This window comes from Brucella sp. NBRC 113783 (assembly GCF_040372265.1).
Lineage (GTDB): Bacteria > Pseudomonadota > Alphaproteobacteria > Rhizobiales > Rhizobiaceae > Brucella > Brucella teleogrylli.
In genome coordinates this window covers 622,327-679,997 of sequence record NZ_BAABRX010000002.1, presented here as the reverse complement: position 1 = coordinate 679,997, position 57,671 = coordinate 622,327, and the positions used below count along the sequence as shown (strand labels likewise).

Genomic DNA, 57,671 nt, shown 5'->3' with positions numbered 1-57,671 from the left:
CGCTGACAAGATGCTCTATGCCGCCAAGAATATGGGGCGCAATCGCGTCTGCGCCTGATGCCGGGTGGTTAAAGGCGTCCCGTCAGCTCTCATAATCCTTGCGGAAATTGCGCACCAGATCGCCTAGCTTCTTCATGCTTTGGGCTGTCTCGCTGTTATGCGAGACGATGGGAGCAGGTCTTTCCGTTGCAAGTGGCGCTGCCGCGACGGTTGTAAGCCTGCTGATCGTCGAAGGCTTTTTCAATAGATCGCTGTCGTCGGTCGGCTTTTCCGGCGCGCCGGGATGCGCGTTGTTTTCGAACGAACGCAGCCGGTCCACGATACGATCCAGCGCGATTCTGTCATCGACCTGCAAGGATGATGTCAAGCTTTCGGCTTTGCGCCGCCCGGGCAGCTGATGCGCTGGAACCGTTTCGAAGGTCAGCCGCATCGGTGTCGAAAACGCTTCGCCGAAGGCAATGGCTTCGCGATTGGCAATCGACGAGAGGAAACCGGCCATGCTGCGCGCACCGCCGCGCAGCGCGCCCTTGATGATTTCCTGATCGCGCTCATTGCCGAGACGCATCGCGAAGATCGAATTGCACTGCGAAAGAATGGTGGCGTCCAGCTCGCCGGGGCGCTGGCTGATCACGCCGAGATAAGAGCCGTATTTGCGCCCTTCCTTGGCGATGCGGGCAATCGCCTGCCGCGTCGGCCAGAAGCCAGCATCCTTGTCGGCTGGAATATAACGGTGCGCTTCCTCGCAGATGACGAGGGTTTGCAGGCTGCCTTCGCTCGACATGGCGATGTCGAAGGAGAGGCGGCACAGAACCGAAGCAACGGCATTCACCACTTCGGACGGGAGGCCCGCAAGCTGGAAGGTGCAGATCGGCTTGCCATTATGCGGAATGCGGAAAATGCGCGCGATAGCCTGACGCATGGTTTCCGGCCCGCCGGTGACGGCAAACATGAAGCGGAAACGCGGATCGCTGGCGATCGACTCCAGTCTTGCTTTCAGGTTGCGCAGATAGGGGCGCTCCGCCTTGCTGTCGAGAAGGCCGATCCTGTCATCGATCAGCGTCAGGAGATCACGCAGGCGATAGGCAATCGGCGTATCGACGCTGACCGTCCTGTCCGAAAGCTTGCGCCGCAGGCTGTGGCGTCCGCCGGTTTCGCTGTCACTGGTTTTTTCGCGCGCAAGCTGCACGAGGTCGCGCAATATGTCGTATTCCGTCGGCTCCGGCGTGCGGCCGCGAAAAATAACATCGGCAAATTCGTCCAGTCGTAGCATCCAGAACGGCAATTCGATATTGGTCTGGTCCACTGCAATGGCGAGGTCTGGAAACGCGCCCGCAAATTCATTGTGCGGGTCGAGGATCAGGATGCGCAAATCGGGCCGTTGCAAGACGATGCGGCGCAAGAGCAGCATGACGGCGCTGGATTTGCCCACGCCCGTGGTGCCGACAACGGCAAAGTGGCGCGAGATGAGGTCTTCAACCGAAACATAGGCCGGGACGGAGGCGTCCTGGGTCAGCGCGCCGATGGGTACGCTTGTCTGGCCCATCTGGGCATAGACTGCGGAAAGGTCGGAGGCGCGGATACGGTGGGCGATGGCGCCGGGATAGGGATATCTGGAAATGCCGCCGCTGAACGACATATGGCCATCGGGTTCGCCGCGCACTTCGCCCAAAAATTCGACATGGACATGGACGATGTTGTCGCCGCCGCGCGTCCAGGCATTATCGGGCACGGTGACATTGTGGACGAGGCCAACCAGGCGGTTGCCGCCCGACTGGATGGAGATCAACTGACCGACGGTCCAGTAGTCATCGGACGCAGTGGAGGAGGGGCCGGACAAAGCCGCAATGATGGCGCGCTCGCCGTCGCACTGGATGACATGACCTTCCGTGCGGTTGCGCTGTACAAAGCCGCGGCCCTTCATCTCGGCACTGCCGTCAATATCCCCGCCCGTGTTCATTTCGCCAACTTTCATAAGAGCTATCTGATGAAGCTAGCAAATCCGGGTTGAAATAAAGTTATCGAGAGGGTGGGGTGAATCTTAAGAAAATATCACAGGGCTCGTATTTATGCGTTGACGGCTTCTTTTCAGGCGATTAGTGTCCCGCCCCATGAACACGTTTATTATTCTTGTGGTACGGGCGCGCATGGGCAGGATGGTGTAACCATCCGGCGAAAGCTCCCATGCGCGAAAGACAGGCTCCCTCGGGGGCCTTTTTTATTATCCAAAAAAGCCCGATGCGGCTAAATCTGACACCGAAATACAGACTAGACGGGAAGAGAACGATGACTGCAGGTAAACAAGAGGCGGAAGCGACCGCCGCAGGATCTCAGGAAACAAGCCATCCACGCGAGATGACCGGCGCGGAAATGGTTATTCAGGCCATGATCGATCAGGGCGTGGAGAGCATTTTCGGTTATCCGGGCGGCGCAGTGCTTCCGATCTATGACGAACTGTTCCAGCAGGACAAGATTCAGCACATTCTCGTGCGTCACGAACAGGGCGCAGGCCATGCCGCCGAAGGCTATGCCCGCTCCACCGGCAAGGTCGGTGTGCTGCTGGTGACATCCGGCCCCGGCGCAACCAATGCGGTCACCCCGCTTCAGGATGCGCTGATGGATTCCATCCCGCTCGTCTGCATTTCTGGTCAGGTCCCGACCTCGTTGATCGGTTCCGATGCCTTTCAGGAAGCCGATACGGTTGGCATCACACGCCCCTGCACCAAGCACAACTGGCTGGTGAAGGACGTCAACGACCTGTCGCGCATTCTGCATGAAGCCTTCCATGTTGCATCCACGGGCCGTCCGGGTCCGGTTCTGGTCGATATTCCGAAGGATATCCAGTTTGCCAAGGGCATATACACGCCGCCGCAGACCACGCCGCGCACCACCTACCGTCCGGTTCTCGACGGCAATGCGCAGGCAATCTCCGACGCCGTCCGTCTGCTCGCCACGGCCAAGAAGCCCGTCATCTATTCCGGCGGTGGCGTGATCAATTCCGGCCCGGCAGCTTCCCGTCTGCTGCGCGAGCTGGTTGAACTCGGCAACTTCCCGATCACCTCGACCCTGATGGGCCTCGGCGCCTATCCGGCATCGGGCAAGAACTGGCTCGGCATGCTGGGCATGCACGGCACTTACGAAGCGAACATGACCATGCATGATTGCGATGTCATGCTGTGCGTTGGCGCGCGCTTCGACGACCGTATCACCGGTCGCCTCAATGCCTTCTCGCCGAATTCGAAGAAGATTCATATCGATATCGATCCGTCTTCGATCAACAAGAATGTCCGCGTGGATGTGCCGATCATCGGCGATGTTGCGCATGTTCTGGAAGATATGGTTCGCCAGTTCCGCGCTTCCGAAAAGAAGCCGGAAAAGAAGGCCATCGCCGCCTGGTGGGAGCAGATCGACCGCTGGCGCGCCCGCAATTCGCTGGCCTATACGCCGAACAAGGACGTCATCATGCCGCAATATGCCATTGAGCGGCTGTATGAACTGACCAAGGATCGCAAAACCTACATCACCACCGAAGTCGGCCAGCACCAGATGTGGGCGGCACAGTTCTATGGCTTCGAAGAACCGAACCGCTGGCTGACCTCGGGTGGCCTCGGCACGATGGGCTATGGCCTGCCTGCCGCGCTCGGTGTGCAGATTGCGCATCCGGATGCGCTGGTTATAGACATTGCCGGGGACGCATCGATCCAGATGTGCATTCAGGAAATGTCGGCAGCGATCCAGCACAATGCGCCGATCAAGATCTTCATCCTGAACAACCAGTATATGGGCATGGTGCGCCAGTGGCAGCAATTGCTGCATGGCAACCGCCTGTCGCATTCCTATACGGAGGCGATGCCGGATTTCGTCAAGCTGGCAGAAGCCTATGGCGCGCACGGCATTCGCTGCGAAAAGCCGGGCGATCTCGACGCCGCCATTCAGGAAATGATCGACATCGACAAGCCGGTCATCTTCGACTGCCGCGTTGCCAATCTGGCGAACTGCTTCCCGATGATTCCGTCCGGCAAGGCGCATAATGAAATGCTGTTGCCCGACGAAGCCACCGACGAAGCCGTCGCCAATGCCATCGACGCCAAGGGCCGCGCGCTCGTCTGATCCGGAGGATTTGAAATCATGAATGCACAGAACCTAGCTTCCGGATCGGCCTACTTCATCGCAGCCGAAACCCAGACCCCGGAAACCCATACGCTTGCCGTCCTCGTCGATAACGAGCCAGGTGTCCTTGCCCGCGTGATCGGATTGTTTTCCGGTCGCGGCTATAACATTGAAAGCCTGACGGTTTCGGAAACCGAGCACGAAAAGCACCTTTCGCGTATTACCATTGTGACGCGTGGTACACCGCACGTGCTTGACCAGATCCGCCACCAGCTGGCGCGCATCGTTCCGGTTCACCGCGTGGTTGATCTCAGCCACCGTGCGAGCGAACTCGGGCATGATCGCCCGATCGAGCGCGAGCTGGCGCTGGTGAAAGTGGCTGGCAAGGGTGAAGCCCGCGCCGAAACGCTGCGTCTCGCCGATGCGTTCAAGGCCAAGGTGGTCGATGCGACGACCGATCACTTCATTCTGGAAATCACCGGCAAGACCGCGAAGATCGACCAGTTCATCTCGATTATGAAGCCGCTTGGCCTCGTGGAAATCTGCCGCACCGGCGTGGCGGCGATGAACCGGGGTCCTGAAGGCATGTAAGTCGTGTTTCTCTGCCAAGAGCAGGGATCGATACAATAAGGCTCCAAACCGGCACAATGTTTCGATTGTGCCGGTTTTTTATTGAGCTAATTTGTGCGGGTAAGAGCCTCACTCAAAAAGCGGCATGTGGGGGCGAAAATGGCGATTTTCGAGTACCGGAGCGGAGCGTACTTTTGGGTACGTGAGCACCGGAATGGAGAAAATTGCCATTTGCAGCCACACAGGGCGACTTTTGGAGCAGGCTCTAAATCGGGTTCATCACATGTCTGTCGAAGTATTTTTGGCGCTGATCGCCTTCGCTTTTGTGTCTTCCATCACACCGGGGCCGAACAATCTAATGCTGCTGGCATCGGGGGTTAATTTTGGCTTTCGGCGCACGATCCCGCATATGCTGGGTATCGGTGTCGGGTTTTTCGGCCTGCTTCTGGCAGTTGGCTTCGGTCTTGGCGTGCTGCTTGAAACGGTGCCTGCCTTCTACACCAGCCTGAAATTCGCGGGCGGCGCTTACATGCTCTATCTGGCATGGAAAATCGCAATGTCGCGTTCGATCGGTGAAGCGAAGGGTACTGGTGATGGCAAGCCGATGACGTTCATGCAGGCGGCAGCCTTCCAGTGGGTCAATCCCAAGGCGTGGGTGATGGCCGTCACCGGCATTGCCACCTATGCCACGCATGACAATTACTATCTGGCCGTTTCGCTGGTGAGCGTTGCCTTCGCGCTGGTCAACCTGCCGAGCGTTTCGGTCTGGGCAGGCTTTGGCATGTTGCTGCGCAACTGGCTGGATGATCCGGTGCATCTCAAATGGTTCAATATCTTTATGGCCTTGCTGCTGATCGCGAGCCTCTGGCCGATGCTGAAGTAGCTCAATCGGAGCATCAAAATGCGTGCACTTCCTACCTATGACGATGTGGTTTCCGCCGCCGGACAGATCGAGGGCCATGCGCTTCGCACGCCGGTTCTGACCTCTGCGGCGCTCGATGCCGAGACCGGCGCACAATTCTTTTTCAAGGCCGAAAATCTTCAGCGCATCGGTGCGTTCAAGTTTCGCGGCGCGTTCAATGCGCTTACCCGTTTCAGCGATGAGCAAAAGAAGCGCGGCGTGATTGCATTTTCATCGGGCAATCATGCGCAGGCGGTGGCCTTGTCGGCAAAGCTGCTTGGCATTTCCGCCACCATATTGATGCCGGAAGATGCGCCGCAGTCGAAGCTGGAAGCAACGCGCGGCTATGGCGCCAATGTCATCACCTTCAATCGGTATAAGGATGACCGTGACGCCCTGACGAACCGTCTGGCGGAGGAGGGCGGTCTCGCCCTGATTCCACCCTATAACCACCCGCATATCATTGCCGGGCAGGGCACGGCGACCAAGGAGTTGATCGAGGAAGTGGGGCCGCTTGACGCGCTGTTCGTCTGCGTCGGCGGCGGCGGGTTGATTGCCGGATCGGCGCTGGCCGCCAAGGCGCTTTCGCCCGATTGCGCCGTTTATGGCGTCGAGCCGGAAGCAGGGAATGATGTCCAGCAATCCTTGCGGGCGGGCAAAATTGTGCGCATCGACACGCCGCAGACGCTGGCCGATGGCGCGCAGACGCAGGCGCCGGGCGACCTGACCTTTGCCATCATCCGCGAGAAGGTCACGGATGTTCTGGCCGTTAGCGATCAGGCCCTTGTCGACGGCATGAAGTTCTTTGCTCGTCAGATGAAATTGGTGGTCGAGCCGACGGGTTGTCTGGCTTTCGCCGGTGCCCGCCAGATGGCGGATCAACTGCGCGGAAAGCGCGTCGGTGTCATCGTCAGCGGCGGCAATGTCGACCTCTCCCGCTATACGGCTCTGCTTAATACGGCTGTTTGATCACGGTTTGATCTTGTTTTCAGGTCGCGAATCCTGTCTGAAAGAGCCATGCAGTTTTCACCGGAACAGGATCAGGCGCTCAAGGCCGTCGGACAATGGCTGAAAGAGGGGCGTAGTCCCATTTTCAGGCTGTTCGGTTATGCCGGAACGGGCAAGACGACACTGGCGCGCTATTTCGCGGAACATGTCGATGGCGATGTGCAGTTTGCCGCCTTTACCGGCAAGGCCGCGCAGGTTTTGCGGTCCAAGGGCGCCAGCAATGCGCGCACGCTGCATTCGCTGATCTATCGTCCGCGTGGCGAGGAAGCCGTTGAGGACGAGACGACAGGCAAGACGTCCATCGCGCCGACATTCTCGCTCAATCGGCAAAGCCCGGTCGCCAAGGCGGCGATGATCGTGGTGGATGAGTGTTCGATGGTGGACGAGGCGCTTGGGCGCGATCTCATGAGCTTCGGAACGCCAATCCTCGTGTTGGGCGATCCGGGCCAGTTGCCGCCGATTTCCGGCGGTGGGTTCTTTACCGAGCATGAGCCGAACTATCTGCTCACCGAAATTCACCGTCAGGCGCAGGACAATCCGATTATCCGCATGGCGCTTGACGTGCGCGAAGGGCGCGAGCTGCCCTATGGTGATCACGGTGCGGCAAAGGTCATCAGCAAGAACGAAGTCAATCAGGACATGGTTCTGAAGGCCGATCAGGTGCTTGTCGGCACCAATCGCACGCGGCGGCGTTATAACCAGCGCCTGCGCGAGCTGAAGGGCTTTACGGCGGATTATCCGCAGGCGGGTGACAAGCTGGTCTGCCTGCGCAACGATCCGGCCAAGGGCCTGCTCAACGGGTCGCTTTGGAAGGTCATGACCTCCTCCAAGGAAACCGTGAAGCCCGGGATCAATCTGCTGGTTGCGCCGGAAGACGATGATCGCGGCGTTGCCAAGATCAAGCTTTTGAAGGCGCAGTTCGAGGACCCGGATAGCGAAATTCCGTGGCAGACCAAGAAGCGTTACGACGACTTCGACTATGGCTATGCCCTGACGGTGCACAAGGCTCAAGGTTCGCAGTGGGATGATGTGGTATTGTTCGATGAAAGCTATGCTTTTCGCGATACGCGCGAGCGCTGGCTCTATACGGCCATTACCCGTGCAGCAGAACGCCTGACGATTGTAAAATAATCAGCTTTCAATTGGTTTGGCGCTCAGCCACTCCCATGCGTCCTGTTCTTCGTCGGCTTCGAAGGAGCGCATTTCTATCGAGAGGAAGGGCTGCATCAGGGTGATGCTGGCCTGTATCCATAATGGACCGCCTACAATCGCATAGCGGCGCAGATGCTTGAGCGATTTTGAGCGCATTGAAAGCATGCTTTCGGAAAAAGCCGCGGTCCAGTCCACGCCCTCATAGCCGGTCAGGCGGATCAGCAGATCAATCTCGTCATATTGCTCATAGGCTGCGTCGAGCAGCCCATAAAGGTTCTCCAGCGATGAATCGTCCAAATGCCCTTCAATGGCAAAGGCGAATACATCATTCCGGTCCGTGGGAATGCGGCGGACGACGGGGATGTCCTCATTGCGCATCATCGGTCTCCAAGCGTCTTCTATGACCAATCGTCAATTCGTGCCCCTGTCAGGACAGGATTCAAACGTCCAAACCGGGCGAAAGGTTGCGGATTGTTGTTCCAAATTCGGCAAGGAATAGCTTGGCCTATGCTCCAAAGACGGGAAACGGCAACATTTGGGGATGGGTCATCAGGTGCGACGGGAAAACACTCACACTTTCCTGCGGCGGGCGATATAAGAGCCTGACTCAAAAAGCGGCATGTGTGTGCGAAAATGGAGAAAATCGGCATTTGCGGCCACACAGGACGGCTTTTGGAACAGGCTCTAAAGCGAAAACCGATCATGGGAGAAATGCCTCCATGCCTGCGAAATTATCTGTCAATCTCAATGCCATCGCCATGCTACGTAACCGTCGCGATCTGCCCTGGCCGAGCGTCACCGGTCTCGGGCGAATTGCACTCGCGGCGGGGGCGGCAGGATTGACGGTGCATCCGCGCCCGGACCAGCGCCACATCCGCTTTTCCGATCTTGGCGATATTCGTGCATTGATCGATGATGAATTTCCGCAGGCCGAATTCAATATTGAAGGCTTTCCAAGCGAGGCCTTCCTCGATCTGGTAGAAAAGCACCAGCCGGAACAGGTGACGCTGGTGCCGGATGATCCGACACAGGCCACTTCCGACCACGGCTGGGATTTCCTGTCCAAGGCCGATTATCTGGCGCCCATCGTGGCGCGGTTGAAGAAGGGCGGCATGCGCGTTTCGCTGTTCGCCGATCCCGATCCGCTGGGTTATGAAAAGGCCAAGGCCATCGGCGCTGACCGGTTGGAATTCTATACCGGTCCTTATGGCGCGACCTATGACGATCCGGCAGCGGCAGCGCGCGAGCTGGACCGTGTTGGCAAGGCCTCGGATGCCGCAACGGCGCTCGGTCTTGAAATCAATGCCGGTCACGATCTGACGGTCGAAAATCTCCCGGCACTGGTCAAACGCATTCCACAATTGAAAGAAGTTTCCATCGGACATGGATTGACGGCGGACGCTTTGACGTATGGTATGGCGGCGACAGTGGGACGTTTTAACGCTGCTTTGGCTGGGTAATTGGCACGTTCAATGCGCAAAATGCATAGCTTTGACCTGAGCTTTGCGAAAAGCGCATTTGTGCCAAAGCTCAACAAGCTATAGGCGTCCGCGGCTGGTTCATCCGCGTCAGGAGCGCGCAGGGACGTATGAGGGAAGCATTGATACGGTTTTCCGAAATCCGCATTCCACATCGAAGTGCCCCGGCGTGCTTTGCCTTCGGGGCATCATCGGAGCAGCGCGTATGCACCGCTCGGTTCGGTGATGATGTTTGAACCGGATTGGGGCAAAGATGCGGCACGGTTGTTGCAATCCGCAATCTTTTGCGGGTGTACCTGTGAGTGGACTCCACACAATATGATTTCCAGCCAGAATGATTTCAGGATGTTGCGAGGTGTCGGCAAATGAGCGACGAGCTGAACGGCCAGAACGCGCAATCGCAATCCTCCGCGCCGGATGCGGCGGTCACGCCGCTTGTTGGCAGTGTTGGCGCTGAAACCGGATATATCGGCGAAGAAAACGATCATCATAGCGACAGCATGAAGACGCTGGTCTTGGGCGCGCTCGGTGTGGTCTATGGCGATATCGGCACCAGCCCGATCTACGCTTTTCGTGAGGCGCTGCACACGGCGGCCTCTGACGGCGTCCTGTCGCGCCCGGACATTCTTGGCGTCGTCTCGCTGATATTCTGGGCGCTGACGCTGGTTGTCACGATCAAATATGTTCTGTTCGTGCTGCGGGCCGATAATAACGGCGAAGGCGGCATCCTATCGCTGATGGCGCTGGTGCGCGGCGCTCTGAAAGGACGTCCCAATCTCATTCTGGCCGTCGGTATATGCGGCGCAGCGCTGTTCTTTGGCGATGCCGTGATTACGCCTGCCATTTCCGTGCTTTCCGCGATGGAAGGCCTGGAAATCGTCGCGCCCAGCCTCACGCCTTTCGTGGTGCCCATTACGGTCGTCATCCTTGTGACGCTGTTTTCGGTACAAAAGCTCGGCACCGGCAAGGTTGCCATCGTATTCGGGCCGATCATGGCGATCTGGTTTCTGGCGCTGGGCGCGTCGGGCCTCTGGCACATATTCGACGATCCAACCGTCATTTATGCGCTCAATCCCTATTATGCAGTGCGCTTTCTGGCCATTAGCCCCGGTATTGCCTTCATCACCGTTGGCGCGGTTTTCCTCGCCATGACGGGTGCCGAAGCGCTCTATGCCGATCTTGGCCATTTCGGGCGCAAGCCCATCGTGCGCGCCTGGCTGTGGATCGTGTTTCCATGTCTGGTGCTGAATTATTTTGGACAGGCCGCCTTCATCCTGTCGCATGGCGAAGCAGCGGCATTGCCGTTCTTCCAGATGCTGCCGAATTTCGCGCTGCTGCCGATGGTGCTGCTGGCGACGGCAGCAACAGTGATCGCCAGTCAGGCCGTTATCACCGGTGCCTTTTCCGTGGCGCGGCAGGCGGTGCAGCTCAACATTCTGCCACGCCTTGAAATTCAGCACACGTCGGAGAAGCTGCACGGGCAGATCTATATCCCGCGTGTCAATCTGCTGCTCGGCCTGACCGTGGTCATTCTGGTGCTGGGCTTTGAGAAGTCGACCAATCTGGCCGCAGCCTATGGTATCGCAGTGACCGGCAACATGCTGGTGACGACCGTGCTGCTCTATATTGTCATGACGCGGATCTGGAATTGGCAGGTCAGTCGTGCGCTGCCTTTGATGCTCGGTTTCCTGCTGATCGACATCATGTTCTTCAGCGCCAACATCATCAAGGTGCATGAAGGCGGTTGGGCTTCTATCGGCATTGCCGCAGTGCTTGTGCTCATCATGTGGACATGGGTGCGCGGCACCCGGCACCTGTTCCTCAAGACACGCAAGGGCGAAGTGCCGCTCGATCTCATCGTCGAGCAGATGGCCAAGCGCCCGCCAACGATTGTGCCGGGAACGGCTGTCTTCCTGACGGGCGACCCGAAAAGTGCGCCAACCGCGCTGATGCACAGTCTGAAGCATTATAAGGTGCTCCATCAGAACAATGTCATCCTGACCGTCGTGACCGCTTCGAAGCCGTGGGTCTCCAGCGCAGACCGCGCGCGTGTCTCGCAATATAACGAGCGCTTTATGCAGGTGACGCTGAAGTTCGGCTATATGCAGCAGCCGAATATTCCGCGCGCGCTTGGCCTTTGCCGCAAGCTTGGCTGGAAGTTCGACATCATGACGACCTCGTTCTTCCTGTCGCGCCGTTCGCTCAAGGCTTCGGTGCATTCCGGCATGCCTCTGTGGCAGGACAAGCTGTTTATCCTGTTGGCGCGCACGGCGTCGGACGCGACCGAATATTTCCAGATCCCAACCGGACGCGTGGTAGAAATCGGTACGCAGGTGAATATCTGATCGGGAATTCGCTTTAACAGACCGTGTTTTATCAGGGCGTTATCTGAGAATATGATTCCGGATGGCGCCCTAATTGTTTGTTTTTCCTACTATTTTTGCGCAAGTACATAGTTCAATCGCGCTATCGGCAAAGGCATCTTTAGTACACGCCTTACCATCCGAATTTTTCAAAAATCTCGCTTGACCGCCTATGCGGCAAGGGCTAATAGAATGGGAACCGTACCGTACGGTACAAGAGGAGGAAGTGCCCCGTGACTGATGGTAGCGACGAATTGCAGGCTCAAAAGCAGCAGGCTCTTTCGCCGCGTCAGAACGATGTTCTGGAGCAGGCGTTGCGCCTTCTTGTCGAAGGCGGAGACCGCGCTTTGACGACGGCGAGCATTGCGCGTGCCGCCAATTGCTCCAAGGAAAGCCTCTATAAATGGTTTGGCGACCGTGACGGTCTTCTGACGGCGATGGTTCGCTGGCAGGCCTCCAAGGTTCGCGTTGTGCCGCTGGCGCGCGAGAAGCTTGACGCGGAATCGCTGTTTTCAAGCCTGGAACACTTTGCCCGCGACTGGCTGCTGGTGCTTTCGGGCCGCACGTCGATCGCGCTTAACCGTCTGGCTGTCAGCCATGCGGCATCGGGCAAGTCGGCGCTGGGCGATATCGTTCTCTCCAACGGGCCGGTGGCCATGGCCAAGCGCCTGAAGCCGATCCTTGAAATGGGGATGGAAGCCAAGCTGCTGGCTTTCGACGATATCGATGAAGCATTTCGCACGTTCTTCGGGCTCGTCGTCCGGGACATGCAAATCCGGTTGCTGTTGGGCGACCGGCTGGAACTGACTGACGACGTGGTCATCCGGGACGCCCGGCGCGCCACAAAGCAGTTTTTCGCTCTGTACGGGGCTTAGTCACATCGGCTGACGCAAGAAGGCCAGAGAATAAACTGAAACGAAGGGAATAGGAAATGCGCGTTTATTACGACCGGGATGCAGACGTTAACCTGATCAAGTCGAAGAATGTGGTTATCGTCGGCTACGGCAGCCAGGGCCGAGCCCATGCGCTGAACCTGAAGGATTCCGGTGCTGCCAATGTGCGCGTCGCCCTTCGAGAAGGTTCCGCAACCGTCAAGAAGGCGGAAGCAGACGGCTTTCAGGTGATGAACGTTGCTGATGCCGCCAAGTGGGCCGACCTCATGATGATGGCGACTCCGGATGAACTCCAGGCCGACATCTACCGCGACCACATCCACAGCAACCTGCGCGACGGCGCTGCGATTGCTTTCGCACACGGCCTCAATGTTCATTTCGGCCTCATCGAGCCGAAGAAGTCGGTCGACGTCGTCATGATCGCACCGAAGGGCCCAGGCCACACGGTTCGCGGCGAATACCAGAAGGGCGGCGGCGTGCCTTGCCTGATCGCCATCCATCAGGATGCATCGGGCAATGCCCATGACCTCGCTCTGTCCTACGCTTCGGGCGTTGGCGGCGGCCGTTCGGGCGTCATCGAAACCACCTTCAAGGAAGAGTGCGAAACCGATCTGTTCGGTGAGCAGGCTGTTCTCTGCGGCGGCGTGGTTGAGCTGATCCGCACCGGTTTCGAAGTTCTGGTTGAAGCCGGTTATGCGCCGGAAATGGCCTATTTCGAATGCCTGCACGAAATGAAGCTCATCGTGGATCTGATCTACGAAGGCGGCATCGCCAACATGAACTACTCGATCTCGAACACCGCTGAATGGGGCGAATACGTCACCGGTCCGCGCATCATCACTGCCGAAACCAAGGAAGAAATGAAGCGCGTTCTGAAAGACATTCAGACCGGCAAGTTCACTTCCGATTGGATGCAAGAATATCGTGCAGGCGCTGCTCGCTTCAAGGGCATCCGCCGCAACAACGATGCGCACCAGATCGAAGAAGTTGGCGAAAAGCTCCGCGCCATGATGCCATGGATTGCCGCCAACAAGCTGGTGGATAAGGCTCGCAACTAAAAATCAGCGATATTTAGGTTCTGGCTGTCTGCAAATGGCACTTCCTTCCGCTTCCGGTGCTCATGTACCTTTAAGTACATTCCGCTCCGGTTCTCAGAAAGCACCAGTTTCGACGGACCAGAACCAAAATCTCATCTGATTTTGGGAGCTTCCACGACGAGCAAAAAAGGGGGCGTTTCATACGCCCCCTTCATTACTTGGCGCTGGATGGTGGGATTGATCGCGATTAAGCCGCGAACGAAAAGAACCAAAACTCTGCGTCAGCTTTCCGTTTCATGCACTTCGACGGCCAAAAGAATTTCGAATAGCTTTATTCCATAGAAGCATGGGAAAAGCTGTTCTCGTTGGTCTAAAATTGCGCTAGAGCTTCGCCCTATTAGCTGGGGTTTGAGGAGATCTGGCTAATACGAATTCCATCAGATGGATGGTTAAGTCTAATTGAGGAGATTTCCCGTGTTGGACTGGGAAAATGTTTTTGCAACGCGCTCCAAACGCATGCGCGCATCGGAAATCCGCGAACTTTTGAAGCTTCTGGAACGTCCGGACATCATTTCATTTGCCGGTGGCATTCCCGATCCGGCGCTGTTTCCGCATGACGCCTTTCAGGCTGCCTACAAGGAAACCCTGACGGGTGCGGAAGCCAATGCCGCGCTGCAATATTCGGTATCGGAAGGCTATAAGCCGCTGCGCACCTGGCTTGTCGGCGAACTGGCCAAGATCGGCATTCCCTGCACCGAGGACAATGTTTTCATCACCTCCGGTTCGCAGCAGGCGCTCGATTATCTCGGCAAGCTGTTCATTTCGCCCAATGATACCGCGCTGGTGACTGCGCCGACCTATCTCGGCGCCTTGCAGGCATTCAATGCCTATGAGCCGACCTATGACACGCTGGCGATCAAGGGCAACCGCACGCCTGAATCCTATGTGCAGGCCGCTGAAAAGGCTGGCGGCAAGGTGAAGTTCAGCTATCTTTCTGCCGATTTCGCCAATCCGACCGGCGAGACCGTCGATCTGGCTGGCCGTCAAAAGCTTCTGGCAGAAGCCGATGAGCTGAATATCCCGATCATTGAAGACGCAGCCTATCAGTATCTGCGCTACAATGGCGAAGCCATCCCGCCGATCCTTTCGCTCGACATCGCCCGCAATGGCGGCGACATCGAAAAGACCCGCACCATCTATTGCGGCTCGTTCTCGAAGACCCTCGCACCGGGGCTGCGCGTCGGCTACGTGGTTGCCTCGAAGGATGTTATCCGCAAGCTCGTTCTCATGAAGCAGGCGGCGGACCTTCATTCCTCGACCATCAACCAGATCGCGATCTATCATGTCGCGACGCATGGCTTCGATGCACAGGTCGCCAAGGTCGCCAAGGTCTACAAGCATCGCCGTGACCGCATGCTGGAAGCCCTTGCCAAATATATGCCGGAAGGCACCAGCTGGACCAAGCCTGAAGGCGGCATGTTCATCTGGGTCACGGTGCCGGAAGGCATGGATGGCGCGCAGCTGCTTGCATCGTCCATTGAGACTGAAAAGGTCGCTTTCGTTCCCGGCAAGGCGTTCTTTGCCGATGCCACCGGCGCGAACACGCTGCGCCTTAGCTATTCTTGCGCCAATGACGAAATGATCGATGAAGGCATCATGCGGCTTGGCCGCCTGATCCGCACGCACAGCAAGTCTGCTGCTGCATAAGAACTGGGAACAAAAAGCAAAGGCCGGGAAATTTCCCGGCCTTTCTTTATTGAAATGGCGAGTTGCAGCTGGTGCGCGGCCCGGCGAGGGGCTGATAGGTATCATCGGAGCTGCGATAGCTGCGATAGCGGTTTGAGCACCACTGCATGTGATTGACGCTCGGCCCGAAGCGCTTAACCTGCGGGCGGGTGGATGGGCGCACGTCCAACGGCTCGCCGTTCTTGTAACGCAACACACCCTGACCGGAGATATAGTTTTCGCTGTTGCGGCAGGTGACGGAGCCGTAGCATCCCGGCGAATTCGGGCCGGGTCGATTGGTATTCGAATTGGGATTGACGACTGGCGGTCTGGTCGGCTGCAACGATGGCAGATAGGGCGTTTTGCGCAGTTCGACCGCCACGGCGGGCGCAGCGAAGCCAACGGCAAACAGACTGGAAATCATCGCTGCGCACAGGGTTTTCTTGAGCATTACGACTATTGCCTTTCATGTATGGGAGGCGGGCATTCGCTGTCGTCATACACTTAATATGGGTGTTTCATCTTCCAAAATCATCCGTTCGGGGAAAATTCCCGGCGCGGCCAAGAAGTCCTTGCCAATCGCGATGCAACTGGCGAGATTGCTCGCACATGTTTACGATAGCCACATTCAATGTCGAGAATCTGATGCGCCGGTTCGATTTTTCGGGCTTCCGCAATGAATTGCATCAGGACCGCAGCCTGCAATTGTTCGAAATCGGTGACGAGGCGCAATACCGTCTGCTGGAGCAGGCGCGTGCTGTCGCCCATGCCGACGACACAAGGCAGATGACGGCGCTCGCAATCGCCGAAACGCGCGCCGACATACTGTGCCTGCAGGAAGTCGATAATCTGGCCGCGCTCAACGCCTTCGAATATGGCTATCTTTTCAAGATGATCGGCCATGGCTACCGGCACAAACATCTGATCGACGGCAATGACAGCCGGGGCATCGACGTGGCCGTCATGATCCGGGACACGACCCGCGACGGCCAGCCTATAGAGGTGGACGAGGTCACGAGCCACGCGCATCTGACCTATAATGATTTCGGCCTGTACGAGCCTGTTCTGGCAGAACTTGGCATTGAGCCGCATGACCGCATTTTCAAGCGGGATTGTTTGAATGTGGATTTGCGTATTGCGGGCAAGCCGCTCTCGCTTTTCGTGACGCATCTCAAATCCATGACCGGCGCGCGCAACGGCTTTGACGGGCGCACCGCTTCATCCCCGGTTCGCAAAGCCGAGGCGAAGGCGATCCGCCGCATCATCGAAGACAAGTTCGGACCGGCCAAGGCTGCCAATCGGCGCTGGCTGATCTGTGGCGATTTCAACGATTATCGCGAGCGCATCGTCATTGGTGGCGATGAATGGAACGGCTATGACTTCACGCCCGTTCAGGAAGAGGACAGCGCGCTCGATGTGCTGCTTGGCGATGGTTTTGCCGTCAATCTCGTGGAGCGCCGCCCGATCATGGATCGCTGGACGTTGTATCATACGCGCGGACCACAGGAGCGACATCTTTGTCAGCTTGATTACATCCTGGCGTCACCATCATTTGCTTTGAAAAACGAAAGCGCGGTGCCGCAGATTGTCCGGCGCGGCCAGCCATGGCGCACGGTGTTTCCACGGGATCAGCAGGTGGAGCGCTATCCGCGCACGGGCTGGGATCGGCCCAAGGCCAGTGATCATTGCCCGGTCGCCGTGACGCTGAATATTGTCTGAGAGGCAGGATAGAACCACGATGGATCATGTGCGGGAAAATACGGTTCATGTCATCGATGATGCCGATGTCCGTGTCGTTCCAGGGCCGCTTGAATATACGCAGCAGCATCAGCAGATAATTGCGCTGAACTGGAAGCGTGAGCAGGCCGCAAAGCCAGCTTTGTTCGATGGCGAAATCTTTTTGGCGCCGGAAGCGCGGCTGGCCGATGGTGTCTTGAAGGCGGGTTTCAAGCGCAGCAGCTTTGCGACGCTGATGCATTGGCGCAACGACCCGGAGCCAGTTCGTCCATGGCATATCTTCGGCGTGGGCGTCATTGTTTCATGCGAGGGACATCTGATTGCGGCCCGTATGGGCATGCAGAATGCCGGTGGGGGGCGCATCTATTTTCCGGCAGGCTCAATCGACGATAACGACATTGTAGACGGGCGGGTGGACTACGTCGCCAATATGCAGCGCGAGGTGCGTGAAGAAACCGGTCTCAATCTGGCCGACGCTGAGGGCGAGGTGCAGCTCAATCTGGTGACTGGCAATCGCAGCATCGCGCTGTTCCGCCGCTATCGCTTCGATGCGCCGTCGCGGGAGCTGGTTTCCGGCATCGAAAATTTCGTATCTGCGCAGGCTGAGCCGGAACTGGCCGAGATTATCCCGATCAAGGCAGCGGGCATGATGGGCGATGCCACACCGTCTTATGTTCGTGCTTTTGCCGACTGGCATTTCAGACAGTGAACAAATAAGCCAGACTGGCAGTGACAGGGCCGATAAATTGGCTATGCTCGCACAGAATTCTATTAAGATGATGGTTGAATATAAAGACACTGATCATAGTTTCCAGAAAAGTGTCGAGGGGAGATTGAGGGATGAGCGAAGCCGCTGTTTCCGGCCGTTTCTATGAGGTTTTCGACGTTTTTGCCGAGAAAGCTCTGGCCGGAAATCCTTTGGCCGTCGTCCATGACTGCGAAGGGCTGAACGATGCCCGCATGCAGGCCATCGCCCGCGAGTTCAATCTTTCCGAGACGGTTTTCATTTTTCCGCCTTCCAATCCCGCCCATGAGGCTGCGGTTCGGATTTTCACGCCCGATTACGAATTGCCTTTTGCCGGTCATCCGACGGTGGGCGCCGCCGTTTCGCTGGCGCGCCGTCGCAACACCGGCGATGAGGCCGACCGGCTTGTCGCGCTGGAAGAAAAGGTGGGCATTGTGCGCTGTGGCGTCATTCTGGGTGACAACAGCGCCTTTGCCGAATTCGATCTTCCGCGCTTGCCGGAAAAGATCGACATACGCATCGAGAAAGAAGAAGCAGCCGCCGCCATCGGGCTTGGAACGCATGAGATAGGCTTCGAGAATCATGTGCCCGGCATCTGGAGCGCGGGAACGCCTTATCTTCTCGTGCCGGTTCACAATCTCATCGCTGCGGCCAAGGTGTCGATCGATCCGGTCTATGTCACGGAGAACCTGCCACATGTCGATGGGCGTCCGCTGCCGATCTATGTCTATTGCCGCGAGACGATTCTGTTCAACAGCAATTATCATGCCCGTATGTTCGTGACCGGGGCGAATGTCTATGAAGACCCGGCGACGGGTTCGGCGGCTGCAGCCTTTGCCGGAATGATCCAGCAGAACGATAAGCCGATGGACGGCAGTTCGCAATGGTGGATCGAGCAGGGCATGGAAATGGGGCGTCCGTCGCTCATCCGTCTTGAACTCGACGTCAACGGGCAGAAGCTGACCGGCGCGCGCATTGGTGGAACGGCGGTCAAGATCGCCGAGGGGCGGCTTTTCATCTGACGCAAATCCTTTCGTCTCCTTGATCTCTGTCAAGGCAAGCTCACCGCCCTATGTATTAGGAGTATGGGGAAGCTTTTTCAGGAGACGATACGCCATGTTGATCAAGGAAATGTCGGACTACGATCTTCGGGACATGATTCAGAATTCGCATATGGGGCGGCTGGCTTATATTCTGGATGACCGCCCGGTTATTGTGCCGATGAGTTTCCGCTTCAATGGCGGGTCGCTTTATTCCTTCACGACCGATGGGCAGAAGACCGAAGCGATGCGCAAGAACAATGCTGTCTGCATCCTCTTCGACCACATTCTATCCCGCACCGAATGGAAAACCGTGGTGCTGCACGGTCGCTATCGTGAGATCGCGCGGGAAGACGAGAAGGCGGCCATCGTCAGTATCATGTCTGCTGAGCCGACTTGGTGGGAACCGGCCTATACCAAGACCATCACCAAGGAAGGCGACACCCGCAAGCTGGAGCCGGTTTTCTTCCGGGTGGATATTGAGAGCGCCAGCGGTCATCAAACAAGCTGATCGCCGCGACTTCGATCATCCTTCACTTATCGAACGACAAGCACCGGAATCGTGCTGCGGGTAACGACTTCATAGGTCTGGCTGCCGAGCAGCAGGCCCTTGAAACCGCGCCGTCCGTTGGATGCCATGACGATCAAATCGCTGCCCAGTTCGGTCGCGGATTCGATGATGGCTGTTGCCGGGTGCTGCTCGACCACATGCAGCGTGTGGACTTCGCAGCCAGCCTCGACTGCCAGTTCGCGCGCGCGTATCAGTGTCGTATCGGCGAAATCCTTCCATTCCTGTTCGAAACGTTCGATGAAAGCCGGACTGTCGGTCCAACCGCCGGGCAGGCCGGACACGGAATAAGGTGCGGTGACCGTCACAACCGTAACCTTGGCCCCAACGGCCTTGGCCAGCTGGAATGCATGCACGAGACCACGCTCGGCGAATTCCGATCCATCGGTCGTGGCGATAATATTCTTGTACATGTTTCCTCGCTTCTCCAGATTCTGCTTTAAGCTAACGCCTATAAGAACCATATCCAAGCCTTGGCCGCATTGTTTGCGGCTGGAAATGCAAAATCAAAAGCGGAATGCCCATGCCTCTCGACATATCGCCGCCCATATCACCCCATTGCGATGCGTTTCAGGCAAGCTGGATCGCCACGGTTCTCAATCTCGACTGGCCATCGCGGGCGTCAACGAAAATCGAAAATGACGATGAACGCATCCGGCGGCAAAAACAGGAGCTGGCGAACCTCTTCAACGAGGCGTCGGAACACGGAATCAATGCGGTGGTGTTTCAGGTGTCGCCAGCAGCGGATGCATTCTATGCGTCATCCTATCTGCCGTGGTCGTCCTATCTGACCGGGACGCTCGGCAAAAACCCCGGCTTTGATCCGTTGCAGTTTGCCATTGAGCAGGCGCACAAGCGCGGCATCGAACTGCATGCCTGGCTCAATCCCTATCGGGTTTCGATGGACGTCAAGGCATCCACGCGCAAGGAATTGAAGAACTCGTCCAAGGATTCGCCGCCGAGCGTCTACAAGACGCATCCAAGCTGGGTCGGCGTGTCGGCGGATCGCTATGTTCTCGATCCCGGCATTCCCGCCGTTCGCCAATGGGTGACGAACATCACCGCCGAGGTCGTGCAGAAATACAATGTCGATGGAATCCAGTTCGACGATTATTTCTATTATGAAACCGCGTCCTCGCCTCTCGATGACGACAAGACCTATGCGCGTTTCGGTACACGCTTTGCCAGCAAATATGACTGGCGACGTTACAATACCTATACTTTGGTTCAGGAAATTTCCGACAAGATCAAGTCGATCAAGCCGAATGTGCGCTTTGGCATCAGCCCCGGTGGGGTCTGGCGCAACAAGGCCGACGATCCGCTAGGGTCTGCCACGCGCGCGGGCAAGACGAATTATGACGGCGATTTCGCCGATACGAGACGCTGGGTCAAGGACGGCCTGATCGATTATATCGCGCCGCAGGTTTACTGGTCGTTCGGACGCAAGGCCGTGTCCTACGACACGATCGTCAAATGGTGGGCGGATACGGTGCGCGGCACCAAGACTGATCTTTACATCGGCATGGCGCTTTATCGCGCCGGAACCGCAACCGCGTCGGAGCCGGGCTGGCAGGCAGGTGGCGGCTTAAGCGAGATCAAGCGCCAGCTGGAACTGAACCAGTCGCTGCCGGAAGTGAAGGGCAGCATCCTGTTTCGACAGGGATTTCTGTCCGACCCAAAACTGAAGAACGTATCGGATTATTTGAAGAAGACGTGGGGCAAGTGCGGCCAGAAATAGCGCGTTTCACCGCGCATCTTTGATCCTGATCAAAGTGCGCTTCCCGCAGAGTTGCTAATGCTTCTGCCGTTGCTGGTTTCCACCAGAATCGGCGACCGGGATGTCCGGCCCTAAATGGCATCCCGGCCTTCATCAAATCTGTCGAGCGCATACCAGCGCGATCTTTCGTAACGCCGTTTTCGACAGCCAGCGGGTGCTGTCGGCGTTGCCCCTCTATTTCACCAAATCGGCACCCGCGCTTCTCGTCGGTCGAGTATTTTGAAGAAATTGCCAGTATTTTAGCGTCTATTGATCAAGGTCAAAGCGATTGAAATTCGCGGCCTATAAGCAGGGCCGCAACGGCATTTACTTTATCCCGCGTTTATTAGCATTCGCTGGTTGTCAACCTGTGCAGTTGTTCCATATCCTCAACCATATGGTTCTCCGATGACTATCGAGCGGGGCGGTGGGATTGCGAACAGCCCGACAATGGGGATCGCCTGCCAATGCCTTGAACTAACTCGGGAATAATGCCGGCATTGTCGTAGATATTGCAAAAAGGGTGTTTCGCATGAGTTCCAACCGCAAGCAATGGATTGTGGCTGCAGTGGTGGTGGCGCTGGCTGCTGGTGGTTACTATGCCTGGAAGGCGCTGAACGGCAGCGGATTGCCCGATGGGATTGCCTCGGGCAATGGCCGTATCGAAGCAACCGAGATCGATATTTCGACCAAGAGCCCCGGTCGTATCCGCGAAATACTTGCCAATGAGGGTTCATTCGTCAAACAGGGCGATATCCTTGCGCGCATGGATACCGATCAGCTGGAAAGCCAGCGCGCACAGGCGGAAGCGCAATTGCGCCGGGCGCAGATCGGCATCGAGACGGCGCAGAGCCTCGTCATACAGCGACAGGCGGAATTTGCCGCCAATCAGGCGACGGTCGCCCAGCGCAATGCGCAACTCGATGCGGCACAGCGGCGTCTGGCACGTTCGCAGGCGTTGACCCAATCGCGAACCGTCTCCGAACAGGTTCTCGATGATGACCGCGCCAGTGCGCAAGGCGCGCAGGCAGCGGTCGAGGCTGCCAAGGCGCAGCTTGCGGCAAGCGACGCGGCCATCAATGCCGCCAAGGCGCAGGTTGTCGATGCCGAGGCATCGGTGGAAGCCGCCAAGGCGGCGATTGCCAGCATCATGGCGGATATCAACGACGCAACGCTGGTCGCGCCAACGGCGGGGCGGGTGCAATATCGTGTTGCCCAGCCCGGCGAAGTCCTTTCGGCTGGCGGTCGCGTTCTCAACCTCGTTGACCTTGGCGATGTCTATATGACGTTTTTCCTGCCGACCGCGCAGGCCGGTCGTGTCGCAATCGGCGCCGAAGCCCGCATCGTGCTGGATGCTGCGCCGCAATATGTCATTCCAGCCACGATTTCCTTCGTGGCCGATGTGGCGCAGTTCACGCCGAAGACGGTTGAAACCGAGGAGGAACGCCAGAAGCTGATGTTCCGCGTCAAGGCAAAGATTTCGCCGGAACTGCTTCAGAAATATATCCAGCAGGTGAAGACCGGGCTACCGGGCATGGCCTATGTGAAGCTTGACCCCGCTGCTGAATGGCCGAAGAACCTCGCGGAAACCGTAAAATGAGTGACGCTTCGGTCCAGTCTGAGGCGGGAGGCGACAGTTTTGTCGTTCGCGCAAAGGGCGTAAAATTGTCCTATGGCGCTGCGCAGGCGCTGCGCGATGTTGATCTCGATATCCCCGCAGGGCGCATGATCGGCCTGATCGGTCCCGACGGCGTCGGCAAATCGAGCCTGCTGTCGCTGGTTTCAGGCGCGCGCAGCATGCAGGAAGGCCACATTGAGGTGCTGGGCGGCGATATTGCCGATCGGAAGCATCGCGAATCTGCCTATCCGCGCATCGCCTATATGCCGCAAGGTCTTGGCAAGAACCTTTATCCGACGCTCTCGGTTTTCGAGAATATTGATTTTTTCGGACGGTTGTTCGGCCATGACAGGCAGGAGCGGGAGCGACGCATTGCCGATCTTCTGGCGCGCACTGGCATGTCACCCTTTGCGGATCGCCCGGCAGGCAAGCTCTCGGGCGGCATGAAACAGAAGACGAGCCTCTGCTGTTCGCTGATCCACGATCCTGATCTGCTGATCCTCGATGAACCGACCACTGGCGTCGATCCCCTGTCGCGCCGGCAGTTCTGGGAACTGATCGACGATATCCGCAAGGACCGTCCGGGGATGAGTGTCATCGTCGCGACCGCCTATATGGAGGAAGCGGAGCGTTTTGACTGGCTTGTCGCGATGAATGACGGGCAGATATTGGCAACGGGCACGCCGCGGGAGCTTCTCGAACGCACTAAAACGCCCAATCTCGATGCGGCCTTCATCGCTTTGCTGCCGGAGGAATTGCGGCAGGGGCACAAGGAAATCGTCATTCCGCCGCGCGCGCCGGGTGCCGATGCCGAGATCGCCATTGAAGCCGAACATGTCACGGTTCGGTTCGGCAATTTCACGGCGGTCGATAATGTGAGCTTCCGCATTCCACGCGGCGAAATTTTCGGGTTCCTCGGTTCGAATGGCTGCGGCAAATCCACCACCATGAAGGTGCTGACCGGCCTTCTGCCCGCCAGCGACGGCATTGCACGGTTGTTCGGGCGCGAGGTCGATCCGAAGGATATCGATATCAGGCGGCGCGTCGGCTACATGTCGCAGGCCTTTTCGCTTTATTCCGAGCTGACGGTTCTCCAGAATCTGGAACTGCATGCCAAGCTTTTCGGCATGGAGCCGGAACTGACCGCGCGGCGCATCAAGGAACTTTCCGAGCGTTTCGATCTGTCCGGAGTGATGGACGAATTGCCGGATTCCATGCCGCTTGGTATTCGCCAGCGCCTGTCTTTGGCGGTGGCGCTGATTCATTCGCCGGATATTCTCATTCTCGATGAGCCGACTTCCGGTGTGGACCCGGTGGCGCGTGATGCTTTCTGGGAAATTCTGGCCGACCTGTCGCGCAAGGATAATGTGACGATTTTCGTCTCGACCCACTTCATGAATGAAGCGGAGTTGTGCGACCGCATTTCATTGATGCATGCGGGCAAGGTGCTGATCAGCGACACGCCGAAAGCGATCACGGCAAGCCGCAATGCGGCGACCTTGGAAGAAGCCTTTATCGCCTATCTGACCGAAGCCATCGGCGAGACGCCGCAACCGGCAGCACCTGTTACGGAAGAGGCACCAGCGCCGGTTCAGGCTGCCGTCAGTCCTCCCAAGCCTCAACCGAGTTGGCTTCCCAATCCGCGCCGCATGCTGGCTTATACACGGCGCGAGGCGCTGGAATTGAAGCGCGATCCAATCCGCGCGACACTCGCCATTCTTGGTACGGTGATTTTGATGTTTGTGATCGGTTACGGCATCAATCTCAATGTCGAAAACCTGACATTTGCGGTTCTGGACCGCGACGATACGACGGTCAGCCGCGATTATACGCAGCAGATTGCCGGGTCGCGCTATTTCACTGAAATGCCGCCGATTACCGATTATGACGATCTCGACCGGCGGATGCGCAACGGCGAGATTAGCCTTGCCATCGAGATACCGCCACGTTTCGGCGCAAATATCGCGCATGGGCGGCCTGTCGAGGTGGCGGCCTGGATCGACGGTGCCATGCCCACCCGCGCTGAAACGGTGCGCGGCTATGTGCAAGGCATGCATGCCAACTGGCTGACGCAAAAGGCGCGCGAGCTTTATGGCAATGCGGCGACGGTCGGCAATTTCAATCTGGAAATTCGCTATCGCTACAATCCCGATGTCCAGAGTCTGGTGGCGATGGTTCCAGCAGTCATTCCAATGCTGCTTTTGATGATCCCGGCCATGCTCGCGGTTTTGAGCGTGGTGCGCGAAAAGGAGCTGGGCTCTATCATCAATTTCTATGTGACGCCGGTGACCAAATTCGAGTTCCTGTTCGGCAAGCAATTGCCCTATATCGCACTCGCCTTCCTCAACTTCCTGATGCTGACAGCCTTTGCTGTCTTCATCTTCCGGGTGCCGTTTACCGGCAGTTTCCTCACCTATGCAGCGGCGGCGCTGCTCTATGTCATCATCGCGACCGGCATGGGTCTGGTGCTTTCCACCTTCATGAGCAGCCAGATTGCCGCCATTTTCGGGACGGCCTTGCTGACACTCATTCCGGCGGTGCAATATTCCGGCATCATCGATCCGGTTTCGTCATTGCAGGGTGCGGGCGCATTCATCGGCAAGATTTACCCGACGACCTATTTCGTGACCATCTCGCGCGGGGTTTTCTCCAAGGCGCTTGATTTTGGCGATCTTGCCGGGTCGTTCATACCCTTGCTGATCGCCATTCCGGTGCTGATGGTGCTGGCCATTCTCCTTCTCAAGAAACAGGCGGGCTGAGATGCGGATAGCCAATATATTCCAGCTCGGTATCAAGGAATTGCGCGGTCTCGCCCGCGATCCTATGCTTCTGCTGCTGATCGTCTATGCGTTTACGCTTGCGGTCTATACCTCTGCCCGGGCCCAGCCCGAAAATCTCAGCAATGCGGCTATCGCGATTGTCGATGAAGACCAATCGCCGGTCTCAAACCGTATCACCTCGGCTTTCTACCCGCCTTATTTCGTGCCGCCCAAACTCATTTCTTCCTACGAGATGGACAGCCGCATGGATGAAGGGCTCGACACTTTCGCGCTGAACATTCCGCCGAATTTTCAGCGCGATCTGCTGGCCGGGCGCTCGCCGACCATCCAGCTCAATGTGGATGCAACTCGCATGAGTCAGGCCTTTACGGGCGGTGGCTATGTTCAGTCCATCGTCTCCAGTGAGGTGAACGAGTTCCTGAACCGTTATCGCGGCACGGCGGATACGAAGGTCGATCTCAATTTGCGATCCCGCTTCAATCAGGATCTGAACAAGAGCTGGTTTGGCGCGATCAACAATGTCATTTCGTCGGTCACCATGCTGTCGATCATCCTGACGGGTGCTGCGCTGATCCGCGAGCGCGAGCATGGCACCATCGAGCATTTGCTCGTCATGCCGGTGACGCCGGTTGAAATCATGGTCAGCAAGGTCTGGTCCATGGGGCTGGTCGTGCTGGTCGCTTCGGCCTTTGCGCTGATCTTTGTAGTGCAAGGTCTGCTAGCGGTGCCGATTTATGGATCGGTTCTGCTGTTTCTGGCTGGCGCCGCATTGCAGCTTTTCGCAACCACCAGCCTCGGCATTTTTCTGGCAACGGTTGCAGGCTCCATGCCGCAGTTCGGCATGTTGCTGATGCTGGTGCTAATGCCGTTGCAGGTGCTTTCCGGCGGCATGACGCCACGGGAAAGCATGCCGGACATCATCCAGAACATCATGCTGGTAGCTCCAAACACGCATTTCGTCATATTGGCGCAGGCGATCCTGTTCCGAGGGGCAGGGATCGGCGTGGTATGGCCGCAATTTCTGGCCCTGATCGTCATCGGTTCGGTGCTGTTTTACTTCGCGCTGCAACGCTTCCGGGCATTCCTGCGATAGAGCGGTGGGAACCGCTCTATCCATTCGTTTTGACGCATTATCCTGCGCATCGGAGCGGGATCAGAAATCAGTCCATTGAACCGATTTCCCCGCGTAGGCGCTGCGCACTTTGGCTGGAAATGCTCTAACCAAAGATGTTTGAAAACAATGCCCTGAATCGCTTCGTTGAGAATGCGATTCAGGGGAGCGCGCTTTTTGGCGCATTGCGAATCCGCCTCGGCCTTGCTAGGGCTCGTTTCAGGAAACGGTTTCGCTGTAAAAGGCGGATGAAAAGGGAACGCGGTGAGGCCATCTGGCCAATTCTGCGACTGCCCCCGCAACTGTAACCGGAGAGCTATCTTCCACAATCGCTCAGGCGATCAAGCCACTGAGAGCAGTTTTTGCACTCGGGAAGGCGGAAGAACAGCGGCGACCCGGAAGTCAGGAGACCTGCCGCATCCGGTCACCTAGTTTCGACGCGGGGCGTGTCGGGGCGCGGCTTTCCGTAGCGGTGACATTGGACAAATGTTGCCGCCGGAACGGGAAAAGGGTATCCCCCATTTCTTCGACCTGCGGTCAGGCGATATCGCCTTGCAGGAGACGATACAGGTGCATATTCCAAAATTATCCATTTTGCTGACGGCTGCTTTTGCGGCTGCAAATCCGCTTGCCGCATCGGCCCAAACCGCCAGCGGCGCGGGCGATGCCAATGCAAGCGTGGTTCTCGATACGATTGTTGTCACGCCGCTTCGTCGCGCAACGTCGTTGCAGCGATCCACCTCGTCGGTAACGGTCATCGACACGGCTGAAATCGAGCGTTCGGCGGCCCCCGATCTGCAATCACTGCTGAAATCCTATAGCGGGGTTTCGATCAAGGCGAATGGCGGGCAGGGGTCGAAGTCGGACATCTATATGCGCGGCATGTCGTCCAAGCAGACGGTCGTACTAGTCAATGGCGTCCGCACGGCATCGGCTACGGACGGAACCACGGCGCTGGCCAATATACCGCTGACGTCCATCGAGCGCATCGAGATCGCCAAGGGCGGCCATTCGGCCCAATATGGTGCGGATGCGATGGGCGGCGTCATCAACATCATCACCAAGCAGGGCGGGGCTTGTGGCGAGCGCTCATGGTGCGGCAGCCTGTCCACGGGCGTCACCCATCCCTGGGGCGGCTATGCTTCCGGTTCGGTGCAAGGGCAGAGCGCTGCGGGTGTCGATTATGCCTTTGGTGCGGCGATCACCGGCACCGAGGGCTATGATTTCACCAGCCCCGATGCGTGGGGACACGAACCGGACCGGGATGGTTTCCTGCAAGGCTCGCTCAACTTCTCGCTCGGAAAAGATTTTGACTGGGGCAGGATCTATGCGGACGGGCTTTTGAGCCGGGGCCGCAATCAGTATGATTCCGAATATCCGTCCGCCGATCAGGGCTACAGCACAGCCTTTTCTGGCAAGATCGGCACGCGGATCGATCACGCGGATGACTGGTCTTCGACAGTCGAGTTCAGCTCGGGCATCGATAGCAGCCGTGATTTCCGCAAGGGCGTCTCCGGCTCCGACCGTTATGAAACCAAGCGCTACGGCGTTTTCGCGTCCACCGAGAAAAGTTTCGAAACGGGCAAGGCAAAGCATGTCGTGACCGGCGGTGTCGAAGCCTATCGCGAGACGATCGATTCCACCGTCGCCTATGACGAGACGGGGCGCAATCTGGCGGCGGTGTTCGGGCAGTATTCGCTGGAATATGAAGCGCTGCGCGTCGATGGCGGTGTGCGTTACGACCACAACCAGCAATTCGGCGACGTGACGACATACAATATTGGTGCGAGCTATGAGATTGTACCCGACCTCGTTGTGCGGTCGTCCTATGCGACCGGATTTCGTGCGCCGACATTCAACGAGCTTTATTATCCCGGTTTCGCCAATCCCGATCTGCAGCCGGAAAAGTCACGCTCCTATGAAGTGGGGCTGAACTGGCAGATTTCGGCGGCGACCAGCCTTGATCTTGCGCTTTATCGCAATGAATTGCGCGATGCGATCATGAGTACCGCGCCTTCTTATCTGCCCTATAATGTGGCGCGCGCTCAGGTGACAGGTTTCGAGGCGACGCTGGCGCATCGCTTCGATGACCAATGGGGCGTGAAGGGGGTGCTGGACTTCAAGCGACCCATCGATGAAGAAAACGACACCGATCTTGCCTATCGCGAACGTTTCAAGGCGACCGCCGAAGTGAACTATACGCCGTTCGAAGGTCTCGACCTGACGGGCCGCGTCTTCTATGGCGGTTCGCGCTATGCCGATGCCGCAAATACGCGGAAGCTCGGCAGCTATGTGACCGCCGATTTCGTGGCGCTTTATGCCGTCGACAAGCAGTCAAAGCTGAAGTTCTCGGTCGAGAACATCTTTGACAAGGACTACCAGACGACCTCCGGTTATATTGCGCCGGGCCGTACCTTCAACATCGGTCTGACGCGGAATTTCTGAGGGTTTATCGACGGATGACGAGAGCGACGATCCTTGGCGCAAACTGGCTTATGGCGCTGGCAGCCATGGTTTCGGTCGCTCTTTCTTCTGCCAAGGCTGCACCGCCACAGCGCGTGGTGTCGATCAATGTCTGCACCGATCAACTGGCCATGCTTCTGGCCGCGCCGGGACAGTTGCGGTCGGTTTCCCGTCTGTCGCGCGATCCGCAGCTTTCCGTGCTGGCTGTGCAGGCGGCGACAATACCGGTTAATCGGGCTGAAGCAGAGGAGATTTTCCTCATGAAGCCCGATCTGGTGCTGGCGGGCACATTTTCATCGCAGGTGACGGTCGATCTTCTGCGCAGGCTTGGCCTGCATGTGGAACAGTTCACGCCTGCGCGCTCGTTTGACGATATCGAAGCGCATCTAAGGCGGATGGGCGCGTTGCTTGGACGCGAAGAACAGGCGGAAGCGCTGGTCGCCTCCATGCGATCTAGACTTGCGGCAATAGAAAAGCCGCAGCAACGCAAGACCGTCGCGCTTTATTTCGCCAATAGTTACACATCCGGGCGCGGCACATTGATTGACGAGGCGGTCAAGCGGGCAGGGCTGGACAATATCGCCGACCGCGCTGGCGTGAACGGACCTGCGGCGCTACCTCTCGAAATGCTGGTGATGGAAAAGCCAGATATGCTGGTCCTCAGTGCAAGCGAGCGCGCACCGGGGCTGGCTTTCCAGAATTTCCGGCATCCGGCTTTGCAGGCGCTGGAGCGCGAGGCGAAAGCAATGACGCTTCCCGATAATCTGACCGTTTGCGGCGGGCCGTTCAGTGTTGAGGCGGTGGAAAAACTTGGCGAGGCGGCGCGTGACTGAAAACACTCGTTTCGTGCTTTTGCTCGTCAGCCTTACCGTGCTTGTGGCGGTCCTTTTCGCGTGGTCGCTGCTGACCGGGCCAGCCAATATTGCGGTGAGCGACAGTCTCCGGGCGCTGTTCAGCGGCGAGGGCGATGCCATCGTGCTGGTGATGCGTGAGATCCGCCTGCCGCGCGCCTTGCTGGCTTTGCTGATCGGCGCGTCGCTGGGGCTTTCTGGGGCGGCCCTGCAAGGCTATCTGCGAAACCCGCTGGCAGAACCCGGATTGCTCGGCGTCAGCGCTTCGGCTTCGCTTGGCGCAGTCATCGCCATTTATACCGGGCTGTCGCTGCTGTTTCCCTTGGCCCTGCCTTTGCTGGCGCTGGCCGGTGCATTCGCATCGGTCTTTCTCGTCAAGCTTCTGGCCGGGCGCAATGCCGGAACATTGGCGGTCATTCTGGCCGGTGTCGCGGTGACCAGCCTAGCCGGAGCGCTGACTGCTCTGGCGCTCAACCTTTCGCCCAACCCCTTCGCAGCGATGGAAATCGTGTTCTGGATGCTCGGCTCGCTGGCAGACCGCTCGATGACCCATGTGATGCTGGTGGTTCCGTTCATCATCATTGGCTGGATCATGCTTCTGTCGCTGGGGCGGGCGCTCGACAGCCTGACGCTCGGTGCCGATGCAGCGGCCAGCATGGGTGTCAGTCTGGCCCGCGCGCAGCTTCTGGCCGTGTTGGGCACAGCGCTTTGTGTCGGTGCTTCGACGGCAGTGGCGGGCGCTATCGGATTTGTCGGTCTTGTGGTGCCGCATCTGCTGCGACCGCTGGTCGGGGCGCGACCATCGCGGCTGCTTGTCGCGAGTAGCTTGGGCGGTGCGGCTTTGCTGCTTGCTGCCGATATAGTGGTGCGGGTCGCCATGCCGGGACGGGAACTGAAGCTCGGCGTCGTCACGGCCCTGATCGGCGCGCCATTCTTCCTGTGGCTGGTGTTCAAATATCGCAGGCAACTCGTATGACGGTGCTCTCGGTTCAAAATATCAGCGTGTCGCTGGGCGGGAAAACCGTGCTGGATCGCGTCAGCTTCGATGCAGGCCCCGGCGAGTTCATCGGCCTGATCGGACCCAATGGCGCAGGCAAAACCACGCTTTTGAAAGCAATGCTCGGCCTTGTTCGGGCAGATGGCGCGGTTTCACTCGATGGACGAGGAATAGCCAATTTCAACGCCCGCGACAAAGCTGGTGCGGTTGCCTATCTGCCGCAGGAGCGCGATGTCGCCTGGCCGGTTTCCGCGCATATGCTGGTGTCATTGGGACGGTCGGCGCTGAAGCCAAGCTTTGCTTCGCTGGACGCTGGCGATGAAGCGCTGATCCGTTCGGCGATGCAGCGCATGGATGTGGAAGCCTTTGCCGAGCGGCCAGCCAACGCGCTTTCCGGCGGTGAACTGGCGCGGGTGCTGATCGCCCGCGTTCTGGCGCAGGATACGCCTGTGATCCTCGCCGACGAGCCGGTCGCCGGGCTTGATCCGTCGCATCAACTGGCCTTGATGGAAAACTTTGCCGCAATTGCGCAGGAAGGCCGAACGGTGATCGCCTCGCTGCATGAGCTTGGCCTTGCGGCACAATATTGCACGCGGCTGATCATTCTCGAGAACGGGCGTCTTGCGGCGGATGGCCCGCCGCAGGACGTGCTGACGCCGGAGCGGCTGCGGCAGGTTTACGGGATCGAGGCGCATATCCTGCATATCGACGGGCAGTTCATCGTGCAGACGAAGTCCCGCGCTTAAACTCTGCGCCACTGGCGTTCCCGCGCCGAACCGTAGATCGTTTCCAGCGTCTTTTGCACTTCATAACCTTCACGGAAATCGGCATGTCCGGTTTTATGGCCAGCAATAGCCAGCAGGAAGTCGCGCACTTCGATGGTCTTGAGGTCGTTGAAACCGATCTGGTGTCCCGCCGCCACGCAGAACGAACCATAGGGTTCGTGGTCGGGACCGGCAAAAATCTTGCGAAAACCCTGCTGGCCTTTTTTGTCGGCATGAAGAAACAGGTCCAACTCGTTGAACCGCTCCTGCGTGAAAAAGATCGCGCCTTTCGAGCCGGAGATTTCGAAGTCATGCTGCATTTTGCGCCCGCTGGCGATCCAGCTTGCTTCCAGCGTCCCGGTCGCCCCATTGGAAAAACTGATCATGGCATGGCAGACATCGTCCACTTCAACCGGCTTGCTTTGTGAAGGATCGGCGCTGTCCGGGCGCTCGCGAATGGCGGTGACGGTCTTGCCCATGACTTCGGCAATCGGGCCGACCAGATAGCGCGCGGCAGCGATGATGTGGCTACCTATATCGGCAAGGGCACCGCCGCCGCCAGCCGGGTCCAGTCGCCATGTCCATGGAATGCGCGCATCGGCCATGAAATCTTCCGCATGGATGCCGCGAAAGTTCCGGACCTCTCCAATTTCACCGCTGTCTATAATGTCTTTCGCCAGCCGGATCATCGGGTTCTTGAGATAGTTGAAACCAACGGCTGTCTGGACACCTTTCTTCTCCGCCGCGAGCGTCATTTCCAGACAATCGGCTGCGCTGGGGGCAAGTGGCTTTTCGCAATAAACATGCTTGCCTGCTTCAATCGCCGCCAGCGCCATTTCCTTGTGAAATCGGTTGGGCGTGGTGATATCGATAAGGTTGATTGTCGGATCGGCAATCAGGTCGCACCAGTTGCCGGTCGCATGGGCAAAGCCCAGTTGTCTTGCGGCTTTCTCAGCGGTTGTTTCATCGATATCGGCCAGCGTGTGCAACTCGACCTGCAAAGGCAGGTCGAAGATGCGATTGACGTTGGCAAGCGCCAGCGCATGGGTCTTGCCCATAAAGCCGGACCCGATCAGACCTGTAACGACTGCCATGCCTTCCTCCCAAGCGCTGACACCATACATGCTGGCAAAGTTCTGCCCGCAATACGCATCATCCAGTCGGAAAATATGCGTTTCGGGGAGAGCTTATCCGATTGACATGGGCTAGCAGAAATGGAATTATAATTCCACGAGAATTTTCTAATGATTGTTTCATTCTATTGAATAGCCGAAGTCGCTTTATTTGCGGGTCATGACTTGGAGGAAGTCACCGTGATGATACCGACAAGGCTGAAAATCGAGAAAACCGGCGGGGAGCGTCGGACAATGGGAGGAGTGAACATGAAATCTCTTTTGAAATCGGCAGTCGCTGGCGCGGCCCTCATGGCTGCGTCATTCGCTGCACATGCGGCTGACATCAATATCGTTGTCGTCAGCCATGGTCAGGCATCGGACCCGTTCTGGTCCGTGGTGAAGAATGGTGTGGCGGAAGCTGCCAAGGATACGGGTGCCAAGGTTGACTATCGCGCGCCGGAAACCTTCGACATGGTGCAAATGGGCCAGCTTATCGATGCGGCCATCAACCAGAAGCCGCAAGGTATCGTCGTATCGATCCCGGATGCCGATGCGCTCGGGCCGTCGATCCAGCGCGCCGTCGCCGCTGGTATTCCGGTCATATCGATGAACTCCGGTTCCGATGCTTCCAAGAAACTCGGCGCGCTGCTGCATGTCGGTCAGGATGAATTCGATGCGGGCAAGGTCGCCGGCGAAGCCTTGAAAGAGGCCGGCGGCAAGAAAGGTATCTGTGTCAATCAGGAAGTGGGCAATGTCTCGCTTGACCAGCGTTGCGCCGGTTTCAAGGAAGGCTTCGGTGACGTGACCGTTCTGCCGACCTCCACTGATCCGGCGGAAAATGAAGCCAAGGTGCGCGCGGCGCTCGCCTCCGACACAGCGGTCGATACGATCCTGACCCTTAACGCGACGCTTGCCGGTGAGCCTGCCGTGAAGGCGGCAGCAGAAAGTGGCCGCAGCGGCATTCATGTTGCAACCTTCGATATGTCGGCAGGCTTCCTTGAAGCCGTCGAGAAGGGGCAGGCAGACTTCGCCATCGACCAGCAGCAGTTCCTGCAAGGTTATCTGCCGGTTTCGTTCCTGGCGCTCAATGCGAAATATGGCCTGATGCCCGGCGGCAATGTGCCTTCCGGCCCGAACCTGATCACCAAGGACAAGGCTGCCCAAGTAGTCGAGCTTTCCGCCAAGGGCATCCGTTAGAACCGGCAATATTTCGGCTCTGGCGGCCTGCAAATGGCACTGTTTTGCGCTTCCGGTGCTCATGTACCCAAAAGTACACTGCGCTCCGGTTCTCAAACCGCACCATTTTCGGCTCGTCAGAGCCAAAATTTCCTCCGGTTCTAAAAACACTTTCCATGACCCGCCCATAGCGATGGGCGGGAACGGGTGGTTGCACCCGAAGCTCGACAGCTGGGCATGAAGCAGCTGCGATGAGGCCTCAGGAGAAAATCATGAGCGAACCCATGTCCGAACCGAAGCCCGCGACGATTGCGGAGCAGCGAGACGAACGGCTGAAAACGGCAAGTCCGATCCAGCGGCTGCTCAGTCGCCCCGAACTTGGTGCGGTTTCCGGGCTCATTCTCATCACGGCTTTCTTCCTGACTACGGCCAACCCGGCAATGTTCACGGCGGCGGGCATCATGAATTTCATGGCGCCTGCATCGCAACTTGGTATTCTCGCGGTCGCCGCCGCGTTGCTGATGATCGGCGGTGAATTCGACCTTTCCATCGGCTCGATGGTGGCGTTTGCCGGTCTGATTTTTGCTGCGGCGCTTGTCGTCTGGCAATTGCCGCTTGGAGTGGCGATCATTATCACGCTTGTCTTTGCGGCGCTCGTCGGAACGGTCAATGCGCAGATCGTGATCAGGAGCGGCTTGCCGTCCTTCATCGTGACGCTGGCTTTTCTGTTTATCCTGCGTGGCCTGTCGCTTGTCGGCCTCAAATGGGCAACCGGCGGCGCGACGCAGCTTCGCGGCGTCAAGGAAGCAGTCGGCAACAGCGCGCTTGCGGGCTTGTTTTCAGGCGATGCGTTTCAGGGGCTGTTCGCCTGGATGGCCGAGCGCGACCTGATTGCCAAGTTCCCGAATGGCGAACCGACCGTAAAAGGCGTTCCCGTCGAGGTGCTATGGTTTGTCGGTGTGGCGCTGATCGCCACCTATGTTCTGGTGCGCACCCGCTTCGGCAACTGGATTTTCGCAGCGGGCGGCGATGCGCTGGCGGCGCGAAATTCCGGCGTTCCCGTGCGCCGCGTCAAGACCACACTCTTCATATGCACGGCCATGGCCGCAGCGCTGGTCGCCATTCTCACCGTGCTCGATGCCGGATCGACCGATGCGCGGCGCGGTTTCCAGAAGGAGTTTGAAGCGATCATCGCGGCTGTCATCGGCGGGTGCCTGCTGACAGGCGGTTATGGTTCGGCCATTGGTGCTTTCTTTGGCGCAATCATTTTCGGCATGGTGCTGATCGGCCTGACCTACACGCAGATCGATCAGGACTGGTATCTCGTCTTCCTCGGCGGAATGCTGCTGATCGCCGTTCTCTTCAATAATTTCATTCGCAAGCGCGCCACGGGCGAGCGCTGAGCCGGGAGGTTGCCATGACAATGACAACGACGATGCCGACGATTGAAATCCGTAATCTTGTCAAACATTTCGGGCCGGTTATTGCACTGAATGGCGTTTCGTTGAGCGTCGAGCCGGGGCAGGTTCATTGCCTGCTGGGCGACAATGGCGCGGGCAAATCAACGCTGATCAAGACGCTGTCCGGCGTGCACAAGCCGACGAGCGGTGACTTCCTTGTTGAAGGCAAACAGGTTGCGTTCAATAGCCCGCGCGATGCACTCGACCACGGGATCGCGACCGTCTATCAGGATCTGGCGATGATCCCGCTCATGTCGGTGATGCGGAACTTCTTTCTGGGTCGCGAGCCGACCAAGGGGGTTGGCCCGCTGCGCTGGTTCGACACGCAGTTTGCTGAAGACGTGACCCGTGAGGAAATGCGCCGGATCGGCATCGATGTGCGCGATCCACAGCAGGCCGTGGGCACGCTGTCCGGTGGCGAACGACAATGTGTGGCCATTGCCCGCGCTGTTTATTTCGGGGCGAAGATATTGATCCTCGATGAGCCGACCTCCGCGCTCGGTGTTCGCCAGACCGCGATGGTTCTCAAATATATCAATCAGGTGCGCGCGCGGGGTCTGGGTGTGATCTTCATCACGCACAATGTTCGCCATGCCCATGCGGTGGGCGACAAATTCACCGTGCTTAATCGCGGTGTGACGCTTGGCACCCGCACCAAGAGCGAAGTCGATATGGATGAATTGCAGAGCCTGATGGCTGGCGGTCAGGAATTGTCCGACCTGTCAGCCGAATTGGGCGGCAGGGTTTGATCGGGTCTCGGAGTTTGCGATGAGCGAGCAATTGAAAGGCAAGGTTGCTGTCATTACCGGCAGTACACAAGGGCTGGGTGCGGCCACGGCAAAGCTGTTTGCAGAACGTGGCGCCGCCGGTCTGGTTATCTGCGGACGGTCCGTGGAAAAGGGACGGGCGCAGGTCGATCTGCTGGAGAAGATCGACGCGCGCGCGGTCTTCGTTCAGGCCGATCTGGAAAATGTCGAGGATTGCAGAAAGATTTTAGCCGAGGCTGACCGGGCTTTCGGACGTCTCGATATTCTGGTCAATGCGGCGGGACTAACCGACCGCGGAACTATACTGGATACCTCGCCGGAGCTTTTCGATCGGCTGTTTGCTGTCAATACCAGAGCGCCTTTCTTTCTTATTCAGGAGGCCATCAAGCTTTTCCGGCGCGATGGCGTGGAGGGCGCGATTGTCAACATTTCCTCTATGTCGTCGATGGGGGGGCAACCATTCATCGCCGCTTATTGCGCCTCCAAGGGCGCGCTCGACACGTTGACCCGCAATGTTGCCTATTCGGTGCTGCGCAACCGTATCCGCGTCAACTGCCTGAATATCGGCTGGATGGCGACGGACGGTGAAGATCGCATCCAGCGCGAATTTCATGGTGCGCCTGCCAACTGGCTCGATGACGCCGCCAGAGCGCAACCCTTTGGGCGCTTGATCGATCCTGCGGAAGTTGCGCGCGCAATTGCGTTCCTGGCTTCGGAAGAATCGGGGCTGATGACCGGAGCAATCGTCAATTTCGATCAGTCGATCTGGGGCGCCTACGATGGTTCTCCGCACCCACAAGCACCGCTCTGAGTTGCATTACTGTGGCGTTTCTAACGCGATCTACTGAAAAACCACCTGTTTTATTGGGAGTATGCCGAAAAATCAGGCAGCAATCGCCATTCCTGCTTGCGCGCACAATTACAGGTAGTTAGAGCACCTTATTGCCTGTTTGATTCAGGCAGGGTGCTCTAAGCTGTTGTTTTAGCCGTGTTTCTGTAGACCATGATTTTCCGTTTGGTTGCATGATCCTTAGGCTGCGACGGCGGGCACCGACAACCGTTTCAATTGCGCTGAAAGGACGAATATCGTGGAGCAGGCAAAGAACGGGACCGGCAAGGGTGGACGCAAGGCGCTTTGGGCCGCCGTTGCGGTCATCGCGATAGCTGCCGCTGGTCTGACCGGATACAAGATCACGCTTCAGAACACCATCACGTCACAACTGGAAAAGCGTGGCGGCAAGGCTGCTTCCGTCGAAGCCGATTTCCTTGGGCGCATTCATCTGCGCGACGTGACGCTGCCGCTCAAGAACGGTTCTGATGTGCGCATAGGCTCGATCGAAGGCCGTCCGAAATTCCTGTTTCTGACCGGTATGCTAGATGCATCCGACATCAACACGCAGGTCGCCAATTACAAGATCTCCATTCCCCATGTGAAGATCGACGATGCGAGCTTTGATATTTCCACATTGCGCGAAACCTTTGGCAACAGCCAGCTGACCTTGCCGGAGCGCGTCGGTCGCTTCTCGGCCAAGAGCGTCGTCGCACCGGAAATCAATCTGGTTCAGACCATTGCGGGCAACGAGCAGAAAATCGTCTACAAGGACGTGAAGCTCAATGACATCCAGCAAGGCCACGTCGCCAGTTTTTCCGCCGCAAATACGACCTTTGAGTTTGCGTTCGACGCGCCCAAAGAGGACGGCGAAACAGTCCGCGACCAGATGCAGGGCTCAATCGGCCAGACGGAAGGCAAGGACATTGACGGTGTTTATCTGACGCGCCTTTATACGGAAAAGGCCGGACCGGACGACAAGGACGCCAAGCCGGTTTATGGCCCGTTCTCTGCCAAGAATATCGTCATGAAAAGCAGCGAAGCGAGCTTCGGCTACGACGAAATTCGCAGCAATGGTTTCAGCATGCGCATGCCTGCCGAACCGCTTCTGGAAACGGTTCAGAAACTCGAGGCGGTGAAGAACCCCGACGACCTGACGCCCGCAGAACAGCGCGAATTCTTCCTGCGCGTGCTGTCGATCGTCGATATGATTGGCAAGGGCGACATGGAGATGCTCGGCCTCAAGATCGAGCCCGCCGACGGCACCAAGGGCAAGGGCGACATTGCTCAGATTTCGATTGCGTTCGACACCAGCAAGGTGGACGCCACCGTGAAGGGCGTCAATATCGGCAACGGCACCGACTATATGAAAGTCGATGAAGTTTCCATGCAGGGCTTTTCCTGGGCACCGACTATGGAAGCCTTGAAGAAGTTCGCCGCGCTTAGCGATGAAGAGGCCGAAAACTTCCCCTTTACAACGCTTTTGCCTGAATTCGGCACCACGCGCGTTTCCGGTGTCGATGCTGATCTGCCTTATGAACCGGAAGCGGTTGATGATGTGACCGGCGCTGACGAAACCACAGACGATGCGACCGATCAGGAAACCGTCGATGCGGCGGGCGATGATGCAGCCGCCGCGACGGACGATCAGGGTGTCGATATCGCGGGTCCGGCACAGGATTCCACGGAAGAGCCTGCGACCGAAGGCGAAGAGGCGCAGCCGGAAGCTGCTGAAGAAGCAACGGTTCCAGCAGTTCCAGAGCGCATAAAATTCTCCATGAAGAATTACGAAGTCGCGCTCACCAAGCCGCAGAACGGTATCCCGTCCGATATTCGCGTAAGCTATGAGGATATGACGCTTCCGGTTCCGCATGGCAGTGACCAGATTTACGATCACCTGCGCAAGCTTGGCTATGACACGGTGACGATCTCCTCCAACATGGCGATGAATTGGGATGAAGCGAACCAGAATCTCGTCATTTCGGATATTTCCGTCAGCGGCAAGGACATGGGCCGCGTTTCGGTCAATGGCCTGATGGGCGGCTTCACCAAGGAGTTCTTCTCGGGCGACAAGGTGATGACGCAGGTTGCCGCTCTTGGCCTCAAGGCGCGTGAAGTGAAGGTGAAGGTTGAGGAAAAGGGCCTGCTCGCCAAGGCGCTCAAGCTTTATGGGGAAGAAAACGGCATGACGGAGGACGAAGTACGCAGCAACTTCTCCCTGATCGCCGCCGCCTTCCTGCAGGAACTGGCGACTGATCAGCCGAAGCTACAGGACGCGGTTACCGCATTCTCAAACTTCCTCGCCAAGCCGAATATTTTCGAGCTGACGGTCACGTCGAAGGCGGAGAAGGGCATTGGCGCGCTGGATATGATCGCGGCGTCGCAGGACCCGCTGTCGCTGCTCGACAAGGTGAATATCGAAGCCAAGGCCGAGTAAGCCATCTCTCCGGAACCATCGAGAAAAACGCCGGCTGCATCGCAGCCGGCGTTTGCATATGGACCGCCGTTTGAATAGATTTTCGCATCGAAAACGCCTCCAATCTGGAATCAGACACTATGCTGAAAAATATCAATCCGTTGCTGACCGGCTCGCTCCTCTCCATTCTCGCAGATATGGGGCATGGAGACGATCTCGTCATCGTGGACGCAAACTACCCGGCGCAGGCTTCCGGCGTGCCCGTGCTGGATTTTCCGGGCATCAGCGCCACGGCCATGGCCGAAGCCGTGTTGTCGGTTCTGCCGCTCGATGATTTTGTCGACATGCCAGCGGCTGTCATGCAGGCGCCGAACGAGACGCCAGCCATCTATGGCGAGTTTGAAGAGGTCATCGCTGTGGCCGAGGGGCGCAAGATCGCCGTCGATCCGGTGGAACGCTTTGCGTTCTACGCCCGCGCCACCGAAGCTTTCGCTGTGATCCGCACCGGCGAGCGCCGGCTTTACGGCAATATCATTTTCAAGAAGGGCGTTATCCGCTCCTGATCGTCGAAGACGAACCAATAAAAAGCCCGGGCCGTTGCGCCCGGGCTTTTGTTTCAGGAATTATTCCTGCGGCTTTTCATTCTGGCCCTTCATTGGACCGTGGGAGCCTTTTTCGCCGCCCTTATGGTGCTGTCCCATGCCGTGACGGCCTCCATGTGGACCTTTGCCACGGCGGTCCATATGGGCAGCGCGCATTTCGCTGCGGTCGAGCTTGCCGTCTTCGTTACGATCCAGCGCGGCGAATTCCTTCTTGCGCTGGTTTTCGATGGCCGTCAGGGTGATGTTACCGTCGCCCTTGACGTCGAGACGACGTTCCAGGCGGTCGGCTTCGCGCTTCACGAAACGCTTGAGCGCCAGCGCTTCAATTTCATCGCGAGACAGGGTGCCGTCGCCATTGGTGTCGGCGGCCTTGAGCTCTTCCATGCGGGAAAACTTTTCCAGATCGATTGGCCCGCGCTTGGTCTTGACGTCCTTATCCTGTGTAGCAGCCGCTTCCGTTGCTGGCTTTGGTGTATTCGCGTTGCTGCTTTCTTGTGCCAGTACAGGACCAGCAAGCATAGTCGATGCGATTACAGCGAGAAGTGCGGTTCTATATTTCATGGTTGCTTGACTCCATTACTCTTTACAGGGCGCCGTCAATTGGCGTGTGAGTAATGTGTGTCTTTTTAGATGAACCGCATATGAATGGGCCAATTAATTATATTTAATGAAACTGTAATGTACTCGCGACACGGTGTACGAGGTTGCAGCGAATGCGGACATATCCAGATGAACGATGAGGTTTATGAGGGGAAGATAATCGAAATTTTGATGCGATCGCAGGATCACTTCGTCGCCGTTCGTTACGGTGTCAATCAGCGGAAGCGTTTGTTTTCAAAAGAGAAAATGGTGGGTGATGTAGGGATCGAACCTACGACCCGCTGATTAAGAGTCAGCTGCTCTACCAACTGAGCTAATCACCCACTCGCTTTGCCGAGGCAGCGGCCCCGGTGAAGTGAGCGGGTGTATACCGGTCGATTTTCCAGCTGTCTACCCTCCAATAGAAAAATTTCGAAAAAAACTTGCGTCTTTGTGCAAAAGCCCGGAAATGCGGTGTTTTGGAAAATCCGGCTTTGCACCTTTTCCGGGAATATCGATCATTCATCCGCCAAAGTTGCGATTGCTTGAGCGAATCCCGAAGAATCGAATGCAAAAAGAATCTTGTTTTGATTCATTTTTTTGCTCTTCCAGCGTTGTAAGCGCGCCTGGCCGACTCCATATTCGCGAAATACTGGATTCGTGCTTGCGGATGTGTCCGCGCGGGAGGCGAAACAGGTTACGGCATCGGGGCGTATGCAAACGCTTCAAATGTCGCAGCCATGTCATCATTTTTTGATGCTTGTCTGAGAAGTTAGAGCATATAAATGTCTTGATCAGCGGATATTAAGTCCTCGATCAAAAATCTTCGCTGATCGATCAGCAAAACAAGCTCGAGCAAGGCGCGTCATGCACCGGATAGCCTTTGCGGAGAAAACCGAGGCGGGTAAACCGCTTCAAGATCCGGTTCGCGGCATTTGAGGAAAGCATGGAAAGCATTATCAGCGATCTCGGGCAGTTCATTTCCGATCATCGGGCTTGGGCCGGACCTATTGTTGGTATCATTGCCTTCGGCGAATCTCTCGCGATCATTGGAATGTTCATTCCCGCCACCCCGATAATGATTGCCATTGGCGGCCTTGTCGGCGCTGGAATCATCGAGCCGCTGCCGGTTATTATCGGCGCCATCATCGGCGCGGTAATCGGCGATATCATCTCCTATTTCCTCGGCTGGTGGCTGGGCCGTAACATCATTCACAAATGGCCTCTCAATAAACATCGCAGCGGTGTGGCGCGTGCGCGCCTGCTGTTCCGCCGCTATGGCTTTTCTGCCGTCTTCCTCGGTCGTTTTTTCGGGCCGGTTCGCTGCACGGTGCCAATGGTCGCGGGCATGATGTCGATGGACCAGACGCGCTTCCAGACTGCAAACGTGCTGTCGGCACTGGTTTGGGCGCCGCTGATGTTCCTGCCCGGCTGGCTGGCTGGACGTGGCGCGGGCATCTTCGCCAAGATGGATGGCGACCATATGTTCTGGTTCGCCATCGGAATCACCGTGCTGACTCTGATCGTCACGGTCATCGGTGTGCGTTTCTTCAAGGCGCGTCCGCGCCGCGAGCGCAAATCGCGTCGGGTGCAAGTGTCGCCCGCCGAATAGGAATGAGGCAGACGCACTTGCCTGACCGGCGATCGTCTGCATAATAAGAGTGAAGCTGGCAGCGGATCGAAGCTTTTGCCTGCCAGCCTTTTGAATATATTGCGAACAACAACCGTATGTTTCGTATGCCAATTGGTGCCCGAGGTCGGCGAGAAAGCCGATACAGCGCCCTATAAAAGGTTCATCGCGCTTAATGCCCGACGACAGTTCTGACGATTCGTCTTACCGAAGTACCGGTTCCCTCGCGGGAACCTTTCACTTCATAGGCCTGAAGCCTCTCTCCGCCGCTTGTGGATTTTTTCGGCTGGATCGCGATTTTGCGTTCCGGCCCGAAAGCGTTTGCGCCGGTATCTCTGAATTCCGCTTTTTCTGACCCGTTTGGACGCTGTCTTTTTGATTCAGGTCAGCGATCTAAACATTTGTTTGTACTCACATATTGCCCGAAAATAGTCTTCGGGTTGTGTTCTAAAGGAGCCGACATATCATGGACTGGTCCATGGACTGGATTGCCGACCCCAATGCCTGGATAGGTTTGGTGACATTGGTGGTGCTTGAGATCGTTCTCGGCATCGACAATCTCGTCTTTATCGCCATTCTGGCCGATAAATTGCCCCCGCATCAGCGCAATCGCGCCCGCGTCATCGGTCTCGCTCTGGCGCTTCTCATGCGCCTTGTCCTGCTTGCATCGATTTCGTGGATTGTGACGCTGCGCGAACCGCTGATCGAAGTGATGGATATGTCGTTCTCCGGACGTGACATCATCATGTTGATCGGTGGTCTGTTCCTGCTGGCCAAGGGCACGATGGAACTGCACGAACGCCTGGAAGGCGCGCATGGTGCGAAAACCTCCCGTGTCGTCCATGCCGTGTTCTGGCAGGTCATTGTCCAGATTGTCGTCCTCGATGCGGTGTTCTCGCTGGATAGCGTGATTACGGCTGTCGGCATGGTGCAGCATCTGCCGGTGATGATGATCGCCGTCATTATCGCAATCGGCGTCATGATGCTGGCTTCCAAGCCGCTGATGGACTTCGTCAACAAGCATCCGACGGTGGTTATCCTCTGCCTTGGCTTCCTGATGATGATCGGTTTCAGCCTCGTGGTGGAAGGCTTTGGTTTTCACATTCCGAAGGGCTATCTCTATGCGGCCATCGGCTTCTCGGTGTTGATCGAAGCGGCCAATCAGGTCTCGCGCCGCAATCGTGAAAAGCTGGTGACGACCAACGATCTGCGTGAGCGGACGGCGGGCGCGGTTCTGCGCCTGCTCGGCGGCGGGCGCGGCGAGAATCCGCTTTCCGATACTGTTGACGTGATCGCCCAGCAGACAGCTGCCAATGACGTCTTCCTTCCGGAAGAAAAGGAAATGATCCGTGGCGTTCTGGATCTGGCGGATCGCCCGGTGCGTTCGATCATGTCACCGCGCAATGAAATCGAATGGCTCGACATCGATGAAAGCGAAGAGGATTTGCATGAAGCGATTCGCAAGCTTTCGCACTCGCGCGTTGTTGTTGCCCGCCGTCAGGTCGATGAATTTGTCGGCGTCGCTTCGGTTCGCGATCTGCTGCTCGACATGACGGACAAAAAGTCCATCGATTGGGATCAGGTCGTCAAGCAGCCGCTTGTCGTACACGAAAGCGCCAATGTGTTGCGTGTGATGGAGCAGCTGCGTGTCTCACCGGTGCAGCTTGCCGTCGTGGTCGATGAGCATGGCTCATTCGAAGGCGTCGTTACGCCGACCGACGTGCTGGAAGCGATTGCCGGGGAATTTCCCGATGAAGACGAGGAAGCATCTGTTGCCGAATCGGACGGGCAGGGCGGTTATATCGTCGACGGCTTTGTTGATATTCGCCGCCTGAGTGGTCTTCTGGAGCGCGATCTGGTGGATGACAGCGACCGCTATACGACGCTGGCTGGCTACGTGCTCTGGCACCTTGGCCACCTGCCGCTGGGCGGTGAAAGCTTCGTCGCGGATGGCTTCGAATTCAGGATCGACGCCATGAAGGGGCGCAATGTGGACAAGGTCCATATCAAGCCCGTCAATGACTACGAGGTGTAAGCTGGTATGATTTTGCGGGCGGCGGCTTGTCGCTCGCAAAATATTTCACTCTGTTAACTCCGATAAAATAAGTCGGTTATTGACATCTGCGCGGAAGCCTTCAAAATTAACCCATCGTTCATTGTTACGGCGAAAGCGTGTCTGGATTGAAGACGTGCTTTAAGGTCGGAAGCTTTGAGATGGGGACGCGACAACGCGGATAGGAGGCCTGGTTTAATGCAGAACTTGCAGGTGCTGACCACCGGAGTGAAAAACGCCTTCTTGGGCATTCCTGCGTTTTTGGCGCAGCCATGGCGGGAAATGAAATTGAGCGCTGAAGAAATCGCAGCGCGTCGGCGCAGCCGGTTGGAGCGCAGTGAGCATAATTTTCTGTGGTGCTGGCAGCATCGCGGTTTCTGGTAAGATTTTACGCAGAATAAAATATGGGCCGGGGGCGAAAGTCTCCGGCTTTTTTGTTGTGCTGTTTCTGATTTTTGACGCTTGAAGGAATAATTTTCTAACGCGCTTAGGCCGCTTGGGCGCATGTTCCAAGGACTCCGCAGAAAGTAGTTTATTGATTTAAATCAATGATTTAGGTTGATTTTGAATCACCTTTCGGTAGATTTTCTTTCCAAGTTCAATCGTCTGTATGAACGCTTTGCAGGTGCAGGGCGGTGGGGATGGGTCTAATGCGAAAAATTTTTCTCTATGCGGCTGTCGCGCTCGGTCTGGGCGCAGCGCCGGTCAAGGCTGAAGAGCCGAAGGAAATCCTGAACGTTTCCTACGATATCGCCCGCGAGCTTTATGAGCAGGTCAACAAGGCGTTCATCGCCGACTGGAAGACGAAGACCGGTGATGAGCTGACCGTCAACCAGTCGCATGCCGGTTCGTCCAAGCAGGCCCGCTCCATTCTGGAAGGCCTTGAAGCCGATGTGGTGACTTTCAATCAGGTGACCGATGTGCAGGTTCTGCACGACAAGGGCGATCTGATTCCGGCGGACTGGCAGAAGCGCCTGCCGAACAATTCGTCGCCTTATTACTCGTTTCCGGCGTTTCTGGTGCGTGCGGGCAACCCGAAAAACATCAAGAACTGGGATGATCTGGCCCGCGACGATGTGAAGGTGGTTTTCCCGAATCCGAAGACCTCGGGCAATGCGCGCTATACCTATCTGGCGGCGACCGCCTATGCGAAGGAAGCCTTCAACAACGATGACGCCAAGGTGCGTGAATTCGTCGGCAAGATCTTCAAGAATGTACCGGTTTTCGACACGGGCGGTCGTGGCGCGACGACGACCTTTGCCGAGCGCGGTATCGGCGATGTGCTTGTTACATTTGAAGCGGAAACCCGTGGCACGCAAAAGCAGCTCGGTGCGGATAAATACGACGTTGTCGTTCCGCAAGTCAGCCTTTTGGCCGAATTCCCGGTCACGGTCGTAGACAAGGTGGTGGACAAGCGCGGCTCGCGCAAGATCGCGCAAGCCTATCTGAACTATCTCTATGCGCCGGAAGGTCAGGAGATTCTCGCGCAGAACTTCAACCGCGTGCATGACAAGGCGGTCATCGAAAAGCATAAGGATATCTATCCCGATGTGCGTCTCGTGACGGTCGAGGATGTCTTCGGCGGCTGGGACAAGTTGCAGAAAGAGCATTTTGCCGAAGGCGGCGTGCTTGATCAGCTCTTCACCAAGAAGTAAGCGGTTATTTAGCTCATATGCAGGAGCGTGCGGCGACGTGCGCTCCTGCCGTCATATGGAATGATTCAGTGTCGCTTCTCAGCATGAAACGCAATTCGGTGTTGCCGGGGTTCGGTCTGACCCTCGGCTGCACTTTGTTTTATCTGACGGTTATCGTGGCTCTGCCATTGCTTGCCATGATCATGAAGACTGCGAGCCTCGGCTGGAGCGATTTCTGGTCCATCGTCACCTCCGACCGCGCGCTGGCCACCTATCGCATCACGCTCGGCACTGCGGCACTGGCAACCGTGTTCAATGGTCTGTTCGGGCTGCTGCTGGCATGGGTTCTGACGCGATATGAGTTTCCCGGCAAGCGTCTGATGGATGCGGCCGTCGATCTGCCTTTTGCGCTGCCCACGGCAATTGCGGGTCTGGCACTGGTGACGGTCTTTGCACAGAACGGCTGGTTCGGCCAGTTTCTGGAACCGCTCGGCATCAAGGTCGCCTATGCGCCGCTCGGTATTTCCATCGCCATGGCGTTCACCAGCATTCCCTTTGTCATCCGCACGGTGCAGCCGGTGCTGGAAGATATGAGCGCCGATGTCGAGGAAGCCGCGCGCAGCCTCGGCGCAAAGCCATGGCAGATTTTCGCCCATATCATCTGGCCGACGATCTTCCCGGCCTTTCTAGCGGGCGCATCGCTGTCGTTTGCGCGCAGCCTCGGCGAGTTCGGTTCCATTGTTTTCATTTCCGGCAATCTGCCATTCGAAACGGAAGTGACATCGCTTCTGATCTTCATCCGGCTCGACGAATATGATTATCCAGCAGCGGCAGCGCTGGCCTTCGTCATGCTGGTTACAGCATTCCTGATGCTGCTCATCACCAATCTCATTCAGGCAAGGCAGCTTCGTTATGCAGAGCGCTAGTGTGGCGCGCAACGCGCCGGGGGCCGTTCGCAGCCTGTTGATCTGGCTGGCCAGCATTCTGTCCATCCTGTGCATCGGCGCGCCGCTGGCGGTCATTTTCGCTTATGCGTTCAGCAAGGGCGCGGGCGCGTTCTTTGGCGAAATCCTGAAGCCCGATACGCTGCATGCGATCTGGCTGACTGTGCTGGTCGCCATCGTGGTCGTGCCGATCAATATGGCGTTCGGCGTCTGTGTCGCCTGGCTGGTGACGAAGTTTCGTTTTCCGGGACGCAGGCTGCTGATTACCTTTGTCGAGATTCCCTTCTCCGTCTCGCCGATTGTGGCGGGCGTGACCTATCTCTTCCTCTATGGCTCGCAGGGCCTGCTCGGACCTTTGCTTGAAAGCTATGATCTGAAGATCATGTTCACGGTCCCGGCGATCTTTCTGGTTAGTCTGTTCGTGACCTCGCCCTTCGTGGCGCGGGAATTGATACCGCTGATGGAAGTGCAAGGCAGCGACGAGGAAGAAGCGGCGATGACGCTCGGCGCCAATGGCTGGCAGACATTCTTCTATGTCACGCTTCCCAATATCAAATGGGCGCTGCTCTATGGTGCGGTGTTGTGCAATGCGCGTGTGATGGGCGAATTTGGCGCGACCTCGGTGGTTTCCGGCGCTATTCGCGGCAAGACGAACACTTTGCCGTTGCAGGTGGAGCTACTGTTCAATGACTATAATGTCGCCGGCGCCTTTGCTGCGGCTTCCACACTCGCATTGATTGCCGTTCTGACGCTGGTTTTGAAATTCCTGCTGGAGCGCAAGCAACACGCTTGATGCCGTGCGTCCGAAAGGACGCACGGCGCGCGAGCGGTCAGGCGGCCAGTTGGGCAGCTTGGGAGGATGCTGCTGTTTGTGGCTCCCTTTGCAGGGAAGAGGCGAGAATGACGCCTTCCGGCCAGCGGCTGAACCCGCTCGCGACATTGATGTGACCGGCATGGCCAAGGTCGACGAAGCCCGAACCCCAGACATTCGCCAATGCCTCTGCCTTGGCAAAGCGCATATAATCGTCATTGCGGCTGGCGACGACGATGGACGGGAAACCCAGCTCATGGCGCGGCAACGGCGCGAAGCTCTGGAAGCGGTTGTCCCTGGAGGCCATGGTTTCCGCATCAGCCGGGGCGACCAGAAGTGCGCCTGCTACGTGGGCAGCAGCCGGACGGCTTGCCAGATGGGCAACCAGCACACAGCCGAGGCTATGGGCAACCAGAACCGCGCCGGGATTTTCGGCCAGTTTTGCTTCGAGCGCATGCATCCAGTCGGATAGCACTGGATAATGCCAGTCGTCCTGTTCAACCAGTAATGCTGACGGATCGTCATGCAACCATTGGCGCTGCCAGTGGCCTGCTTCCGATCCCTTGTAGCCGGGGATGATAAGTGTCGCAGGCATGCGTTGTTTCCTTTTCAAGCAATTGCAGCAAAAGTGCAAAGCGGTTTTGCGTTCGCAATTGCGATAGAGATCAGAGCCTTGGGAGGGCTTTTCTGTTTCGCTTTTCGTCCCGATATCGAGGCGACTTGCGAAGCAGTTTCCAAAATAGGCCCTGAAACCCGCAACTTTAAGGAAAAGGAATTCAAATTCAGGCGGATAAGTGAAAATTATTCTCCGCCTGAATGGGGTCTCACTTATTATGCTTTTCGTTCCAGCGCAGCAGGAACTGCGATTTCTCGAAAACCAGCACCACCACCAGCGACATGGCGAAGGGGATCAGGAGATAGAGCAGGCGGAACACAATCAGTGCTGCCAGCACATCCGCCTGATGCATATCCGGCAGGCCGGTCAGGAAAACCAGTTCAAGCACGCCAAGGCCGCCCGGCGCGTGCGAGATAAGCGCTGCCGAGAAGGAGACGAGGAAAATGCCGAGCACGATCAGGAAGCCCGGATTGCCCGCTTCCGGCAGCGCGAAATAGATGATGCCCGCAGCGCCGATCAGCTCCAGCGGGGCCACGATCAATTGCTGCACGACAACCGACATGCGCGGATATTCCAGTCGGAACTTGCCGATCTGTAGCGGACGCAGCTGCATCCAGCTGCCGAAGACATAGAGCAGCACGAAGGCCAGCATGATCACGGCAATGACCATGGCCACGGTGGGTGTCAGATCTTCGTTGAAGCGCATGAGGACATGCGGCTCAAGCAGCAGCACGACACTTGATGTGATGATGACACCGAGAATGAATGTGAATGAGCAAAACGCGATGAGAACAGCAATCTCGCTGCCGGGCATGCCTTGCGAGGAATAGGCGCGGTAGCGAACAACAGCGCCGGAGACGACCGATGCGCCGATATTGTGCGACAGGGCATAGGTGGTGAAGGAGCAGAGCGCGATGAAAAGCCAGGAAATCTTGCGTCGCAAATGGAGAAGCGCGATACGGTCGTAACCGGCAAGCGAGCTATAGGCGAGAAGGGCTGCCGCCGCTGCCAGTACCCAGTGATGTGCGCGAATGGCGTAGAGGCTGTCCAGAACATCGTCGAGCGATATGCTGCGAAGTTCCCGATAGAGAAGCCAGACTGAAACGCCCACAGCACAGACACCGATGACTGGCCAGATATAATCCTTTGCTTTCATTAACCGATTACCGCCCCTTCAATTTTCATCTGTGTTCCCCCTTATATAGCCTGTGCTTCGCCATCAGCGGCAGTCACAGAACTGTCGTCCTGTGCCTGAATATGCCGCTGTGGCTGCCGGGCAGAAGCATTGCCGCCCGTATTCGAAACGTCTGCGCCGATTGCCTTGGCCATTGCCTTTGCAATTTCCTCTTCGCCAAGAATGACGGCGGTTGCACCAAGATCGGTCAGATATTGTGCTTCGGCCTGCGAACTGGCCTGCGCGACGATGTGAATATCCGAGTTGGCCGCATGGGCCAGAGCGGTTGCGCGTCCTGCCTCGAAGGCATTCGGAATCGCAATGACCAGATTTTTGGCAAGCCCCGGATTCGCCGCATTCAATATTTCGGTATCGGAGGCATTGCCCGCAATAGCTTCGATGCCTTTTTCCCGCAAAGCGGTGCAGATTTTCGGCGAGTCATCGATGACGAGGAACGGCATCGCATGTTCCTGCAAACTGGTGGCCAGCCTGCTGCCGATATGTCCGTAGCCAGCAATGATCGTGTGGCCGGTCAGAAGCGTGTGAGGCAATGGTTCCGGTTCGGAAACATCGATGGCTGCGCTGCCCGTTGGTTCGTTTGCTGCTTCGCTTGCGCTGCGCTTTTCGATCCAGGGCCGCATCCGTTCCGCGACGATGAACATCACCGGATTGAGGAAGATGGAAAGGATTGCGCCAGCGAGAATCAGATCGCGTCCGGCGGGTGGCAATAGATTGAGGCTGACGCCAAGCCCGGCGAGAATGAACGAGAATTCGCCGATCTGCGCCAGACTTGCCGAAATCGTTAGCGCCGTGCTGACCGGGCGGCGGAAGGCCCGGACGATAAAGAAGGCCGCTACGGATTTGCCGATCAGGATGATCGCAAGCGTGGCCAGAAGGGGCAAGGGGTCTTTCAAAAGGCTCATCGGGTCGAACAACATGCCGACCGAAATGAAGAACAGCACTGCGAAGGCGTCGCGCAAGGGCAGGGATTCTTCAGCTGCGCGGTGACTAAGCTCGGATTCGCTCATCACCATACCGGCGAAGAATGCGCCGAGTGCGAAGGACACGCCGAAGAGATGCGCCGCGCCGAAAGCCACACCGAGCGCAATGGCCAGAACGCCAAGACGAAACAATTCGCGCGAGCCGGTCTGTGCGACGACGTTGAGAAGCCAGGGAATGACCTTGCGCCCGACCACCAGCATCAGGGCGACGAACAGAACCACCTTGGCGATGGTCAGGAGAATGATGCCGCCAATGCCGAGGCCAAGCCAGGCCGCAAGCGGGTCGCTTGCTGCGGCACTGGTCGCGCGTCCCGTGACACTGGCGACGGCGGGCAGCAGGACCAGCGCCATCACCATGGCGAGATCTTCAACGATCAGCCAGCCGACGGCAATGCGGCCGCGTTCGGTGTCGATCAGGCGGCGCTCCTGCATGGCACGCAACAGAACGACGGTACTGGCGGTGGATAGCGCAAGGCCGAAGACCATGCCTGCTTCAACGTCCCAACCGAGCGCAAGGCCAAGGCCGGTGCCAAGGGCGGCCGCGGTGGCGATTTGCGCCAACGCGCCCGGAACGGCGATGGCTTTAACGGATAGCAGGTCTTTCAGGGAAAAATGCAGACCGACGCCGAACATCAGCAGGATGACGCCGATTTCGGCGAGCTGCAAAATGAGGTCCTGATCGGCAACGAAACCGGGTGTGTGCGGACCGGCAATAACGCCAGCCAGAAGATAGCCAACCAGTGGAGAGATTTTGAGGCGGGTGGCTACAGCACCGAAGATGAAGGCAAGGCATAACCCGATGACGATTGTCGCTATCAAAGGCGTGTCATGGGGCATAGGGTGCCGTTTCCCTCTGTTTTAGCATGTCCTTGTCCCAAAATCGGTTTCCACTTTCGGGGAACATGCTTCTGTCAATTCATTGTGGGAGCCGGGCAAGACGGAAATCCTGCCCGGCGATTGGATTACTTCTGCGCGATGGCCTTTTCTTCAGCAGGCTTGTGAGCCTCCTTGTGGTGCTGCCACCAGTCGCCCAGCAGAAGCAGGATCGGCGCTGCGATGAAGATCGACGACGACGTCGCAATGACGATACCGAACAGCATCGGCACGGCGAAATTATGGACGGCGCTGCCGCCCCAGATCGCCATCGGGAACATACAGAGGAATGTCACCAGCGATGTGTAGATACAGCGCACGAGCACCTGATTGATACTCATGTCGATGATCTCGCGCAGCGGCTTCGACTTGTAGAGGCGCATGTTTTCACGCATGCGGTCATAGACAACCACCTTGTCGTTCACCGAATAGCCGATGATCGTCAGGAGAGCAGCGATTGCCGTCAGGTTGAAATCGAGCTGCATCAGCGCGAAGAAGCCGACGATCTTGGTCGTATCCAGCACAAGGGTTATGATCGCGCCGAGCGCGAAGAACCACTCGAACCGCCACCAGAGATAGACCAGCATGCCGAGTGCGGAGAGCACGACCGCTATGAAGCCGGAACGCGCCAGTTCGCCGGAGACTTTCGGTCCCACGACTTCTGTTCGTTCGATCTTCACGCCCGGATCAAGCTCGGTAACGGCTTCGCGCATCTTGTTGACAGCAACCGTCTGCGCTTCCTCGCCACCATCCTGACGCTGGATGCGGATGAGCACTTCATTCGGGCTGCCTGCGCTCTGGAGCGCCACTTCACCCAGTTCCAGCGAACCGAGCTTGGCGCGAAGCTGCGCAAGGTCGGCGGGCTGCGACGTGGTGATTTCGGCCTGGATACCGCCCTTGAAGTCGATGCCGTAATTGAGGCCCGGCTTGAAGAACAGCACAATCGAGGCAATCGACAGCACGATGGACACGCCGATACCGGCGAAGCGCGCGTTCATGAAGCGGTAGTTGGTGCCTTCCGGCGCAAACTTCAGGATCGGCTCGATATGCAGAACCTTCAGCTTGCGACGACGCACGAACCAGCCCATCGCCATGCGCACGAGCGTCACGTCGGTGAACATCGAAATCGCGATGCCGAGCATCATGGTGATGGCGAAGCCGCGAACCGGGCCTGTGCCGAACATGAACAGAAGCAGCGTCGAGATCAGCGAGGTGACGTTAGAGTCGACGATGGTTGCAAAGGCGCTGTGGAAGCCCTTGTCGAGCGCCGCCATCGCGCCGAGGCCTTTACGCGTTTCTTCGCGGATACGTTCGTTGATGAGAATATTCGCATCGACCGCGATACCGATACCTAGAATAATACCGGCGATACCGGGCAGGGTCAGCGTGGCCCCGATGAGGCTCAACGCGGAGAAGGTCAGCAATGTGTGCAGAAGAAGCGCCACATTGGCGATCATGCCCCAGAGGCCGTAAAGCAGAACGATGAACACGGCCACCAGCGCGAAGCCGATGATGCCGGTGACAAGGCCCATCTTGATGGCGTCGCCGCCAAGGTCGGGACCGACGGTGCGTTCTTCAATGACAGTCAGCGGCGCGGGCAGGGCGCCTGCGCGCAGCAGGGCGGACAGAACGACAGTGTCCTGAACGGTGAAGCTGCCGCTGATCTGGCCCGAACCGCCGGTGATCGGCTCACGAATAACCGGTGCGCTCAAGACCTTGCCGTCGAGAACGATGGCGAAAGGACGGTTCACGTTCTTCGTGGTGATATCGGCGAACTGACGTGCGCCAAGGCTGTCGAAACGGAAGGAAACGATCGGCTCATTGGTGCGCTGGTCGAAACCGGCGCGGGCATCGGTCAGGCGTTCACCCGAGAGCGCGATCTGGTCTTCGATCGGATATTTGATATTCGCATCCTTGGAATCCGGCATGATCGTCACGCCCGGAGGCGGCGTATCGTTCGGATTGACATCGGCGACCATGTGGAAGCTCATCTTCGCCGTGCTTCCGAGAAGCTGGCGAAGCTGAGCCGGGTCCTGGAGGCCCGGAAGCTGAACCACGATACGGTCGGAACCGACGCGCTGGATCGACGGTTCGGCAACGCCGACCTGGTCAACGCGCTGGCGGATGATTTCGAGGCTCTGCTGCAGTGCTGCGTCGAGGCGGTAATTGAAGCCCGCTTCGGTCAGCGTCAGGCGGACCTGATTATCGGTCGAGTTGACGTCGATATCATTGATCGCCGTGCCGAAACCGCTGGTGTTGACCTGCGAGATGAGCGTGCGAAGCGCCGTTTCCGCCTTGGCGCGCTGGTCGGCATCGGGAATTGCCACGATGACGGCATCGCCCACGGCGCGGATCGACTGCGGCTGGATGCGCTCAGCGCGCAGCTTGCTGCGGGCATCGTCCAGCAGCGCACGCAGGCGGTCCTTTTTAAGGCCGGCTGCGTCCACTTCCAGCACGAGATAGGAGCCGCCGCGCAGGTCGAGACCGAGCGTCACCTGACGCTTCGGGAACCAGGATGGCATCGCATCCAGCTGTTTTTGTGTGAAGAAGTTGGGCAAGGCGATGATAAGCCCGATCACGACGATCAGGCTGTACAGCGCTACGACCCATTTCGAAGTACGCATGGATTGTGGTTCCGAGTCTGCGCGTCATCTCAAAATCCCGACAGGCTGACCGGAATGGAAAGCCACAATCTGTGTGGGGGCGGATGACGCTGTTTTACGTAAAAGTGTTGGGGACTGGAGAAAGCCAGTCTTCCGATGGTGCCTATTATGCGCTTACAGGAGGTGCGCGGGCAAAACCAAAATATTGCTGGGCAGCCGTAAAATGCTGAAAATCGCGCCCGGCCTCTGCAGATTTCGCATTGGCAAAGGGATGACCGGCTCGGGCAACGGCGAGTGCCGTGTCACCACCCAGCGGAAAAGCTGCTTTGATTTTCGCGGCCATGGCTTCGACGAGAATGGCGCGCATGGGCTGCGGTGCGGGTGCCGATTGCTGCCGGACAGGAGCTGTCGGCGTGCTTTCAGCCTGTCTGGCGGCAAGCATTTTATGAAGGCTGCGAGATGTATCGTCGCCAGTCTTGTCGTTCAGTGCAGAGAAGTCCACGGCGAACAATAGTGCTGCAAAAGACAGCACGCATGCCATCAACAGCATGAAACCATGCTGTCTATGCTGCCCTGTGCTGTTCATGCCTATCATAAAACTGCCCAGACTTTCGTTAGAGTCTCGCTCAGGATTCGAGCCAGTTTCTGCACTGTTCACGAATCCTCATTAGCCATTTGTGCCGGTGCGAACAAGGAAATACTGGCGTTTTGCCGTGGTTTCATTGTCGCCTCGCAACAAGTGGCGGGCGAAAAGCACCGTTCATGCCATTGGGGAGCACGTGGGATTCTCTCTTGCAACCTGCCTTGCTTCCGTTCTACGGCGCTTTATGTTGAAACAGTGATCTTCATAACGGCAGATTTGAAATTGGCCCATTTATCGACGTTTCGGTTCGTTGCATTTTCTCTTTTGATTGGCGCGCTTTCGTTGGGCAGCATAGCGCCCGCCAGCGCACAGGATAACAAGCCGCAAGCGCAGCAGGCTCCTGCCAGTCAAGCGCCTGCCAGCCAGTCGAACGATGGTGCTCAGGCAGCGCCGGAAGATGGCGACCAATCTCAGCCGCCGGTATCGGCCATCGTGCAGCAGCAAAAGCCGATCATTGACGATCTGAAGCAGCAGGCCGACAAGCTCAAAGAACAGCTGCAGAAAGCTGAAAACAGCGACGAAGCGCTGGCAAACCTGAAGCTTCAGTTCGACGCACTGTCCAAAAAGCTTCTTGATGCGGGTGTCGCCTTTCGTCCACGACTGACCGAGATCAATACGCGTCTGGAGCAGCTTGGCCCCGCGCCATCGGGCGATGCGACAGAGCCGGGTATCGTGACGGATGAGCGCAAGCGCCTCACCGCCGAAAAGGCGCTGATTAACGCGATGATCGGCGACACGGAAGATACCTCGCTCAGCGTCAACCAGATGTCGGCGAAGATCGGCGATCTGCGTCGCGACCTTTTTGCGAAGACGCTGTCGCAACGCGTCAATCTCGATACCGCGCTCGGCACGGAGGTCGCTTCAGCGGCGAATAATCAGGTCATATCGCTGTGGCGCATCATCCAGTCCTGGTGGCGCTTCGTCGTCACCTTCAAGCTAAACTCGTTCCTGGCAGCAGCATTTTTCGCATTCGTCGGTGCGCTGGTGATCCAGCTCGGTGCGCGGCGTTTGCTTGGTACGCTATATCAACGAGACCCGACCATCGAGTCGCCGTCCTACCTTAGCCGCCTTCTGGTCGCCTTCTGGTCCACGGTCATTCCGTCTGCAGCACTCGGCGTCTTTCTGGCGACGACCTATTTTTTCCTGAACTATTTCAATGTTCTAAGAACGGACGTTGCGTCGATATTGGAATCGCTGTTCATCGTCCTCGGTCTCGTCTTCTTCATTCATCGTCTGGCCGCTGCCTGTATCAGTCCCGACATGCCGCAATGGCGCCTCGTACCGGTCGCGCCGCGTCCGGGGCGGATTCTGGGCTTGCTGATAACCGCGACAGCGCTGACGACGGGCGTCGATTCTTTTATCGGTACCGTCAACAAGCTACTGTCGTCGCCCTTGTCGCTCACCATGGCCCAAAGCCTGCTGGCGACTGTCATGGTGGGCATTCTCATTCTGGCAATCGCCTTCCTGAAACCCGTAGTGCGGCGGGATGACGAGCGCGTGCGGTCATGGCCGCGTCTCTTCAAGATATTTCTGATCATATTGGGATTGCTGCCCATTCTGGCCGCCCTCTTCGGCTATATCGGCATGGCGCGCTTTCTGTCACAGCAGATCGTCGTGACCGGCGCTTTTCTGGTGACGATGTATCTGGGCTTCCTGACGGGGCGCGCCATTTCCGAAGAACAGGCATTTGCGTCAAGCAAGGTCGGCGCGAGCTTGCGCGAGCGTTTCCACTTTGACGATGCGACGCTCGACCAGCTGGGGCTTGTCGCAGGCATTCTCATCAATCTAGTCGTAGCACTGATCGGCATTCCGCTGGTGCTGATGCAGCTCGGCTTCCAGTGGGCCGAGCTGAAAAATGCATTCTTCAAACTGATGACCGGCTTTGAAATCGGCAATATGTCGGTTTCGCTGATGGGGCTGCTCACCGGCATTTTGCTGTTCGTCATCGGCTATCTGCTGACGCGCTGGTTCCAGAACTGGCTCGACAACAGCGTCATGGCGAGGGGCCGCGTCGATTCCGGCGTGCGCAATTCCATCCGCACGGTGATCGGTTATGTCGGTCTCTGTCTCGCCGCCCTGATGGGCGTCTCGGCGGCCGGGTTCAATATGTCCAATCTGGCGCTGATCGCCGGTGGTCTTTCACTTGGTATCGGTTTTGGTCTCCAGAACATCGTCCAGAATTTCGTTTCCGGTCTCATTCTTCTGGCGGAACGCCCGTTCAAGGTCGGTGACTGGGTGGAAGCAGGCACGGTCAGCGGCATCGTCAAGAAGATCAGTGTGCGCGCAACGGAAGTGGAAACCTTCCAAAAGCAATCGATCATTGTGCCGAATTCGACGCTCATCAACGGCAATGTCGGCAACTGGACGCATCGCAACAAGCTTGGCCGCATCGATATCAATGTTCAGGCTTCCTATACGGAAGACCCGCGCCGTGTGCACACGCTGTTGCTGGATATCGTGCGCGGCCATCCGTCCATTCTCAAGAATCCAGAACCGTTCGTCGCTTTCCAGAGCATGACCGATTCACTGATGGTGTTCGACATCTATGCGCATGTCGCAGACATCACTGCGACCGGCGGCATCAAGAACGAGTTGCGGTTCCAGATCGTGGAGCGCTTCCACGAAGAGGGGCTGCATCTGTCGTCGTCTTCGACCGATCTCGTGCTGGGGCTGCCGGAAATCGAAAAACTTTCCGAGATCATGCAAAAGGCGCCGACAGCGTCGCCAAAGAAGAAGGTGCGCGAAGAGAAGGCAAAGGCAACGGACGACAACGACGATAAAGCGTGATCACGCCTCGTTCAGTTGCAGTTCAGTTTTGTCCTTTTATAAAAGAGCTACGAACGGCGGGTCGTTCATCGAGGATGGAAGCAAGGCTTGCTTCCATCAGGGTTGTAGAAGCGGGAGCGGTGGAAACACCGAAACGATATGAACGTAATTCAGATCAACAAGTTTGCTACGATCGGTCTTGGCGCAGTCGTCATGCTTGCCGCTTCCATGGGCGGTTCTTACGCCGCCAAGATTTCCAACAAGGACAGCGCCGCGCAGACAATCGTGGTCACCGAAGGTGCTTCAAAGCGCGAG

Annotated in this window: 47 protein-coding genes, 1 tRNA gene, 1 pseudogene and 1 riboswitch (2 of these 50 only partly in view); of the genes and pseudogenes, 37 read left to right on the top strand and 12 right to left on the bottom strand. The window is 57.5% G+C overall.

The window, feature by feature from the left end; translation table 11 throughout:
* Positions 1–58: the end of a GGDEF domain-containing protein gene (locus ABWW11_RS08620; protein ID WP_109369374.1), read on the top strand. Its footprint begins 734 nt before the window's first position; the window shows 58 of its 792 coding nt (coding positions 735–792); the start codon falls outside the window, past its left edge; it ends in the stop codon at positions 56–58.
* Positions 59–82: 24 nt separating this feature from the next.
* On the opposite strand, the gene ABWW11_RS08615 is transcribed toward ABWW11_RS08620, so the two are convergent.
* Positions 83–1,972, bottom strand: a complete 1,890-nt coding sequence (locus ABWW11_RS08615; RefSeq protein WP_235858886.1) for an ATP-binding protein — start codon at positions 1,970–1,972, stop codon at positions 83–85.
* A gap of 311 nt (positions 1,973–2,283) precedes the next feature.
* Between ABWW11_RS08615 and ABWW11_RS08610 the strand changes: the two genes are divergently transcribed.
* From ABWW11_RS08610 to ABWW11_RS08590, 5 genes are all read left to right on the top strand, one after another.
* Positions 2,284–4,107, top strand: a complete 1,824-nt coding sequence (locus tag ABWW11_RS08610; protein ID WP_121536362.1) for an acetolactate synthase 3 large subunit — start codon at positions 2,284–2,286, stop codon at positions 4,105–4,107.
* Positions 4,108–4,125: 18 nt separating this feature from the next.
* Positions 4,126–4,698, top strand: coding sequence for an acetolactate synthase small subunit (ilvN, locus tag ABWW11_RS08605; protein ID WP_078339370.1), 573 nt, complete (start codon positions 4,126–4,128; stop codon positions 4,696–4,698).
* 262 nt (positions 4,699–4,960) lie between these two features.
* The gene (locus ABWW11_RS08600) at positions 4,961–5,560 is read left to right on the top strand and encodes a LysE family translocator (RefSeq protein WP_121536360.1); all 600 of its coding nucleotides are present in this window, start codon (positions 4,961–4,963) and stop codon (positions 5,558–5,560) included.
* An 18-nt stretch (positions 5,561–5,578) separates the two neighbouring features.
* Positions 5,579–6,547, top strand: coding sequence for a threo-3-hydroxy-L-aspartate ammonia-lyase (locus ABWW11_RS08595; protein ID WP_319080320.1), 969 nt, complete (start codon positions 5,579–5,581; stop codon positions 6,545–6,547).
* 48 nt (positions 6,548–6,595) lie between these two features.
* On the top strand, positions 6,596–7,717 hold the full coding sequence (locus ABWW11_RS08590; protein ID WP_109369370.1) for an ATP-dependent DNA helicase: 1,122 nt from the start codon (positions 6,596–6,598) through the stop codon (positions 7,715–7,717).
* Here ABWW11_RS08590 and ABWW11_RS08585 read toward each other — a convergent pair whose 3' ends face one another.
* Positions 7,718–8,116, bottom strand: coding sequence for a SpoIIAA family protein (locus ABWW11_RS08585; RefSeq protein WP_171318318.1), 399 nt, complete (start codon positions 8,114–8,116; stop codon positions 7,718–7,720).
* Positions 8,117–8,457: 341 nt separating this feature from the next.
* On the opposite strand from ABWW11_RS08585, the gene ABWW11_RS08580 reads away from it, so the two are divergent.
* The 5 genes from ABWW11_RS08580 to ABWW11_RS08560 all read left to right on the top strand — a co-directional run bounded on the left by ABWW11_RS08580 (position 8,458) and on the right by ABWW11_RS08560 (position 15,216).
* A complete protein-coding gene (locus ABWW11_RS08580; protein ID WP_109369368.1) occupies positions 8,458–9,198 on the top strand; it encodes a pyridoxine 5'-phosphate synthase in 741 nt (246 codons plus the stop codon).
* A gap of 383 nt (positions 9,199–9,581) precedes the next feature.
* The gene (locus tag ABWW11_RS08575) at positions 9,582–11,561 is read left to right on the top strand and encodes a potassium transporter Kup (protein WP_109369367.1); all 1,980 of its coding nucleotides are present in this window, start codon (positions 9,582–9,584) and stop codon (positions 11,559–11,561) included.
* Between the two features lie 251 nt (positions 11,562–11,812).
* Entirely contained in the window at positions 11,813–12,454 is a 642-nt protein-coding gene (locus ABWW11_RS08570; protein WP_078339363.1) for a TetR/AcrR family transcriptional regulator, read from the top strand.
* Positions 12,455–12,510: 56 nt separating this feature from the next.
* Positions 12,511–13,530, top strand: coding sequence for a ketol-acid reductoisomerase (ilvC, locus tag ABWW11_RS08565; RefSeq protein ID WP_109369366.1), 1,020 nt, complete (start codon positions 12,511–12,513; stop codon positions 13,528–13,530).
* A gap of 453 nt (positions 13,531–13,983) precedes the next feature.
* On the top strand, positions 13,984–15,216 hold the full coding sequence (locus tag ABWW11_RS08560) for an aminotransferase-like domain-containing protein (RefSeq protein ID WP_109369365.1): 1,233 nt from the start codon (positions 13,984–13,986) through the stop codon (positions 15,214–15,216).
* Between the two features lie 46 nt (positions 15,217–15,262).
* Here the strand turns inward: ABWW11_RS08560 and ABWW11_RS08555 are convergent, their stop codons facing one another.
* Positions 15,263–15,685 (bottom strand): BA14K family protein, encoded by a 423-nt coding sequence (locus ABWW11_RS08555; RefSeq protein WP_109369364.1) that lies wholly within the window; start codon positions 15,683–15,685, stop codon positions 15,263–15,265.
* Between the two features lie 158 nt (positions 15,686–15,843).
* Between ABWW11_RS08555 and ABWW11_RS08550 the strand changes: the two genes are divergently transcribed.
* The 4 genes from ABWW11_RS08550 to ABWW11_RS08535 all read left to right on the top strand — a co-directional run bounded on the left by ABWW11_RS08550 (position 15,844) and on the right by ABWW11_RS08535 (position 19,267).
* Positions 15,844–16,953: an endonuclease/exonuclease/phosphatase family protein gene (locus ABWW11_RS08550; RefSeq protein ID WP_109369363.1), complete on the top strand. Its 1,110-nt coding sequence runs from the start codon at positions 15,844–15,846 to the stop codon at positions 16,951–16,953.
* Between the two features lie 19 nt (positions 16,954–16,972).
* A complete protein-coding gene (locus tag ABWW11_RS08545; RefSeq protein ID WP_109369362.1) occupies positions 16,973–17,680 on the top strand; it encodes an NUDIX hydrolase in 708 nt (235 codons plus the stop codon).
* Positions 17,681–17,811: 131 nt separating this feature from the next.
* A complete protein-coding gene (locus ABWW11_RS08540; RefSeq protein ID WP_109369361.1) occupies positions 17,812–18,738 on the top strand; it encodes a PhzF family phenazine biosynthesis protein in 927 nt (308 codons plus the stop codon).
* 94 nt (positions 18,739–18,832) lie between these two features.
* Positions 18,833–19,267: a pyridoxamine 5'-phosphate oxidase family protein gene (locus tag ABWW11_RS08535; RefSeq protein ID WP_109369360.1), complete on the top strand. Its 435-nt coding sequence runs from the start codon at positions 18,833–18,835 to the stop codon at positions 19,265–19,267.
* A 26-nt stretch (positions 19,268–19,293) separates the two neighbouring features.
* Here the strand turns inward: ABWW11_RS08535 and ABWW11_RS08530 are convergent, their stop codons facing one another.
* Positions 19,294–19,737 (bottom strand): universal stress protein, encoded by a 444-nt coding sequence (locus tag ABWW11_RS08530; RefSeq protein ID WP_109369359.1) that lies wholly within the window; start codon positions 19,735–19,737, stop codon positions 19,294–19,296.
* A 110-nt stretch (positions 19,738–19,847) separates the two neighbouring features.
* On the opposite strand from ABWW11_RS08530, the gene ABWW11_RS08525 reads away from it, so the two are divergent.
* From ABWW11_RS08525 to ABWW11_RS08490, 8 genes are all read left to right on the top strand, one after another.
* On the top strand, positions 19,848–21,062 hold the full coding sequence (locus tag ABWW11_RS08525) for a glycoside hydrolase family 10-like protein (protein WP_235858885.1): 1,215 nt from the start codon (positions 19,848–19,850) through the stop codon (positions 21,060–21,062).
* Positions 21,063–21,612: 550 nt separating this feature from the next.
* On the top strand, positions 21,613–22,680 hold the full coding sequence (locus tag ABWW11_RS08520) for an HlyD family secretion protein (protein ID WP_109369357.1): 1,068 nt from the start codon (positions 21,613–21,615) through the stop codon (positions 22,678–22,680).
* Positions 22,647–25,457, top strand: coding sequence for a ribosome-associated ATPase/putative transporter RbbA (gene rbbA / locus ABWW11_RS08515; RefSeq protein WP_371830790.1), 2,811 nt, complete (start codon positions 22,647–22,649; stop codon positions 25,455–25,457). Before ABWW11_RS08520 ends, rbbA begins: the two co-directional genes overlap by 34 nt.
* Before the next feature lies 1 nt (position 25,458).
* The gene (locus ABWW11_RS08510) at positions 25,459–26,571 is read left to right on the top strand and encodes an ABC transporter permease (RefSeq protein WP_109369355.1); all 1,113 of its coding nucleotides are present in this window, start codon (positions 25,459–25,461) and stop codon (positions 26,569–26,571) included.
* A gap of 228 nt (positions 26,572–26,799) precedes the next feature.
* Positions 26,800–27,022: riboswitch (cobalamin riboswitch) on the top strand.
* A 137-nt stretch (positions 27,023–27,159) separates the two neighbouring features.
* Positions 27,160–29,034: a TonB-dependent receptor domain-containing protein gene (locus tag ABWW11_RS08505; RefSeq protein WP_109370259.1), complete on the top strand. Its 1,875-nt coding sequence runs from the start codon at positions 27,160–27,162 to the stop codon at positions 29,032–29,034.
* Positions 29,035–29,048: 14 nt separating this feature from the next.
* Complete coding sequence (locus tag ABWW11_RS08500) at positions 29,049–29,885, top strand: ABC transporter substrate-binding protein (protein WP_109369354.1); 837 nt, start codon at positions 29,049–29,051, stop codon at positions 29,883–29,885.
* A complete protein-coding gene (locus ABWW11_RS08495; RefSeq protein WP_109369353.1) occupies positions 29,878–30,879 on the top strand; it encodes a FecCD family ABC transporter permease in 1,002 nt (333 codons plus the stop codon). The genes ABWW11_RS08500 and ABWW11_RS08495 overlap by 8 nt, the downstream gene beginning before the upstream one ends.
* A complete protein-coding gene (locus tag ABWW11_RS08490; protein ID WP_319080321.1) occupies positions 30,876–31,646 on the top strand; it encodes an ABC transporter ATP-binding protein in 771 nt (256 codons plus the stop codon). Before ABWW11_RS08495 ends, ABWW11_RS08490 begins: the two co-directional genes overlap by 4 nt.
* Here ABWW11_RS08490 and ABWW11_RS08485 read toward each other — a convergent pair.
* Entirely contained in the window at positions 31,643–32,758 is a 1,116-nt protein-coding gene (locus ABWW11_RS08485; protein ID WP_109370258.1) for a Gfo/Idh/MocA family protein, read from the bottom strand. The genes ABWW11_RS08490 and ABWW11_RS08485 overlap by 4 nt on opposite strands.
* Positions 32,759–33,046: 288 nt before the next feature.
* Between ABWW11_RS08485 and ABWW11_RS08480 the strand changes: the two genes are divergently transcribed.
* From ABWW11_RS08480 to ABWW11_RS08455, 6 genes are all read left to right on the top strand, one after another.
* Positions 33,047–33,976: a sugar ABC transporter substrate-binding protein gene (locus ABWW11_RS08480; protein ID WP_109369351.1), complete on the top strand. Its 930-nt coding sequence runs from the start codon at positions 33,047–33,049 to the stop codon at positions 33,974–33,976.
* 251 nt (positions 33,977–34,227) lie between these two features.
* Positions 34,228–35,358: an ABC transporter permease gene (locus ABWW11_RS08475; RefSeq protein ID WP_109369350.1), complete on the top strand. Its 1,131-nt coding sequence runs from the start codon at positions 34,228–34,230 to the stop codon at positions 35,356–35,358.
* A 20-nt stretch (positions 35,359–35,378) separates the two neighbouring features.
* Positions 35,379–36,164 (top strand): ATP-binding cassette domain-containing protein, encoded by a 786-nt coding sequence (locus tag ABWW11_RS08470; protein ID WP_371830792.1) that lies wholly within the window; start codon positions 35,379–35,381, stop codon positions 36,162–36,164.
* Positions 36,165–36,183: 19 nt separating this feature from the next.
* Positions 36,184–36,993 (top strand): SDR family oxidoreductase, encoded by an 810-nt coding sequence (locus ABWW11_RS08465; RefSeq protein ID WP_109369348.1) that lies wholly within the window; start codon positions 36,184–36,186, stop codon positions 36,991–36,993.
* A gap of 277 nt (positions 36,994–37,270) precedes the next feature.
* Entirely contained in the window at positions 37,271–39,448 is a 2,178-nt protein-coding gene (locus ABWW11_RS08460; RefSeq protein ID WP_109369347.1) for an aq_1923 C-terminal domain, read from the top strand.
* A 119-nt stretch (positions 39,449–39,567) separates the two neighbouring features.
* The gene (locus ABWW11_RS08455) at positions 39,568–39,990 is read left to right on the top strand and encodes an RbsD/FucU family protein (protein ID WP_109369346.1); all 423 of its coding nucleotides are present in this window, start codon (positions 39,568–39,570) and stop codon (positions 39,988–39,990) included.
* A gap of 60 nt (positions 39,991–40,050) precedes the next feature.
* Here the strand turns inward: ABWW11_RS08455 and ABWW11_RS08450 are convergent, their stop codons facing one another.
* Together ABWW11_RS08450 and ABWW11_RS08445 are read right to left on the bottom strand one after the other, a co-directional pair.
* Positions 40,051–40,590: an EF-hand domain-containing protein gene (locus ABWW11_RS08450; protein ID WP_109369345.1), complete on the bottom strand. Its 540-nt coding sequence runs from the start codon at positions 40,588–40,590 to the stop codon at positions 40,051–40,053.
* Between the two features lie 286 nt (positions 40,591–40,876).
* Positions 40,877–40,952: transfer RNA gene (locus tag ABWW11_RS08445), tRNA-Lys, on the bottom strand.
* 602 nt (positions 40,953–41,554) lie between these two features.
* On the opposite strand from ABWW11_RS08445, the gene ABWW11_RS08440 reads away from it, so the two are divergent.
* From ABWW11_RS08440 to cysW, 6 genes are all read left to right on the top strand, one after another.
* Positions 41,555–42,220, top strand: a complete 666-nt coding sequence (locus ABWW11_RS08440) for a DedA family protein (RefSeq protein WP_109369313.1) — start codon at positions 41,555–41,557, stop codon at positions 42,218–42,220.
* 484 nt (positions 42,221–42,704) lie between these two features.
* Positions 42,705–44,273 carry a TerC family protein gene (locus ABWW11_RS08435; RefSeq protein ID WP_109369312.1) on the top strand — a complete coding sequence of 523 codons (1,569 nt, stop codon included), beginning with the start codon at positions 42,705–42,707 and terminating at the stop codon, positions 44,271–44,273.
* A 216-nt stretch (positions 44,274–44,489) separates the two neighbouring features.
* Positions 44,490–44,675, top strand: coding sequence for a hypothetical protein (locus ABWW11_RS08430; RefSeq protein WP_109369311.1), 186 nt, complete (start codon positions 44,490–44,492; stop codon positions 44,673–44,675).
* Positions 44,676–44,941: 266 nt separating this feature from the next.
* On the top strand, positions 44,942–45,946 hold the full coding sequence (locus ABWW11_RS08425; protein WP_109369310.1) for a sulfate ABC transporter substrate-binding protein: 1,005 nt from the start codon (positions 44,942–44,944) through the stop codon (positions 45,944–45,946).
* An 83-nt stretch (positions 45,947–46,029) separates the two neighbouring features.
* Complete coding sequence (cysT, locus tag ABWW11_RS08420) at positions 46,030–46,851, top strand: sulfate ABC transporter permease subunit CysT (RefSeq protein WP_109370257.1); 822 nt, start codon at positions 46,030–46,032, stop codon at positions 46,849–46,851.
* Positions 46,838–47,662 carry a sulfate ABC transporter permease subunit CysW gene (cysW, locus tag ABWW11_RS08415; protein WP_109369309.1) on the top strand — a complete coding sequence of 275 codons (825 nt, stop codon included), beginning with the start codon at positions 46,838–46,840 and terminating at the stop codon, positions 47,660–47,662. Before cysT ends, cysW begins: the two co-directional genes overlap by 14 nt.
* Before the next feature lie 37 nt (positions 47,663–47,699).
* Here the strand turns inward: cysW and ABWW11_RS08410 are convergent, their stop codons facing one another.
* From ABWW11_RS08410 to ABWW11_RS08390, 5 genes are all read right to left on the bottom strand, one after another.
* Entirely contained in the window at positions 47,700–48,275 is a 576-nt protein-coding gene (locus ABWW11_RS08410) for an alpha/beta hydrolase (protein WP_109369308.1), read from the bottom strand.
* Positions 48,276–48,504: 229 nt separating this feature from the next.
* Positions 48,505–49,452: a lysylphosphatidylglycerol synthase domain-containing protein gene (locus tag ABWW11_RS08405; RefSeq protein ID WP_109369307.1), complete on the bottom strand. Its 948-nt coding sequence runs from the start codon at positions 49,450–49,452 to the stop codon at positions 48,505–48,507.
* Positions 49,453–49,493: 41 nt separating this feature from the next.
* Positions 49,494–51,308, bottom strand: a complete 1,815-nt coding sequence (gene ybaL, locus ABWW11_RS08400; RefSeq protein ID WP_109369306.1) for a YbaL family putative K(+) efflux transporter — start codon at positions 51,306–51,308, stop codon at positions 49,494–49,496.
* A gap of 125 nt (positions 51,309–51,433) precedes the next feature.
* Entirely contained in the window at positions 51,434–53,968 is a 2,535-nt protein-coding gene (gene secD, locus ABWW11_RS08395) for a protein translocase subunit SecD (protein WP_109369305.1), read from the bottom strand.
* 145 nt (positions 53,969–54,113) lie between these two features.
* Positions 54,114–54,542, bottom strand: coding sequence for a hypothetical protein (locus ABWW11_RS08390; protein WP_109369304.1), 429 nt, complete (start codon positions 54,540–54,542; stop codon positions 54,114–54,116).
* Between the two features lie 270 nt (positions 54,543–54,812).
* On the opposite strand from ABWW11_RS08390, the pseudogene ABWW11_RS08385 reads away from it, so the two are divergent.
* Both ABWW11_RS08385 and ABWW11_RS08380 read left to right on the top strand, forming a co-directional pair.
* Positions 54,813–57,300 (top strand): annotated as a pseudogene (locus ABWW11_RS08385) (mechanosensitive ion channel domain-containing protein); the annotation flags it as partial.
* A 215-nt stretch (positions 57,301–57,515) separates the two neighbouring features.
* A protein-coding gene (locus tag ABWW11_RS08380) for a hypothetical protein (protein ID WP_109369303.1) crosses the window boundary here: on the top strand, positions 57,516–57,671 show its 5' portion. It continues 135 nt past the right edge of the window; 156 of the gene's 291 nt are visible here — the first part of the coding sequence; the start codon lies at positions 57,516–57,518; its stop codon lies beyond the right edge, outside the window.

Excerpts from the sequence above, each read along its gene's own strand:
- rbbA (WP_371830790.1), top strand. The coding sequence starts at position 22,647 with ATGGCCGAAGAACCTCGCGGAAACCGTAAAATGAGTGACGCTTCGGTC.
- ABWW11_RS08595 (WP_319080320.1), top strand. The coding sequence starts at position 5,579 with ATGCGTGCACTTCCTACCTATGACGATGTGGTTTCCGCCGCCGGACAG.
- ABWW11_RS08390 (WP_109369304.1), bottom strand. The coding sequence starts at position 54,542 with ATGATAGGCATGAACAGCACAGGGCAGCATAGACAGCATGGTTTCATG.
- cysT (WP_109370257.1), top strand. The coding sequence starts at position 46,030 with ATGAAACGCAATTCGGTGTTGCCGGGGTTCGGTCTGACCCTCGGCTGC.
- ABWW11_RS08525 (WP_235858885.1), top strand. The coding sequence starts at position 19,848 with ATGCCTCTCGACATATCGCCGCCCATATCACCCCATTGCGATGCGTTT.
- ABWW11_RS08585 (WP_171318318.1), bottom strand. The coding sequence starts at position 8,116 with ATGCGCAATGAGGACATCCCCGTCGTCCGCCGCATTCCCACGGACCGG.
- ybaL (WP_109369306.1), bottom strand. The coding sequence starts at position 51,308 with ATGCCCCATGACACGCCTTTGATAGCGACAATCGTCATCGGGTTATGC.
- ABWW11_RS08545 (WP_109369362.1), top strand. The coding sequence starts at position 16,973 with ATGGATCATGTGCGGGAAAATACGGTTCATGTCATCGATGATGCCGAT.
- ABWW11_RS08580 (WP_109369368.1), top strand. The coding sequence starts at position 8,458 with ATGCCTGCGAAATTATCTGTCAATCTCAATGCCATCGCCATGCTACGT.
- ABWW11_RS08520 (WP_109369357.1), top strand. The coding sequence starts at position 21,613 with ATGAGTTCCAACCGCAAGCAATGGATTGTGGCTGCAGTGGTGGTGGCG.
- ABWW11_RS08430 (WP_109369311.1), top strand. The coding sequence starts at position 44,490 with ATGCAGAACTTGCAGGTGCTGACCACCGGAGTGAAAAACGCCTTCTTG.
- ABWW11_RS08535 (WP_109369360.1), top strand. The coding sequence starts at position 18,833 with ATGTTGATCAAGGAAATGTCGGACTACGATCTTCGGGACATGATTCAG.
- ABWW11_RS08455 (WP_109369346.1), top strand. The coding sequence starts at position 39,568 with ATGCTGAAAAATATCAATCCGTTGCTGACCGGCTCGCTCCTCTCCATT.
- ABWW11_RS08425 (WP_109369310.1), top strand. The coding sequence starts at position 44,942 with ATGCGAAAAATTTTTCTCTATGCGGCTGTCGCGCTCGGTCTGGGCGCA.
- ABWW11_RS08410 (WP_109369308.1), bottom strand. The coding sequence starts at position 48,275 with ATGCCTGCGACACTTATCATCCCCGGCTACAAGGGATCGGAAGCAGGC.
- ABWW11_RS08540 (WP_109369361.1), top strand. The coding sequence starts at position 17,812 with ATGAGCGAAGCCGCTGTTTCCGGCCGTTTCTATGAGGTTTTCGACGTT.
- ilvN (WP_078339370.1), top strand. The coding sequence starts at position 4,126 with ATGAATGCACAGAACCTAGCTTCCGGATCGGCCTACTTCATCGCAGCC.
- ABWW11_RS08610 (WP_121536362.1), top strand. The coding sequence starts at position 2,284 with ATGACTGCAGGTAAACAAGAGGCGGAAGCGACCGCCGCAGGATCTCAG.
- cysW (WP_109369309.1), top strand. The coding sequence starts at position 46,838 with ATGCAGAGCGCTAGTGTGGCGCGCAACGCGCCGGGGGCCGTTCGCAGC.
- ABWW11_RS08450 (WP_109369345.1), bottom strand. The coding sequence starts at position 40,590 with ATGAAATATAGAACCGCACTTCTCGCTGTAATCGCATCGACTATGCTT.
- ABWW11_RS08465 (WP_109369348.1), top strand. The coding sequence starts at position 36,184 with ATGAGCGAGCAATTGAAAGGCAAGGTTGCTGTCATTACCGGCAGTACA.
- ABWW11_RS08475 (WP_109369350.1), top strand. The coding sequence starts at position 34,228 with ATGAGCGAACCCATGTCCGAACCGAAGCCCGCGACGATTGCGGAGCAG.
- ABWW11_RS08500 (WP_109369354.1), top strand. The coding sequence starts at position 29,049 with ATGACGAGAGCGACGATCCTTGGCGCAAACTGGCTTATGGCGCTGGCA.
- ABWW11_RS08490 (WP_319080321.1), top strand. The coding sequence starts at position 30,876 with ATGACGGTGCTCTCGGTTCAAAATATCAGCGTGTCGCTGGGCGGGAAA.
- ABWW11_RS08550 (WP_109369363.1), top strand. The coding sequence starts at position 15,844 with ATGTTTACGATAGCCACATTCAATGTCGAGAATCTGATGCGCCGGTTC.
- ABWW11_RS08590 (WP_109369370.1), top strand. The coding sequence starts at position 6,596 with ATGCAGTTTTCACCGGAACAGGATCAGGCGCTCAAGGCCGTCGGACAA.
- ABWW11_RS08470 (WP_371830792.1), top strand. The coding sequence starts at position 35,379 with ATGACAACGACGATGCCGACGATTGAAATCCGTAATCTTGTCAAACAT.
- ABWW11_RS08440 (WP_109369313.1), top strand. The coding sequence starts at position 41,555 with ATGGAAAGCATTATCAGCGATCTCGGGCAGTTCATTTCCGATCATCGG.
- ABWW11_RS08600 (WP_121536360.1), top strand. The coding sequence starts at position 4,961 with ATGTCTGTCGAAGTATTTTTGGCGCTGATCGCCTTCGCTTTTGTGTCT.
- secD (WP_109369305.1), bottom strand. The coding sequence starts at position 53,968 with ATGCGTACTTCGAAATGGGTCGTAGCGCTGTACAGCCTGATCGTCGTG.
- ABWW11_RS08435 (WP_109369312.1), top strand. The coding sequence starts at position 42,705 with ATGGACTGGTCCATGGACTGGATTGCCGACCCCAATGCCTGGATAGGT.
- ABWW11_RS08615 (WP_235858886.1), bottom strand. The coding sequence starts at position 1,972 with ATGAAAGTTGGCGAAATGAACACGGGCGGGGATATTGACGGCAGTGCC.
- ABWW11_RS08530 (WP_109369359.1), bottom strand. The coding sequence starts at position 19,737 with ATGTACAAGAATATTATCGCCACGACCGATGGATCGGAATTCGCCGAG.
- ABWW11_RS08405 (WP_109369307.1), bottom strand. The coding sequence starts at position 49,452 with ATGAAAGCAAAGGATTATATCTGGCCAGTCATCGGTGTCTGTGCTGTG.
- ABWW11_RS08555 (WP_109369364.1), bottom strand. The coding sequence starts at position 15,685 with ATGCTCAAGAAAACCCTGTGCGCAGCGATGATTTCCAGTCTGTTTGCC.
- ABWW11_RS08480 (WP_109369351.1), top strand. The coding sequence starts at position 33,047 with ATGAAATCTCTTTTGAAATCGGCAGTCGCTGGCGCGGCCCTCATGGCT.
- ABWW11_RS08485 (WP_109370258.1), bottom strand. The coding sequence starts at position 32,758 with ATGGCAGTCGTTACAGGTCTGATCGGGTCCGGCTTTATGGGCAAGACC.
- ABWW11_RS08575 (WP_109369367.1), top strand. The coding sequence starts at position 9,582 with ATGAGCGACGAGCTGAACGGCCAGAACGCGCAATCGCAATCCTCCGCG.
- ilvC (WP_109369366.1), top strand. The coding sequence starts at position 12,511 with ATGCGCGTTTATTACGACCGGGATGCAGACGTTAACCTGATCAAGTCG.
- ABWW11_RS08510 (WP_109369355.1), top strand. The coding sequence starts at position 25,459 with ATGCGGATAGCCAATATATTCCAGCTCGGTATCAAGGAATTGCGCGGT.